Source organism: Vibrio eleionomae, assembly GCF_009874545.1.
GTDB lineage: Bacteria > Pseudomonadota > Gammaproteobacteria > Enterobacterales > Vibrionaceae > Vibrio > Vibrio nitrifigilis.
This window is the reverse complement of the sequence record NZ_WEKT01000017.1, coordinates 1-57671: the sequence shown is the minus strand read 5'-3', so window position 1 is coordinate 57671 and position 57671 is coordinate 1. Positions and strand designations below refer to the sequence as shown.

Below are 57671 nucleotides of genomic sequence, written 5' to 3'. Positions count from 1 at the left end.
ATTGGCGGCGCCCATGGCGCCATATTTACCCGAAATATTGTGATTGTTCATGATAGTGCAGGTCACACTGGCTTGGGAGAAGCCCCTGGCGGTGAAGTGATTGAAAATACACTCAAAGAAATCGGCCAAACTTTGGTTGGTGAACCGATTGTCTATCTCAATAAACTCATTCACCGCGCTCATTTTGCCCAGCAAGGTGACGATTATGAAACCTTTGGTAACGGCGCATGGACATTTGAGTTACGAGTGAATGCCGTCGCAGCGATGGAGGCTGCTCTACTTGATTTAATGGGCCAATTACTGCAAGTTCCTGTCGCAGAATTGCTTGGCCCAGGAAAACAGCGTGACGCTGTCACTGTGCTCGGCTACTTATTCTTTATCGGGGACAGTCATAAAACGGAGATGCCTTATCCCGAAGAAAAGCCGGGACATCCGTGGTATCAAATTAGACGCCGCGAAGCGATGACACCGACTGCCATTGTTGAACAAGCTGCCGCAGCGAAAGATCGTTATGGATTTAAGGATTTCAAACTGAAAGGCGGGGTTTTGCCTGGTGAAGAAGAAGTGCAATCGGTTGAATCACTGGCCAGTGCTTTCCCTGATGCACGAATTACCATTGACCCTAATGGAGCGTGGTCGCTCGATGAAGCGATTAAACTGTGTAAACCTTTACGCAATGTTCTGGCTTATGCAGAAGATCCCTGCGGCGCAGAGCAAGGGTTTAGTGGCCGTGAGATATTGGCTGCGTTTCGCCGCGCAACCGGCCTACCGGTAGCAACCAATATGATTGCCACAAACTGGCGTGAACTGCAAAGCGCACTCATTCTAGATTCCATTGATATACCACTGGCCGACCCACACTTCTGGACCCTCTCTGGTGCCGTGCGGGTCGCATCATTGTGCAATGATTGGGGGTTAACTTGGGGCTGTCACTCTAACAATCACTTTGATATTTCACTGGCTATGTTTACCCAAGTTGGCGCAGCAGTACCGGGCAATCCAACCGCAATCGATACTCACTGGATTTGGCAAGAAGGTCAGCATCTAACAAAAGATCCTCTGCAAATTGTACAAGGGAAAATTGAAGTGCCAGATAAACCGGGGCTGGGAATTGAACTAGACCGAGATGCACTGCAAAAAGCCCATCAACTATACAAACAGTTGCCAGGAGGCAAACGTGATGATGCGAAAGCCATGCAGTATTTAATCCCCGGCTGGGAATTTGATCGGAAACGACCGGCATTAGTTCGCCAATAAGCACACTTTGATATCAATATCCATCACCTTCAATCCACATATCCATGACATTGAAGGTGATGTTTTTAGTATTAACCCGTCACCACGCTCAATTTAGGCCAAACCTTCAACCACTGTTTTTTTGCAATTCGACTAAGAAACACCTCTTGTTGCCGATTAGGGTTGTGGCTAATCGTCAAGTCAAATAGATGCTGTAAACCAAACGCACTACTCCATTCCAACGTGCCATCATCAGCTAACCGAACTGCGCATGCGGTTTCTTTTTCGGGCCAGTAATGCATCGCATCTAACGCATTGTCATAGGGCCTATCATGATTACGAAGATGCATACGTGCTTGATTTTTGACTTCCCAAGAGATATCAGGACATCTTTGTACCAAAGCGTTTTGAATGGTCAGGTCGGCTTCTTCACGTAAATCGTGAGACTGATAATAAATGACATCCACATCGTTTAATGGCGTGGCTTGATGGAATCCATGCAGACGATCCCAAGCCAGATTTCGTACAAATCCAGCGGCTAACCAACTGTCGGGTAAATGAAGCTCACGATGCGCTTGCAATGCTTTCATTCTCTCTAGATCGTCTCGCATCCAAGCGTCAAGTTGTTGTTCAATATACACAGTGTCCTTTCTCTTCTTTAAGTTAATGCATTCAGCACTTGGTTTTACTATGTGGTGGTGCGATAATGCCGCCGCAATTTTTCAACCCATAGGGTTAGTTATGAAACTTCTCGTTCGCAATCTAGCGCGCACTACAACCGAACACGATATTCGTGTCCTTTTCACTGAACATGGCAAAGTGACTCATTGTAACTTGGTATTAGACCAAGAAACAGGTGAATCAAAAGGCTTTGGTTTTGTTGAAATGCCAAACGAAGATGAAGCAGAGAACGCCGTTAAAGCGTTAAACCTTGCTCGTGTTGATAAAAGCAAAATTCGCGTAAAACACGCTCAGCAATAATTGCGTTAAGTGTTCAGTGAAAGCCAGCGTTATGCTGGCTTTTCAGTATCTAGTGGAAGATAATACCCGCCATTTGAATATACACGATTAGGGTAATTTTGAAGTGATTAAGCAATTGGGCACGTCATTTCCATGAGTTTATTGACTTGACCTACTTGAGTGAATCCCTCTCTTTTGTACAGTGCGATGGCTGGATTACTTGGAAAAACGCGCAAGTTGAGTGACGTCGCCCCATGTGTGACAGCGTAACCCTTAGCCCAACGAATCACTTGCTGCCCCAGCCCTTTATTTTGATATAAGGCTTCGATTTGCAAATCACGTAAATAAATCACATCACCAGTGCGAGAAAAACGTACTACACCGACGCGTTGCTGATGATCAAAAATTTCGTAGTTATCGAAATGTTCCCACGTATTGTCGAACATCTCATCGTCCCAGTTAATCCCATACTGACGATAATATTGGCTCATGTTCGTGTGAGTGATCAGCTTGGCATACTGCTTATCTTTCGCCAACAAACATTCCATTCCCACTCGCTTTCCTCCTGTGCGATTTATCTTGTTCTGAGCAAGTCGTATTGCCAACCAACTACAGCCACTTTTCCATTCTATATAACAACCACTCTTTACCGCTGTTATGATCTTTTGAGATCGACGATGATACCGTTTCAAACCCTAAACTCTGATAACACTGTAATGCCGTCGTATTATGACTGAACACACCCAAGCTCAAATGCCGACATTGATGTTCTTGTTTAGCAAGTGTCATCAATGATTGCAACATCTGTTTGGCCAATCCATTACCACGTGCATGCGGTGCGATAAACACTCGGCAGATTCGATAGCAGCCTTGCTCTAAATAATACAATTCGACAAAGCCTAGTTTAGCACCCTGATGCATAAACAAATATGGAAACACTTGTTGTTGCGCACAATGTTGCTCAATTTGTTCATGCGTTAACGGAAATTGATAGCACGGCCCACCCCAAAGGCGGTTTAGCTCTGCACTATCAATCCATTTGATTAACACCTTAAAATCTTGAGCAATAAAAGGGACCAGTTCCATTGATACACACTACTCCATACAAAACCATTGCTTTCATCTTGCACAACAAAGGTTTCACCATATCACAACCGATGGATAAATAACCAATTATCACGATTCTCTGACTTTTTATACGATAAAAATATGTTATAACATTACGCACTAGCCACTAATGATAGATTTATTGTGCAAACCCATCGACCTTCAGTTCGTCGCATAAGCGCGTTATGTTTTGCTTTGTTCACCTCAGCTTGTCTTTCATTTCAAGTCCATGCCCATCCTCATTCCTGGGTAGATATGACGACGATCATCGAAGGAGATAAAAATGGCATTACTGGTTTCAAAAATATCTGGACCTTTGATGCAATGACAACCGCTTATCTATTTGATGGTGAAGACATGTCGCCAAAGCACCGCCAAGCAACCCTAGATAAACTAGCGAATTCGATTCTGCACAATATGCTCTCAACGCACTATTTCACCTATTTCTATCACAATAAAACACCAATTCGCTATTTAACCGGGAAAGACCCAATCTTGACCACGGCGAAAGGTAAAGCGACCTACCGTTTTACACTACCGCTCACTAAACCCTACCCTTTAACCACCGATCCACTAAAATTTCTAATTTTTGATCCGACCTATTACGTTGATATGTCTTGGAAAGGGCGCGATAACATTGTGTTATCACCTGAGCTAAAAAAATACTGTGATTTTAAGATAATCGAACCTCACCCGACGCCAAAACAGGTTGCTCGCGCCGCCGCAATTCCTATTGATGCCGACCCTGATGATACCTTAGGACAACTTTTCACCCAGAGCTTAACGCTCACATGTCACCCATCTCACTAAGTATCAAGGAGCGGTTCAGTGTCACATTCGCATCATCACCATCATTCTAATCCAGTGGATGCTCAAACCACCCAGCGCTATTTAACACCAGCACGTCTGGTGACTCTTGCGGTTGTGTTCGCGACATTAGGGGTGTTGTTACATCTTCTTTATCAGCTTTGGCCACAGATATTAATGTTTAGTATTCAATGGCAACGCAGTACGGTAGATGAATTGAGCCAACTGATTTATTCCTCGGTAATGAATCAAAAAGCGATGTTTTCTCTTATCGAGATAAGCTTTTTATACGGCATTTTCCATTCAATTGGCCCCGGGCATGGCAAGTTAATTGTGAGCTCGTATCTATCGACTAACCCCACCAAAATTAACGCGAGTTTAGCGATCACTGTCATTTCGGCATTTGTGCAAGCAATCGTCGCCATTGCCATCGTCTCTTCGTTTTTGTTTGTAATGCATTTAACGATACGTCATGTCAATCACTTCGTTGGCCAGATATTTAATGTCAGTTACCTAGGGGTATTGCTTATTGGCGTCGTGATTTTTCTCCAAGGTGCAAAATACTTTTGGCAGCATCGCGGCAAAACGCAGAGTCACCACACGCATCACCATCATGATGAACATGAGCACCATCACATGAATGAAGAGGGAGTGTGTAGCTGTGGTCATAAACATACAGCGACGCCAACAGAGCTAAACCATGCAACCACGATGAAAGAATATATCGCGATTATCATGAGCATTGGTGTGCGCCCGTGCACAGGAGCAATTCTCGTGCTGTTTTTTGCAGAACTTGCCCATCAGTACTGGATTGGAATATTAAGCGCCTTACTCATGGCGGTAGGAACAGCCTGCACCACATCAACGATTGCGTTATTAACGGTATCAGGGCGTAAAGTCGTGCAACGATATATGCGTGATGAACATCAAAGTCACCCGTGGATAGCGCCTACGGTTAGGCTCATTTCAGGAGCGGCATTAGTCTTTGTTGCGTACGTGATGTTTCATCAAAGCGGTTTTGGCATTTCACCAGTCTTTAATGTCCACACAAAAGGCCCCTTTTAAGCCTTCCACCTACAATTAAGGGAAGCAATACGCTTCCCTTAATGACCTGAACTCCGTGCTTAGATAAACACAGCGATCGGATATTGATTGTCTTTTTCTAACTTTTTCAGTTTTTCTAATAAGTTGCTGTTGATCTCCTGCCCGGCAGTTAACATTAAGCTGCCATTGGGTAAAAAGACATCCCGTTTAACAACAGTGCCAACTTTGATATCACTGATCCCAACACAGCGTTCAATGCCATCTTTTTGCTCAACATTACCGATGACTTTCATAAACGCTGTAACCACTTCAGGATCGTAAAGCACTTCGCTATATTCCTTGAGAAAGCGCTGCGCGCTCTGAGCCGTCATACGGTTACGATTGTTTTCAGAAGCCACAAAATAATCGTAATTTTTCACTACACGAATAATACGAGCGCCGATAGGAATTTCATCTTCATGTAAATGTGATGGACTCCCCGTACCATTATAATTTTCGTCCTGATGACGAATAATATTAACTAATGGTGCAAAACGCTTAATCTGACCAATGATTTCCGCCCCCAATTCTGAGTTAGCATCTGGCGTCGTTGGGATACCACCCGGATTTTTTTTCATTAAGGCCGGTTTAGCATCTTTGCGAGCAGACAAACCAATCTCATGCAGTAGTCCACACAAGTAAACTTGGTTCACTTCTTGATCGCTCAGTTTTAAGGCCGCAGCCACAGCCTTGGATTGTTCAGCGACACGATCATAATGATCCGCCGGAACCCCTGTGCTGTATTGAATAATCGCTTTCAATGTCGACAAAATATCGTTAAATGTTTGGTTACGAGCTTTTAAGAGTTTTTCTAGAGATTGGTTGGCTTCGCGCAACGCTTTAGTACGTTGCAACACTTTGGTTTCAAGCTGCTGGTTAAAACTGGCCAGTTCAATATTTTTTTGTTCGAGTTTGTTGGTTAACTGATCGCGTTCTTGAGTAAGACGATAAAATTCAGCGGCTTTGGCAACGGTCAACTTTAAGCCTTCATTATCCCAAGGCTTCGCTAAATAGGTATGAATCCCCCCTTCATTCACCGCCCGGACGGTAGATTCCATATCGCTATAACCCGTGAGCAATATACGAACAGAGCCAGGACGCAATTCTTTGGCAATCGACAAAAACTTCGCGCCATCCATCTGAGGCATACGCATATCAGAGATAATAATTGCCGCTTCATTATCTTTTAAATAGGCCAGCGCGTCTTCTCCTTCATTGAAGGATACGACGTTATAATCTAGACGTAGAACACGAGTCAGAGTTTTGAGAATATCGGCTTCGTCATCTAATAATAGTAGGGTCAGCTTGCTCTCTTCCTCCGACATCACCTCACTATTGGTTTCAATGTCATCAGTCATTATCGCTTACTCCACTTTCCTCAAATACGTAATCGATGAATTCATCCCGTTCTAACGGCGGGCTAAACAGATAACCCTGTACGTACTTGCAGCCTTGCTTTCTTAAGAAATCGAGTTGGCTGGCATCCTCTACCCATTCAGCAACGATCTCCATATGTAATGATTTAGCACTGTCTGTTATAGAATTCAAAATCGCATCGTCAGCATGTGATTTACCCAGTGCTTTGATAAACCGCCCGTCAATTTTTAAGATATCAAACGGTAATTCACAGATGGTTTCAAAGCCAGAATACCCCGTGCCGAAATCATCAATGGCCAATTTTATCCCATAAGATTTCAGCATCATCATTTCTTCACGCACGGCGTTATAATCGTTGATGTGTTGCGTTTCCGTCACTTCAATATCAAGAAACTCCACCCCAGGTAAAGCTTTACCATCTACGACCAAGAAATGTTCGAGAATTCCCTTCTCCATTTGAGAAGCATTAACATTGATTGCAACACGCATATTGGGCTGGGAAGATTTAAGCACTTCCACCAGCGAAAGCGACTGCTGAATCACTGCCTTTGTTAAGTCATCAATAAAATTATATTTAGTCAACATTGGTACGAATTTAGTCGGCAATTCGTAAGTTCCGTCTTCTTTTTTTCGTCTGACTAACGCTTCACAACCATCGATTTGGTTGGTTTCAATGTTGATTTGTGGCTGGAAAAACGCAATAAAATTATCGGCACCGTGGTCCAACAAAAAACGGACTAATGATTTGAGTTCACTTTCTTGTTCACCTTCATCACTGAGCCAATACAGATGCTCGTGTCCCAGTTTTTCCAAATAGGATTTGCGCTCGTTTACTTCTTGCGCCGATATCGTATCTTCCCACGATTCGATTTCACTAACATAAAGTCGCAGTCCAACATCTGTCGCCTCTGAATCACTCAAATCGATAGACAATATCGTCTCAACCGTTTCAGTCAGTAGCGATGTACTGTCTGCGGCACAATCAAGGATGATAAAAAACTTATCTTCGTCGCGATAAATATCAAGATTAATGCGTTGCTTTAACTGTTCACCTAACGATTCAATAATAGCGTTCACTTTGGGAACACCACAGTTGGTGTTAAGCGAAGCGGTGCCTTTTAGATCGGCGACCAATACCAATTTTGATATGTCGTTATTGTTGTTATTCACTTCAGTAACGATCTCTTCTAAACGATGACGTGTTTTACAACGAGTAAGAATATCTGAATGAGAAAACATTGCTTGCTTACTGATCGCGTTACGAATTTCTTCAATTAACTCCACTGAATCCCAAGGTTTACTGATGAACTTATGCAGTGCACCGACATTTAAAGCTCGCGTCACATCGCTCAGCTCAGCTTGCCCAGACAGCATAATCGTTGAGATATTTGGGGTAATGGTTTTAATTTTAATCAGCAGATCAACGCCATTCATTTTCGGCATGCGAAAATCTGAAATGACAACACTAATGCGTTCTTTTTTTACTATCTCGATCGCTTCGTCAACATTGGTTGTGCTGTAGAGCTCAGGGAATTCCATCCGCAGAGTACGAATCAATGATTTTAATATCGGTAACTCATCATCAACGAGCAAAATTTTGTCATAGAGCATGGTTGTTTTACCTTCATCTATTACTGCCATGTAATTTATTTCTTACCGGCATTGGGTCCTCTAATTGGTAAGCGGATGGTAAAAGAGGTCCCCACCCCAATCTCACTAGTCACTTCAATAGTGCCATTGTGCGCATTAATAATGCCGTAAGAAACGGACAATCCTAATCCGGTTCCAGACCCCACAGGTTTGGTGGTAAAGAAAGGTTCAAAAATGCGGTTTATTTTATCTTGTTCTATGCCACATCCCGTATCACGGATGATAACCACAATATTGTCATTGCCGTCTTTCTTCACGGTGATATAAATCTTGCCTTCGCCCTCAATCGCTTGGCTAGCATTGACTAAAATATTTAAAAACACCTGATTAAGCTGCATCGGCTGGCAAAATATATCTGGAAGATCATCGGCATAATCCCTAACGACTTCGATGCTGTATTTGATTTCGTTATTGATAATTTTCAATGTGGATTCCATACCACTAATGATGTTCGCATCACTCCATTCAGAATTATCAACGTGAGAAAATTCCTTTAGATTCTTCACAATAGCAACAACACGTGAGGCGCCTTCTAACGATTCTTTAATTAAGTCATCAACGTCTTCAATAATAAAATCGAGTTGGTACTTCGATTTCGCTTGTTTCATCTGCGTTAATAAGTTTTCGTCATTGCATTTCGTTAGCATCTCTTGGGTAACGTTGAAATAGTCTGTGATCTTCTCAAAGTAATCTTTGAGCGTTTGAACATTAGAAGTAATAAAACCGATTGGGTTATTGATCTCATGGGCAATGCCTGCAGACAGTTGGCCAATCGAAGCCAATTTCTCTGATTGCAGCAGTTGAACTTGTGTATCTTTTAATTGCTTTAACGCCTCATTAAGATTCTGGTTATTATCTTCCAAAAGACTCGACATCGCCTTGAGTTCTTTCTGCTGCGAAGCCTGCGCGGTCACGTCATAGACGCAAACACACACATGTTCGAGAGAACCATCATCACTGTGGATAGGAATCACTTCCACATCTTGATACATGTCCTCTTCCTGGCCAGATACCGGGCGAGAACTTTTAAAAGGTAAAAAGTGTGGTTGCTGCTCCCAAGATGAAAAGCTGGAAGATTCGATAACAAATGCTGTGTCAATTTTACGTTTCAAAAAACGCGCTGAGTCAGGAAAAAGATCTAGAATACTTTTACCCACAAAGCTATCACAATCAACTTTCGCTCGAGTCTGAAAATATTCATTGGCGGTCATTATCTTATAATCACGTCGCACAATACATAGCGCAAAAGAAAGTTGATTTAATAAATCGGACAACATCAGTTTCGCTTTCATATAACTCCCTTTCCCTAGAGCAAATCATCAAGTTGTACTAGCACTTGATCGAGCCCGTTATTAGCGAAGAAAATGATGGTTTTCGTTTCAAATTGCGCCGCTTCAACAATGAAAGAGACTTCCATCAGTATCGATGTGTTCCAGTCTGTAAAACGGTGGGTCTGAACCGAAGGTTTAAATAGTGAAGGAGGCTGAATTTTAATATTGAGTTCGATCTGCTGACACAAACCTTTTAAACTTGCCCCACTTAGAATATTTGAGATATCAAGTAAGCAATCATCGACAAATACATTATCTTCAGCTTCAGACTCATCATGAGTCATATCGGCTGCTATTTGCTTACAGCCATTTTTTGACAACAGAGTAACCAACTCTCCAGACATGCCACCGTAGAACGATTGGCGTGTGAAATGATACTCAGATTCACACTGTTGTAGTTTATCGAGCTCTTCTTTAGAGGCTATTTTGATATCAGGCACAGTTAAAGTGACATGCAAATCAAGTAGGCGCGCCAGCTTGTCTGCCGCTTGCCCCATTGAAATATTCAACAGTTCCTTCAATGTATCCTGATAGTCCGCATTCAATTCAAGCATCATAATAATCCCACCTCATGAAGCACTGTTTTTAATAAATTGGTATCTAGAGGTTTTTTGAGAAACTTTACTGCACCTAATTCATTGACCATTCGTTGCGATTCAGGCTGTATATCGGCACTAATCACAAACACAAAATTACGTGCATTTTCTTCTTTAAGGACTGACAAGACTTCAAAACCATCCATTACAGGCATGGTGAGATCTAAGAACATCACATCCGCTTGTCCCGCATGATAACGTTCTACTGCTTCTGCACCATTGGTGGCTTCAAACAACTCAATATCCCAGTCTTCTGGGAGCGCCCGCATGACCGCTTTTCTTGAGAGTTTCGAGTCATCACATACCGTAACCGTAATTGCCATTCCATTCTCCTTGTCCTCGTCAAATACAAAATGAAACAAACTACACTTTTAAAACTTGTCTAACTGATTGGTTATATTTTTCGGGTATCGCTTGCAATAAGTTGATGACCTCGTCGTCTCCTCCTTGCTTAGCAATGTGCATTGCCAAGGCTAATGAGACACAATTTGTCACTTCATCTTGATTAAGCGTAGTCAATGAAAATCGAATGTTTAACATGCTTGCTGTTATTTTTCGCGAATATCCCCAAAGGGTTAGAACATATACAGTAATTAAAATGACATCATCATAATCAGAGCTAAAGGTGTAGCGGTCGAAACAAAGCGCGTCATCAATCCCCGATTCTTCAAGTGTTAACATGCCAATAGAAATGAGTAACGACATGATAAATGCGGATTCTTGTTCTTCTAATGATAAGTGAGCACTCTTGGCCAATGATTTTGCACTCGCGGCTATCGTCGTAAAGCGTTCGACCACGTGATCGTGTTCTTTTTCCGTCAAGGCAATAAAGCTTTTATGGCCTAACATACACACCGCAACTGCTTCGACGATTACGGCGCCTAAACGGCTGATGGCCACTTCTAAAAACACCGTTGAGGACTGAAATCCGAGATATGAAGAGTTGGCTAATTGAATAACCCGTGCCGCTACTGCTGGCTCCTGTCGCACCGCATCCGCCAACTCTTTGAGATCTGCATTTTTATTACGAGCGATGGCTTGAATATCTTTTACCGCTTTCGGCAGTACTGGGATGTGCTCACAAGTATTACTGATTTTTGCTAAGCAGTCGGCATTAAATGGTGGATTGTGAAGTTGTTCTGCACTATCCAAAATCGCTAAAATATCGTTTTCTGTAAATGGCTTGGGCAAAATAAAATGCGCATAATTACTAATGGCATCGGGGACATCTTGATTGGTATTGCCGGTAATCAAACACCGAATCGCGTAAGGGTAACGGTGTCTCACTTCTGCTAATAATTTATCGCCGTTTAGCTTAGGCATGAGGAGATCGGAGATGATTAATGAAGGTTCTGCCGTAATGTTTTCTTCCCACTTTAACGGGTCACTAACCAGTGTGATCGTCCACTCTGGTCTTAAACGGCGAAACATCCTAGCTGTTGCTTTAAGCATGAGCTGATCATCATCGACGTATATGACGTGTAATTTTGTCATGCTCGCGCTCCCAATAGTATTGAAATTACGGAAGACCGGTTCATCAATCATTTCAATGGTTTTATGGTCTGTCCGCTACCTTTTTAAGGATAGACGTTTTTTGTCAGTTCAATGGGATAGATAACGTTTAATTGACTCAGATCTCGTCAAATTTATATATCTTCTACTTAAGAAGTAGCCAATCAGGGGTAATTAAAAATGGGGCTACTTTGATAAAGCAGCCCCATTCTAATTTTTTAATGTAGCGTGAGATTAATGCGAATCGGCAAATTCAGGTGCAGATAATACGATTGTGGTCAACATACGTAGCGCATTTTCCAGAACAGTTTCATTGAAATCAAATTTATCATTATGATGGCAAGCGGCTAACTCGGTACCAAAGATCATGTAAGTGGCTTGGCCACCATGCTCTTTTACCCGTTCCATAAGGTAAGTCGCATCTTCAGACCCCGCGGCCCCACCAAAACCATTATGAACTTGCTTAAAACAGCCTAATTGCTGCGCTTTGTTTTCGATAAATGACACCCATTCTGGCGAAGGAACACTGCGCTGCGCTGCACCAACGACATCAAGGTGATAATCAATATCGTACATTAACGCGGCACCTTTAATGACGTCTTGACTACGTGCAAACATATACTCGTTAATTTGATTATTCTCGCCGCGGCATTCCACCTCAAGATGGGCATGTTGCGCAATAACATTACGTCCCGTTCCAGCATCAATGACGCCAACATTAATTCTTGATGCGCCACCACTGTGGCGGTTAATTACATGTAAGCCCAATGTCGCTTGAGCCGCAGCGAGAATCGCACTTTTCCCCTCTTCAGGGTTACCGCCTGCATGAGCAGGTCTGCCATGAAATTCAACGTTAAATTTGGTAGTGGCAAGAAAGTTGTCGTTACCGCAAACCATTTCACCATCAGGCACTCCCGTCCCTAAGTGAATCGCAACAAAATAATCGACATCATCTACAACGCCAGCATCGGCCATAGATTTTGCTCCACGGGTCCCTTCTTCCGCAGGTTGAAATAACAACTTAACTTTGCCCGTTAACGCAGACTTGTTTGCCATTAAATAGTGAGCAACACCTAAACCGATGGATGTATGTCCATCATGTCCACAAGCATGCATCATATTATGGTTGATTGAGCCAAACCCATGTTGTGACGGAATATGGCCGCAATCTGATGACTCTTGTAGATCCAAGGCATCCATATCAACTCGCACGCCGACTGTTGGACCAGGCTTACCTGTATCTAACGTCGCGACGATACCTGTGAAGCCACCAGAGAAATAACCCAGCCACTTTTCTATCGCACCCTGCTCTAATGCACGTAGCTCTTGCTGAGCTAAAAATTCAGGACTTGGCAATCCCATCCGCGATTCGTCTTTGATGACATCGCGGCCTAATGCCAGTTCGTAGCCCAGTTTATCGAGCAAATCAGCGACGATGGTTGAAGTGCGAAACTCTACCCAACCGGATTCAGCATGTTGGTGGAGATCGCGGCGCCATTCGATCATCTGCTGGGTAATGTGGTTAATTTGGTTTTCATTTAAAACGTGTGACATGGTGTCTTTCCTCTGTTGAGCACTATTCGAGTTCGATCGTTATAAGACGTTATCCGTGAAATCTTGAGAACCCGAACAGATAAAAAATGAATACTGACAGCAAATTCGCATTCGGTTTGACTTGCCTGTCCTGCTAAAACATGCCGTCTTTATCGTGCCAGTCCATCATTGCTGATGGTTATGCTTATAGGGCAGGCACTTTTTGCTTATGGGTTGTTACTTTTCGTTAAATTCAGTATCTGAGGTTATTGGGGTATCGTTACATCATTGGGTAAATACCAGGACCAATAGGCAATCCAAGCGTAAAGAAGATAAACAGTAAGATTAACCAAGAGCCCAAAAACGCTAAGGTGTATGGCAATAGCAAGGCGATCATTGTCCCCATCCCTGCTTTTTGGTCGTACTCTTTCATCATCGATAGAATCACGACAAAATATGGACTTAGTGGAGTGACGATGTTAGTGGATGAATCCGCTACACGATAAGCTAATTGAATAAAGGCGGGGTGATAACCAAGCTGCATAAACATAGGTACAAACACTGGCGCCTCTAACGCCCATTTAGCCGAGCCGCTTGGAATCAAAAAGTTCAGCAACGCAGTAAAAACACAATACCCAAGAATCACCGCTAATCCATCGAAATGAATATCTTTAAGAAAATCGGCACCATTTACCGCTATCCATGTACCAAGGTGGCTCCAGTTAAAATAAGCAATAAACTGCGAGCAGAAAAAGATCAGTACGATGTATCCAGACATGTCTGAAATGGCTTCCGACATGTATTTCGTTAAATCCTTACTGTTTTTGATAAGACCTAAAGTAATACCATACGCCATTCCAACAGCAACGAAGAAGAATAGGATAATTGGAATAATCCCCTTCAAAAACGGTGATGGTATAATGCCACCCTCCGCATTACGTAGTGGAGAGTCTGGCCACACGACAATAGTGACGATTGCCACAAGGTAAACTAACGCTGTAATCCCTGCATTACGTAAAGCGCGTGTTTCTAGCACAGGTTCACGGTGGGTCATGGTTTTCGTCTTACCTTCATATTTACCTAGACGAGGTTCGACGACTTTCTCTGTAATCAGCACACCTACAATGGTCAGAACAAACACCGATACAATATTGAAATACCAGTTATCTACCGGTGTGACTTGCATATTAGTGGAGACAGCTTTGGCCGCTTCAGTTGAAATTCCCGACAACAAAGCATCGGTCCCTGCGATGACTAAATTCGCGGTAAAACCAGCACCAGCACTAGCAAAGCCAGCCATTAGGCCCGCAATTGGGTTACGACCCACCGACATAAAGACCAGTGCCGCTAACGGTGGCAACACCACCATCGATGCATCTGATGCAATATTCATCATAATACCGGCAAATACAACAGCGGTGGTAATAAGAGGTTTAGGGGCATTTAAAATTGTGCGTTTTACGACACTTTCTAACAAACCAACCCGTTCAGCAAGACCAACGCCAATAAGCATAGAAAGCACTAGGCCCAGAGGTGCAAAGCCTGTGAAATTGCTCAGCATATGCGTAAAAATGAATACGATGCCTTCACTCGACATCAAACTGCGTATGGGCAACTCTTTACCCGTCGCAGGGTGAATCACCGTTAATCCTTGGCCTGCAGCAATAACAGAAGCAACAATCACCACGATGGCTAAGATAAAAAACAGAACTATCGGTTCCGGTAATTTATTCCCAATTGATTCAATTTTACTAAAAAATCGCGCCGACACCGTCGGCCTGCCAGACATGACAGCTTGAGATTGCGACATAATAAAAATCCTTTTCAATATGTACTAAGATCAACCATTCCATTGATCTCATTCTTCATTACTTCATCCTTTTGCTAAAAAGGGATGAAGTAATCCTTTAATTTCCGTAATCTATTGAACCAAGGCTTATCACACAAGATAACAAATGTTTTATGGTGATAAGTAAAAGTTATCATGGAAGTAACAGATTCTAATTATGTCTTTAAAACTCAATCAATTACGTGCATTTTCTGAGGTGGCCGAATGGGGAAGTATTCGCGCAGCAAGTCGTTCACTTGGTATTTCTCAACCTGCCGTCACAAAATCTTTGCGTGATCTCGAAGAATCACTTGGCACTCAAGTGGTCATTCGCGGCAACCAAGGGATAACCCTTACTGCGGCAGGCGAACAGTTGCTTTCGCATACCACCCTTATTTTACGAGAACTGTCATTAGCTGAGGAATCGGTAAAACAGGGGTTAGGAAACGAGTATGGCACTGTTAATGTCGGTGTCGGTGCGAGTATTGCCTGTGAGTTAATGCCTGAAGTTATTAGTAAATTTCGTCAACTCTACCCAAATGTCCAAGTAAAAATTCAAGAGGGCCAATTAGAAGCTCATATTGATCAATTACGTCAGGGGAAAATGGACTTTGTGATAAACACTCTCCAATCAGATTTAGAGGAATATGAATTCACGAAACAAAAAGTGATGGAGTTACCTTTTAAGCTTATTGCCCGTAAAGATCATCCAAAACTAAAGGCTAAGACATTAGAAGAGCTGCAAGATTGCGACTGGGTAATGCCGACTACGCGCAGCAGCTATCTAAATACTGTGTATGATATTTTGAGTCAGAATGGCGCTCAATTAAAACACGCCATTACGTGTGAATCCTATCTTTCTACATTAGCGATTATCAGCCATACCGACTGCATTGGGCTAGTCTCTTCCACCGCGGTGGAACATTACGCATACGCCCAGCAACTAGAAGAAATACGACTCGACACACCACTGCCTTGGGCGACCTATTATTTGCTGTGCCGAAAATCAAGCCCGTTGACTCCAATCGCTAATCAGCTTGCAGAACTATTTCTCTACCAATCGCGCCCACTGTTTGCTCGAGTTCAACCAGAAGCCACGTCAGACAGTTAATGCTAGCGATCTATGCCATCGCCCTGCGACGTTTATAACACGCGCTCTTTACTTGAGCTCAATATTTGAGCTCAATACTTCGGTTCTATTATTTGCTAATATCGCGCCCACTGGCGTTTCAACGGTTGGATTCCACGTTAACACCGGTTGGTCACTCTCATAATACTGGTCAACGGTTCGGTTCAACCAATCTTTGACAAAATTCAATGATACAAACAGACTCAAACGATCATAGGGGAGCTTCTCTCCATCGGCCAAGCGGGTATTGGAACTGGCTATGGCTGATATAATGCCAACCAGCTCCCCTCGTTGGTTAAAGAAGCCGCCTCCGCTCATACCAGGACGAATCGGGGCATCTGAGACACTAGCATTGCACTTATCAAAATAGGTGTTACCTGAAAATAGTAAATCACGCCGATAAAACCCTTCCCCTTTGAGCAGCTTACCAAAACCATCCATGCCATAAGTCGTCACTGGCTCGTTAGTATATACCAAGCCTAAATCGGGCAATGTTTTAGCGCTATTATCCGATTTAATAATCGCGATATCGCAATTGGGATGATAGGCCACGACACTTGCCCAGTTTAACTTGGCGACATGTGCAGCGGTTAAACTCAGGTCTTTTGTAATCGGAACACTGGAACCGAAGCCTTGATATAACAAAGGAATACCAACCATCTCATAGTCAATTGCTGGCGCTTGATTATGTGGCACTGAACTCAATGGGCCATTTGCACAGCCAGAAACAAGAACAGCAATAAACGCCATCATCACCAATCGATAAAATTTAAAGACGCAAATAACATTGGAAACCATAAATAACCTCTATCATTCAGCCAAATAGCGAATTTAAAAAGCAAACACGTCTCGCCGTGTTGTTAAATAGCGCTCAGTCAATTTGAATAAATGCAGTGTAGGTCTTATGCAATCAATTACTAGGAAATGAAAAGGCAATTTAAGGACGATACATACTTGTGCTCCACAGCGTGTTTTAAATATGAGACATAGAATCATCGAGCATTTCAATCTTAACTCATTAATAGTAATAACTATTATTTAAAATATCTCTCAGCTCTTTGTTTATTAATGCAACGTATTACATTAACACCCTCTAAAATATACTCCATAATCATTAGTGATATCTTTCACAACTAGACCAATTAATTTCTGTGCCCCCTTAACTATACCACTCACGTTGAAAGGGAATGACCATTCCTATCGTGATTGAAATTAACCTAGGATCGTTGATGAAGCTCTGAACCCTGCATTTTGAGGTCATTTGGGTATATCTGTTCATCACTTAATCAAGATCAGTTTAAGTAATAAAATGCACGGCTAGAATAGCCGTTCTTATTTATTCACTGACTATTTCTCATGAACAAACAACAAGAATCTGCTTTTAATGACGGTTACCTAGCCTTTGGCGCTGGGCATACTGATACCGCTAATCCATATAAAACCACTGAATACAGTGACTGCTGGCGACAAGGATGGTTTCAAGCTCAACACGATTTCTGTGCTTAAATCTCACTCTCTTATTACCGTGATGACCATGTCTCACCTACCAACGTGTTTTGTAGGAGCAGACATGGCCCAAAGTTTTGGCACATGTTTATTCTCTTGCTTATAGAAGTGAGATACTTCACTATCGAGCCAATTTCTTACAAAATTAAGCGATAAAAAGATACTGAGTCGTTTATAAGGCAGTGCATCGCCGCTAACTAAATGAGTGTCACGTGGATCAGCCATGGCCGCTATAATTCCGACAAGCTCACCTTTATCATTAAATGCGCCGCCTCCACTCATACCTTTACGGATTGGTGCATCCATAACACTTGCATTGCAATGACTAAAATAACGGCTACCAGTAAACGTAAGATCGATACGATAAAAGCCTTTACCCGTAATCGTTCTTCCCAGTACGTCGGAACCATAGGTTTTTACTGGTTCATTAACGTAAATAAGTCCGAATTTAACTGGATGCTGTAAATGGTTATCTGATTTAATGAGCGCAATATCACATTGTGGGTGATACGCCACAACCGTTGCCCAATTGCCTCTAGCGACATGCGCTGCCGTCAAACTTAATTCATCGGTTATCGGTACACTTGAACCAAACCCTTGCAGTAGCAAAGGCACCCCCATAAATTCATAGTGAATCGTTGGTGCTTGGTCTAATTTAGCAATAGATGTAGGACCATTACTCAGGACACAACCGCCTAAAACGTTAGCCAGTATACACGTAAGTATTACCCTAATTTTTCTGTAACTAATTAAAACATTGAGAGTTAATTTAACCGAAACCATGGTTAATAGCCCTAATAATATTCACCGGTATTATTAAGGAATAGAGGATACTGATTGCCACTTTTAATATATCGATCACACTCGGCCAATAATAATATAATAAAAAATCACCATTCTTATATTTAAGAAATATTCTCTTTGTCGATTGGTTATTTTCACACTAGCGCGAATTTTAAATTTGATATGGCAATTTCCTGCCACATGAATAGATACGGTGTAAATAACGAAACAATACTAAAAAATAGACAAATAAATCAATCAACTATGGTTAATTAGTGTTTGGCATATCTATTGCTTAAAGAAATAACGGCAATAACATTGTTATTTATTATGATGAAATGAGGATATGACATGATTAATCAGTTCATTCATTCTTTAAATCAATATGCTCAAGCGCGTTACAATGATGTGAAGAAAGGTTTGTATAGTGCTAGTGACGCCAATGACTTGCTTAATACCTATTCAGACAGCATGATTCAAGGAATGTGTCTTATCGGCAAGGAATATTATATCGGTCCTATTCAGCGTCAAACGAATCATTGGTCTCGTATTATATCTCCATCGGCGCAACTTCCCCATCACATTCAGTTATCGTTACATGTTTCGCCACTATTGATAAACCCCACCGTCACTCGATTAGCGACGATAAGATCCATACATATCAATCCCAGTATTGGAACGAACAAAAAATTCGCGTAAACCACTGGTGAAAAGGTTTCAGAGATTCACTTGATGCTGATTGTGTACGGTGATGCCATTTTGCCGCAGCAAAGCGGTTGTTATCCCTTGGCCGATGATTTTTGTCCCGGAAAATGCTCCGTTATACACTTGTGAACTGCCACAAGAAGGGCTTTTTTCAGTCAAAAAAGCTTGAGTGATTCCTTGTTCTAGACAAAGCTGCAAGGTCTTTTGAGCTCCTTTAACAAAAGCATCCGTAACGTCTACGCCGTCTTTACTCAGTACTTTAGCTTTACCAGCTAAAACATCACTACTCGTTCCACCCACAATTTCAGCAGGCACTCTAGGTATGGGCAAGCCACCTGCGACTTCGGGACAAAATGCGACAACGTCATACATCGATACAAGCTGTTGAAATGCATCAGACTCTTCTTTTACATCACTGCCGTCATAACGGACTTTTTGTCCCATCAAACAGGCACTAACTAATACTTTTTCCATACTCTTCACTCACTAGGTATACACTTAACGTATTAATAAGCCGTCTACAACTACTATGGCCGATAGACAACATCAAAGTGTTCCAATACGAGTAACATCTCTTCGCTCGGTTCCATACCTTGATCTTTACATTCCGCACTAAAAAAATCCCAATGTGCCTCTTTCCACCAACGTAGCGATTTGTCCCCTTCCCCTTCGGCGGCAGCAAACTCCTCGGTCACGTCACAATAGCGACAAGTAGCCACTGATGTTGTTTCTACGACACAGACAGGTTCACCATCCCAACGAGTCACCACTAATAATGCCCCAACTTGCGGACGTGGTTCACCCACTACGCTATACCAGTAGTCCATGCTGCAAGTCGCACGTTTTTCACCTTTTACAATAAGTTCAGCGCAGACGTTGGCACTCTCCTCATTAGCACAGAAATAATCCGCGGTAAATTGAGTATACTGTTGCGATTTTTCTTTAGGGATTGATGCCAAGTATTGCTCGAGCATCGTTTTGCTTCTTGAATCCATATTATTTATCTTGTTACTTTTTCTAAACATTGGGTAACAGCTAAGCGCTGATACCAATCATTAAATACCAAATCAAAATGGCGTAATTCCACGTAGCCAAAATCATAGTTTCGATAGTCGTGGCAAAGCTCTAACAGTTTTTGTTGCTCTTGCAATGGCTGATAAAAACGAACGGCAGAGCTATGAGCGGTGACTAATTTATAACGCGCATCTAAACTGCACTGTAAACCAGATTGATTAAAGGCATCTCGGAGCCTATCACGTAATTGATTCAACCCGTCTCCTTGCGGAAGACCTTGTATCACAATGCAATTTGGTGACGCGGTCACGCCACGTTAGTGAATCGTGATAGGCTCAATGTCCTTAAGAACGGTACGAAATATCTCACAATATTCTTGTTGATTAATATCGATGAGCTGAAAGCCGGAATAACAAGAGATGATAGACAGAATTGTCGCATGTAATTCATTGATCGGATGGTAATATTGACGAGGTTCAATCTCTCTCACTCGCGCTTGGAACTGAGCAATTTTCTGTGCCACATCTGAACAGCCTCGATGAATATACGCCAGCGCTGTAATTCCACGTCGATCGTCTTTATCCAAATCGCACAAATACGGATCAAGCTCTATTCGATTATGATGAATAGCTTGAGTAAAATTGTCCCACATGGATTGATAAATCGACTCGATCATCTCTACTCCTTTGCTATTATGACTGCCCTAAATACGGAGTAAGAAACTCTGCCACTTCATCATGGCATACGCCTAATTCAACCTTTACACCCGCTCGTTTAAGTATTTCAATCCCTTTACCATTATTACGCTCATCAGGGTCAATCATTGCGACAACCACATGCCGAATGCCCCGTTCAACTAGGGTGTTTGCACATGACGGCGTCCTGCCAACAAAAGAACAAGGCTCTAAAGTCACATAAGCAGTAACGTTTGCCAAATCCCCTCGATAGCCATTCAAGGCTTCAATTTCTGCATGATTTCCGCCCACGCTTTGCGTATGTCCTTGCGATACTAACTGGTCATCTTTGACTAACACACATCCAACCGGTGGATTGGGTCGACAATGAGGGAGAGCTTGCTGTGATAGGGTTAAGGCTTGTTTCATCCATTTTTTATGCATAGTGGTGCCCTTAACGCTACTGACGGATTAAAAGACATAACGTTTCTTGCAAACCCGCCACATCTTCAACAATTTGGTAAGGATTTTCTTTACTTAACTCTTCTTGGCTACCGTATCCATAAAGAACACCAATCGCTGGCATATCGCTTAATGACGCACCGATAAGATCATGTTTCCGATCGCCAATCATGATCGCTTCTCCGGCCGTTTTATTAAGTATTTTCAGGGTGTACTCAATAACTTCGTGCTTGCTGGTACGCGTATTATCCAAATTGCTGCCAACGATGACATCGAAGTATTTAGCAAAATCGAAATGGTCAGCGATTTTCTCAGCGAACGGCGTAGGTTTAGAGGTAGCGATAGCGAGGGTAAGTTTATGTTGTTTAAGCGCGGCTAGAAGCTCGGGGATACCAGCATAGAGTTCATTTTCTAAGATACCGGTTTGCGAAAAGTATTCGCGATAATAGGTAATGGCTTGCAGTGCTTGTTCTTCAGAGAGACCATAAAACGCCATAAAAGACTCTTTCAATGGTGGACCAATAAACGGGATAAGTTCATCAAGATCGTTAACCTCAATATCAAACCGCTTCAAAGCATACTGCACCGATTTAGTAATTCCAACTTTGGGATCCGTTAAGGTTCCATCCAAATCAAATAACACGGTATTGAACATATTTATTCCTTCCTAACGTCTGGGTCTTGAATACCTTCTCTTTGTCGTATCAAGAACAACACACACCTTGAATCTATCACCACAAGAGTGCCTGTCCCCGTTAGGGCCTTATTTATAACAGATATTGAATAACATTCATATCTAATCTCAAATTCCGCCCAAAATATCAATTACTTAATAAACAGAGGGCCAAGAATATTCTATCTTGGCCCCTGAACAAATCTAGAGTGTGTGGCTCGTTAAGTTATAGCTGTGCGAAATAGTGTCGAATTTGCGGAATTTTCTCCCCTTTCGCTAATGCTAACTCCAGAATGATTTTAGATTTCTGCGGATTATAGAACCCAGATCCAATCGCGTTTTCATGAGTTGAAACATACCCTGTCGGAACGCGACTTGCGACCACCACAGGAATACCATCTTTCATGGCCTGTTTAATCGTATCTTGAATCCAACTTGGTGTAGAGCCATCGCCCGTCCCTGCGATCACAATGCCTTTTGCTCCATCTTTAATTGCATCTTTTAGTAGTTCACCACTTTGGTCTTGATAACTGTATAGAATCACGACCTTCGGCAAAGTTGTCACATTAGTAATATCGAAATGAGGCTTATTGATCGGTTTGGTATCTGCATAATAAAAATACGGTTGACCACTGATAAAGCCGCCAATATATCCCTGTTCAGGAGCAGCAAATGTTTCTACTGCATGGGTATTGGTTTTTGTTACGTAATACGCTGGGCTAATTCGGTCATTCATCGCTACCATGGCTCCACGCCCTTTCGCAGCATCCACACTGGCTAACTTAACTGCATCATATAAGTTCATTGCACCGTCTGCGCTGATCGCAGTTGCGGGACGCATCGCGCCAACAATGACCACAGGTTTGTCAGAATTTACCGTCATATCAAGAAAAAAAGCGGTTTCTTCTAGGGTGTCGGTTCCGTGGGTAACGACCACACCGTGAGTCGAGGGTTTCGCGAGATCTTTATTGATCGCTTTAGTCATACTGAGCAATGTTTTCTGATTCACATCGGGTGAACCAACGTTAGCGATTTGCACACCACTCACATCCGCAAACTGCTTAATTTCAGGCACGGCTTGAATCAACTTATCCACCCCTAAGCTGCCCGCTTTGTAATCGGTACTGTCTATATTCGATTTAGATGCCCCAGCGATAGTGCCTCCCGTGGCATAAATGGTGACATGTGGCTGTTCTGCTGCCTGCACCCACGAACTTCCCATCAAGCACGCGATGGCCAAAACGACGGTTTTTATTTTCATTATCAACTCCCTTTTATTAATAACCCTTTGATTGCAATATATATACCGAGATTTTACACAGTAAAAACGTGACTTTGCCCCATAAACTATTTTGTGCATAATCAAACTTGTGCATTAACTTTAAATAGTGCACTGTGATTGTGCGGAGATGAACACTGCGATATTAACAACTGGCAGTGAAATCACGCTTTATAAGCGCGATCACAATACAGATCGAACACTGATTGCTCGATACGTTTTAATATTGACCAGGCTTATTACTTTCTGCTACAAGTCAGATGTAAATGTAATATGAGTTACACAATAGTGTGCTTGTTATCACAGAGTGTATCAGTTACCGTACGCTTATAACTCTATGGAATAAGTACGCCCATGGACATAAATCAAAAAATAAATAATGGAATACTATGAAAACCAGAACTTCCCTTTTAGTCACTAGCCTAATGCTTGGCCTTGGTATGACTGCACCGTCATACGCCAAAACACCTGATAACACGCTGGTTGTTGCGCAATCTCTTGATGACGTAACAAGCCTAGACCCTGCACAAGGTTTCGAGCTTTCATCCGTTCAGAGCTTTAACAACCTTTACCAACGTTTAGTGCAATCCGATCCTAATGATCCTACGCAGCTAAAACCAACGTTGGCCGCTTCATGGAAAGCCGACCAGCACAGTCTGATCTTCACTCTTAAAGATGGTGCGACTTTCGCTAGCGGTAACCCAGTGCGCCCAGAAGATGTCATCTTCAGTTTAGGCCGTGTGGTTAAACTCAACCTTGCACCTTCATTTATCCTGACTCAATTAGGTTGGGATGAGAAAAACGTCGACACTCACCTAACAAAAGTGTCTGATAACCAAGTCAAAGTGTCTTGGGATGTGAATGTGGGTCCTTCATTTGTACTGAGCCTACTTTCTGCTCCTGCTGCATCCATCGTTGACGAAAAAACCGTTGCAGCCAACGCTAAAGATGGTGACTTAGGCCACGCTTGGCTCAATGCTCACTCTGCAGGTAGCGGCCCATTCAAAATTCGTAAATACGTTCCGCATCAAATCTTGATGATGGAAGCAAATACATCGTCTCCTGCGGGCGCGCCTAAGCTTAAGTACGTACTATTGAAAAACGTACCTGATGCGGCAACACGTCAATTGCTTCTTGAGCAAGGCGATGCGGATTTGGTTCGTAACCTAGGTACGGATCAATACTTCTCGCTACAAGGTAAAAAAGGCGTTAAAACCCTCAACCTGCCTTACGCGTCTCTATACTACTTAATGTTTAATGCTGACAACAAAGCCAACCCTGACATCGGTAAACAAGCATTTTGGAAAGCGGCACGTTACGCTTTTGATTACAAAGGTATTGCAGACGATTTAATGCACGGTCAGTTTGCTGTGCAACAAAACTTCCTACCAGTTGGCTTTAATGGTGCGCTTACCGATCAGCCATTTAAATATGATCCGAAGAAAGCAGCGCAAATTCTTAAAGATGCAGGCATTAAAAACCCGCACTTTAAACTTGCGGTTTCTAACCAACCACCATATCTCGATATCGCTCAAGCGCTACAAGCAAGCTTTGCCAAAGCTGGGATTGACGTGGAGCTGATTCCTGGCGTCAGTAGCCAAATCGCAACGAATGTGAAATCGCACGATTATCAAGCGACCCTAACATCTTGGGGCCCTGATTACTTCGATCCTCACACTAACGCTTCTGCGTTTGCTTACAACCCAGAAAATGGCAGTAAAACACTGGCATGGCGTGCTAACTGGCACATCCCTGAGTTGAACAAGCTAACGCTTGCTGCTCGTGCAGAAACTGATAGTCAAAAACGTACTAAGATCTATGAAGATCTACAGCGCCGCGTTCGTGAATCATCACCATATGTTGTGGGTTTACAGAACAAAAAATTGGTTGCACTGCGTGATGACATTAAAGGTTACGTGCAAGGTATTACTCCAGAAATGGTCTTCTACAAAAACGTTTCGAAATAATTTTGTATGACACAATCTAACCCATCATCCGGCGCATTGCGCCGGTTTTGGACAAGCCGCCTTCAACCTTGGTTGAGCGGCTTTTTGTCCTTTTTACTTACCCTGTGCGGACTATTAATTTTCACCTTTATATTGTCGCGCGCAGCCCCAATTGATCCAGCGTTGCAATTAGTCGGTGATCACGCCAGTGAAGCAACATACCAACAAGCTCGCCATCAACTCGGTTTAGATAAGTCACTGCCAATGCAGTTTCTTACCTATGTTGAAAAGATGGCACACGGTGACTTGGGTGTATCACAAATCACACAACAACCGGTCGTTAACGATCTCAAACAGGCCTTCCCTGCTACGATTGAATTGGCAACCGTTGCAATGTTTTTTGGCGCACTATTTGGTATTTTGCTCGCGTCACTCGCCGTCTATAAACCCGGTAGTATTCTTGATCATGCTGCTCGTTTGATCTCATTACTGGGCTATTCTGTGCCGGTGTTTTGGCTTGGCCTTTTAGGCTTGTTATTATTCTACGCCACGTTGCATTGGTCAGCAGGCCCTGGTCGATTAGATGATATTTACACCTATACCATGGAATACAACAGTGGCTTTGTACTCTTTGATGCCTTTCGTACCGGTGATCCAGAAATTATGCTCAACGCAATTGGTCACTTATGGCTGCCTGTTGCGGTATTAGCGCTGCTGTCCATGGCCTCCATTACCCGCTTGCTGCGTGCTGTTATGTTAGAAGAGAGCAACAAAGAATATGTGACTTTAGCACTGGCGAAAGGTGCGACACGTGCGCGTATTTTGTTCTTCCATATTTTCCCCAATGTTCTCGGCACTATGATCACCATCCTAGCCCTGTCGTACACCAGTTTGCTCGAAGGGGCAGTATTGACTGAAACGGTATTCGCATGGCCAGGGTTAGGACGCTACTTAACCAGCGCCCTATTTGCTTCTGATACTGCCGCAGTATTAGGCTCAACACTGCTGATTGGTACGTGTTTTGTCACGCTCAATGCTCTTGCCGATGCACTGACCCGTTGGGTTGATCCGAGGACACGCTAATGACAGCAACAACGATGAAAACTTCTTGGTGGCCGAAATGGCTAAATACCTTCAATGTTGGGCTATTTTTGGTCGCGGTCTTAGTGCTGATTGCTCTATTTGCGCCGCTGCTCACTCATTATGATCCCAATATTCAAAACATTGCCCAGCGTTTACAAGCACCCTGTGCCGAGCATCTATTTGGTACTGACCGTTTTGGCCGTGATCTCTTTGCTCGCGTGTTATATGGCTCACGCCCAACCTTGATATTAGTTTCACTGGTCATCATCATCACGGTGCCAATTGGACTATTAATCGGTATTTGTGCGGGATATTTTGGTGGTTGGACTGAACGTGTTCTGATGCGTTTAACCGACATTGTCATGTCACTGCCAAGCTTGGTCATTGCACTTGCATTGGTTTCTATCTTAGGCCCTGGCCTGATGAACGGTGCTTTAGCGCTGGCATTTACCAGTTGGCCCTCATTTGCGCGTCAAGCCAGAACTGAAACTCTAGCCTTGCGCCGTAGCGACTATTTAGCCGCAGCGAAAATGCAAGGTATTAGCGGTTGGGCTTTGATCGTTGGTCATATTCTTCCACTGTGTTTGCCAAGTGCGATTGTTCGCGCCGCACTTAACTTAGGTGGCATTATTTTATCCGCCGCGGGTTTAGGTTTCCTCGGGATGGGCATTCAGCCTCCAGCGGCAGAATGGGGCTCAATGGTCGCTAGCGGCAGTCGCGTTATATTTGACCAATGGTGGGTAGCTGCAGTGCCAGGCGTTGCTATTTTGTTTGCAAGCCTTGCATTTAACCTACTTGGTGATGGCTTACGAGATAAAATGGACCCACGTCATGCAAAATAATCAGACATTGATTGATATCGATAACCTTAACATTTGCCTTGATAACGGCCATCCATTAGTCAAAGACTTGAGCTTTTCGATGGGCAAAGAACGTGTAGCGCTAGTTGGCGAATCAGGCTCAGGCAAATCACTGACTGCCCGAACGTTAATGGGTTTATTGACAAGTGCTTGTATTCCAAGTGCCAATAAACTTGAGCTGCTCGGGCAACCGATTTTATCTCTTTCACAAAAGCAATGGTGCCAACTGCGTGGTCAAGATGTTGCTATGGTGCTGCAAGATCCTAAATACGCGTTGAATCCAGCACGCACCATTGGTATGCAAGTAGAAGAGCCATTGAAACTGCATAGAAAAATGGGTCGTAAAGAGCGAATCGAAAAAGTCGAATACATGCTTAATGCGGTAGGGCTACCTAACCCTAGTACACTACGGCGCTGGTATCCTCATCAACTGTCAGGCGGTATGGGGCAACGCGTCATGCTCGCAATTGCGCTAATCAATAACCCCAAATTGCTTATCGCCGATGAACCGACGTCAGCACTCGACCATGCCATGCGTGATCAAGTGTTAGAGCTAATTTATTCATTGGTCGAAGAACGCGACATGGGATTATTGCTGATCAGCCATGATTTACAGCAAGTTGCCCAATACAGCGAACGAGTCTTAGTCATGTATCAAGGTCAGCTGTTGGATCAGTTACCCGCCAATGAGCTCGCTAACGCAACTCATCCATACACGAAAACACTCTGGTCGTGCCAACCGCATATTGATAAACGTGGCGCCCCATTGCCAGTATTAGATCGTCAAGCTTTGGAGGAACGTTATGGCAATTCTTGAGTTAAATAACGTCAGCGTTACTCACGTTCAAGGTCACAACCGTAATACTGTCGTACACGGTGTGGACTTATCCGTACAGCAAGGCGAATGCTTCGGGTTAGTCGGCCCTTCGGGCTGTGGTAAATCCTCATTATTGTGGGTATTAGCTGGCCTAAACCCACATTGGGAAGGCAGTATTAACATGCTGGATAGAGACCTAAAGCCCGGACAACTGTTCAAAGGCGATCTGCGCCGCGAAGTACAGATGGTATTTCAGGATCCTTATGCATCACTGCACCCTAAGCATCGTCTGCGTCGCACCTTATCTGAGCCCCTTAAGAAATTGAAAGTTCAAGATATTGATGATCGTATCGAGCAAGGATTCAAGCAAGTTGGCCTAACCAGCGACATGATTGACCGCTACCCCCACCAGCTCTCTGGTGGTCAGCGCCAACGTGTTGCCATTGTTCGTGCCTTGCTACTTGAACCTAAATTATTGCTGTTGGATGAACCGACATCTGCATTGGATATGTCAGTGCAGGCAGAAATCTTAAACTTGTTGAACGACCTCAAAGACCAACACCAGCTAACCATGGTGTTAGTGAGCCACGATCCCAACACCATTGATTACATGTGTGATTCTGCGGTGATGATGAAAGCTGGTCGAATTGATCAACATCGTCGCTATTAAGCGATTATGGTTTTTTATAAAACGAAAGCAGCGCCAATTTGGCGCTGCTTTTTCTTTCTCACAATGAGATTAACTCGCTTTTGAAATATCAAACCTTCCGGTGAGCTGATCTAATCGTGCTAATGCATTATGCATTAACGTAGTTCGGCGAGATAACTGCAGTGATGCTTCTTGCAGTTGCAATACTGTGTGCTGTGCCTCATCAGCGGTTTGACGGTGCTCTTCCGTATTACGAGCAATCTCTTGAATGAGTCCAAATAGCCCACTCACTGATTGTTGTAACGCATCGCCTTGTTTATTCTCATCGATCACTGTTGTATTGGTTTCAACGTTCGTAATCCCCTGATGCATCGCTTCTACAGCTTGTGCAGATTGTTCACTAAGAACTTCCATCAAGTTACCGATATTGGTTGCAGCATCATTGGTTTTACTGGCTAAATTACGCACTTCATCGGCCACAACAGCAAAACCTCGACCATGTTCCCCAGCCCGAGCCGCCTCAATCGCAGCGTTCAGTGCTAACAAATTCGTTTGTGCAGTAATTTCACTGATTAGCTCAACAATACCGCCAATTTTCTCCATTTCGCTGTTTACTTCTTCCACTTTTTGCGCCGATATTTGTACGATATCTTTAATGGCCTGTGCACTTTCACTTGCTTGTTTGAAATCTTGTTCAGCCGATTCAACCGTCGCACGCATTAACTCATTCATTTCAGTCGCAGTATCATTAGCATGCACGATTTCTTCACTCTGTTGACCAACTAACTTAAGCATGTCAGTAATTGAAGTGGCGGTAACATCACTGCTCTCTAATAGTTGCTGACTACGACGAAACATTGATTGGGAAACCTTGTTGACCTCCTTACTAGAAGTGACAAGGTCACTAATTACATTTTCCAAACTATCAATGAAACTGTTGGTCCAACGAGCCAAATCGCCCGTTTCATCTTCACGAATATGTTTAACGTCTAAGCGCTGTTTAAGATTGCCATCACCTTCTGCCAGCATTTGCATCACACCGGACATATTTTGTAACTGGTTTGCCATCACCCCCGCGGTAGAGAGATAAAACCAAATAATCGTAGGCAGAGCGACAACCACATCAAGTGCAATCAGCTGCCATTCAGCCATTGGCCAAATATAATTAATGAGATTGGGGAAAAACATCGCCAAGACAATCGACAACGAAAATTTCTGGGTTAGTGTCTGCGCTAAAGAGCGGTGTCGATACACTTCTTCTAAATCTGACTCACACATCATGCCCCAACGATCAAGCGATCCAGGCATGGTAAACGTGACACCTTTCCCTATGACGGGAATATGTCGGTAGTCAGAGTATCCCGGATATTCGACGTACAAATTACTGCCATTTTTGATGGTTTCACGCACACCAGGGTGAAGCTGGCCGGTAGCGGGATCATTAAACACAATTTCAAACTCAGTATGCTGCGCGACTTTCACTGTCCCCCACTGAGTATGAACGCCCTCTTTGAGGTTTTCACCATGGGAAAAACGATTGTCTTCAAAACGGGAACGGGACAACGCAACACCTGGCTTTATTTGAGGATTAAATACAGAGTCGACCATAAACAGATAGTTATCGCCCGATTCACTGTAAATATGCCCCGCTTCGCGTTGAATAAGATCGCCTAAAACATCATTAGGTACACGTGCACAAAGGCAGTAGCAAGCACCGGAATTAGAGTGCCTGTCCTCGTTAGAAGAGTGTCTGTCCCCATTCGTCATGGATAAAGGTTGGTAGAACATTAAGGTGACTTCGTCGTGAAACGTTGAGCTCGATGGCCCCGCATCTAACGTCCAGGGATCACAGTAAGGACCATGCAAAAAGGGGTTGGTTAGCCCACGCTGTAACGCCGTTTTTTCTTTAAGGTGTAAACCCTGATGTTGCGTGTGAGTTGAACTTAGCACCAATCCCGATTTATCAACAATCATCAGCTCTGAAAGGTCTGGTGATCGGGCAAGCAGTTGGCTTAATGCTTGATGGAATTCTGACTCATGTTTTGAGTCAAGATAAAGAGACGCATCCTCCAAAAATGACCACAAATTCTGTGCCCAGTCAGTGAGTAGTCTTACGCGAGTTTCGGCAATACTTTCAAACGTTTTTTCGATAACGGGGATCCGATGGTGGTTAAACAAGCACGCTTTGTACATAGCGAATTTCCCTGTTGCGCCCCACCAACGTAGCCAGTGTTGTTCCTGTTTAGATAATTGCATGATTTTCTTCCCTGCTTATTGTTATAACCAGAGAAATGCAATTCGTATTCCATAAATGGGACACATTTCAACTTGTTTAATATAGTACGTGATCGAACGATATTTAAGCCACAAATTGCACTAAAACAGCGCCAAAACTGCACTAAAAGCGCACTTTATCGCTAATGCCTTGAAATATTTATTAACAATTTTCACTATTATGGCACCAAATATTCTTGTTGGTGCAACTATTGCACTATTTTAATGCAATCATTATAAAGATAGACGCTGCTTATCGCTGTCGTTTACCGGAGTAAACACGACCAATTGCCCAACGATATCTTCAGAGCAATGGGACCAGTACTGTTTACGAAATACCATGTCGCCGAGTAACTTGTGATGGTACTCCTTCTCTAACATATCTTTTGCCTTGATCTTGTGGTTTGACCATATTTCCTGAAATTTTGGACAATCTGCCATTAAAGAATCTAAACGTTGCTGCCATTCTTGGTCACAGATTCGGTTCACCATCGCAGCACGAATCCGCGCCGCTGAATTTTGCATACAATCTTGCAAAGAATCGGCACAATCGGCTTTTAGCCAACTCTGCCAAATCGGATTGTGAGACATTAGCCTTACCGTGTTTCGCTCTGATTGAGGAATTGCGTCGAACGTGATTCCAACCATTTGTTCAAACGCTCGATTAACCCAAAGGATATCGCGGAAGTCATTCGTCATCATGGCGGGTAGAGGCGAAAGTGCATTGATCATCTCCTTCACCTCATCAGACAACCCTTTTCTTTCCGTGGTATACGATGGCACCTCTGTGTGGCCCGACAGTTGCAACAAATACCGGGTTTCACTATCATCGCACAGCAATGACTTCGCTATATTTAATATGACTTGACGAGACACTCTCTCTGCCTTGCCTCGTTCAAGCTTTGAATACCAAACAGTGCTAATATCGGCCAGTTCCGCCACATCTTCACGTCTTAACCCAGGAGTCCTTGAGCGAGAGGGCTTAACTAAGCCTAGCGTTTCAGGAGCAATGCTGTTACGTTTTAAGCGTAGGAACTCTCCGAGACGTTCTTTGCGGGTCAAAAGTTGGGTCGTCATAACGTTATCCTGATACTCCTAGTACGAGTCTAAACAGTTTCTAGTACACCTTTAATATAAAACCGATAATAGCATCTTCAGATTAATTCCGGTGTTTTAAATGAAAACAACTTCATCAAATGCAAAAGATCTTTCAGCCGCTGGGCTGATTCTTTTAGTGGCAGGACAATTGATGCCACAAATGGATTTCTCAATCGTCAACGTTGCCTTAGATGCAATTAGCGTATCGCTTCACGCAAATAAAACTCAGCTAGGGCTGATCGTTTCTCTTTATGGACTCGCTTTCGCTATCAGCCTTGCTATGAGTGGCCGCTTGGGCGATCGATATGGACGTAAAAAATTGTTTATGTATGGCATCGCCAGTTTCGCGATTGCTTCGTTTATCTGTGGCTTAGCGCCTTCAATTTATTTACTGATAGCCGCAAGGATTTTGCAAGGCATCGCAGCAGCAATGCTAATGCCACAAATTTTGGCTACCATTCATGTTACTTTGCATGGTGAGCGTCACTCTAAAGCCATCGGTATTTACGGTTCAGTTGGTGGACTTTCATTTATTATTGGTCAAATTTTAGGTGGCTGGCTGGTGTCTGCTGATCTATTTGGTCTGGGTTGGCGCAGCGTTTTCTACATTAACCTACCTATATGCGCTGTCATTTTGTATTTTGGAAATAAATGGATCCCAGAAACAAAAGAGCAATCCAGCCTATCCCTCGACTGGTTTGGGACAACTTTGTTAGCCGTTATCGTCACGCTGATCTTAACATCTATCTCTGCCGGGCCTGATATGGGATGGAATGTTTTAATCTGGGCCATGCTACTGATTACGCTACCCTTGATGCGTTGGTTATGGAAAGTGGAAGACCTTAAAGAGCAACAAGGACGTACACCATTAATGCCACCATCGTTACTAAAACGGCCTCTAGTGATACTCGGCTGTACTAGCTTGGTGCTCCAAGTCGCGTCTTATGGCGGTTATATGTTTGTGGTAGCGTTGACACTTCAATCTGGCTTTCACATGTCTTCATTTAATTCGGGAAATGCGTTTATCGGCTTGGGGATCTCTTACTTTGTAGGCTCTCTTTACGCTGGCAAATTGGCCAAATTCTTTACCCGATTTAACTTTACCGGTGTGATCTTAATCGGTTCAGCGATTAACCTAGTTGGATATTGGTGGTTGTATGAGATTATTTCAGCTCATAGCAATAACTTAACCCCCTGGACGTTACTTCCTCCCATGCTAATTATTGGGGTTGGTAATGCGTTTGCCGTTAACAGCTCACTGCGCATCGGTTTATCCGATATTCCTGCGCAATTTGCCGGTGTCGGAAGTGCGTTTATGACCACCTTACAACAAACTGCTATTGCTTTAGGCACCGCAATTTGTGCAGCATTCTATATTCAAAATCTCAGTCAAGCCGATGTACTGCATTTAGGTGGATTAAAAGCTGGGTTATGGACTATCGCGTGTTTTATCTCAGTACTCTTCATCATTCATGCAATTAGAGCATGCAAAATTTTTCAACAACCTAAAACAACGCAATCCACTACACACTAGAACGCTTCACCCAGTATTCGGACCCATTGTCTCAATACTGGGTGTTCCACTCTCCGTCCAGGGCATTTCAATTACAGGGACAGGCACCGTTAATTTTGAATTGAATCGCAGCAATGCATCCAATTACTCGTTATTTTCCACAAATCCCTTTAACATGATGGCACTTCCCTCTCCTGAGAGCGCACTATGACTATCGCCAGACGACAGCAAGTGGATTTATCAATAACACCTTATTATCACTGTGTATCTCGCTGTGTTAGACGCTCTTTTCTCTGTGGCATTGATGCGGTTTCGGGTCGTTCTTACGAGCATCGACGCCAATGGTTAGAATCTCGTATTTTGAAACTGGCGCAAATCTATTGTATTGATATTTGCGCCTATGCCGTAATGAGTAATCACTACCATTTAGTTGTGCACATTAATCGCGATAAGGCATTGAATTTAAGTGAGGAGGAGGTCATTCAGCGCTGGTCAATCCAGCATTCACTCGATGAAATTATGATACGTTATAGAGACCAAAACATTGAAGATCCGCAAATCAAAGAAAGTTGTCAAAAGCAAATTCATGTCTGGCGCGAAAGGCTATATTCTTTAAGCTGGATGATGCGAGAGCTCAATATGGCTATCGCACTTCAAGCGAACAAAGAAGATCAATGCACTGGACATTTTTGGGAAGGTCGCTATAAATCTCAAGCTTTGTTGGATGAGCAGGCACTGCTTGCTGCAATGACCTACGTAGATCTGAACCCCATTCGGGCTAACATCGCACAAACTCCAGAAACCTCCGATCATACATCGATTAAAAAGCGCATTAATTCCTTTAGTTTGAATGCCAAAACACCTATTGGCCTTGCCCCATTTCGTCGTCATACCAATTCATCACAGCATGGTTATTATCTACCTTTTAACTTCACTGATTATCTTGAATGGATAGACTGGTATGGAAGGCACAACCATCATTTAACCGCTCGCGGTGAAATAGACATCAAACAGCCACCTATTTTGGCTCGATTGTCGATTGCTATACCTGACTTTATCACGACATGCGCCAACCTCGAACAGCGCGGCCGATTATGGGTAGGTTCCAGACAAACGATAGAAAAGACCAAACACCTTATCCCCCGGCAACGTTTACAAACCGTCAATTTTTGATTATCCCCCTTTTATCATCCAAGTCGTTTTCTTACCTGTCTCCATTAGTTATCTAAATTGAATAATTAGTTACTCGAGCCACTACAGCAAAGTTGTGTCGCCTGCCTTATATGCATAGAGATGGTAAATTTAGGTGGAATAACCATGTCTGTCCCCGTTATGATTGGGTTTTAAAGTGCCTGTCCCTGTAAAGGAGAGTTGAATGATTATTGATGTGTTGGGATGCGGAAGTGCATTTGCTAAAGAATCGAATACCTCGGCAATTTTAGTGAAAGACCTAAATACGACTTGGCTTATTGATTGTGGCCCAACCATTCCTCGTGCAATCTGGCAACGAGATATGAATATCAATGACATCGATGTTATTTATTTTACCCATATCCATCCCGATCATTGTGCTGGGTTGCCAGCTTTGCTAGGCAACTGGAAAGCATTTAAACGCACTAAGCCGCTCACGATATTTTGTCAATCCAAACAGCAGCAAGCACTTGAATCCTTGGTAAAACTAGCAAGTTGGCCCGACAGCAATCTACCATTTACTCTGCACTGGCAGACAATAGAAGACCAATTTATATGGAACGAGTAGAATATAAAAACAGCCTTCACTCAACATGAAGTCTCGAATCGAGCATTAAGGATTGATAACGGGATTAATTCCCTCTTTTATAGTGGTGATGGTCGTCCAACGAAAGAAAGTCAGTTGCTGATGAAAAATGTAGATATTGCATTCCAAGAGTGCGCTTGTTTTGATGCGCTGCCAGAAGGCGATTCTCATGGTGATCTTCCACAATGTGTTCGTTTATGTGAACAATTAAAGGTGCCTGTCCTCGTTGTTTACCACTGTTGGGATGAACATTTGGATGCGATTCGTCGCGAAGTTTCTCAACATCGCCATTTAGCAGTGAGTAGAGATGGTTGGACGATCAATTTGTCACAGCCATTATTACCGCAACTGTGAGATCAAATAAGGATCGATTTACAATGTAAAACGATCCTTCATGAAATTAATTTTAAATACTTAACTTTTTGTTTTAATTAATAAACCAATTCTTTTTTTACTTTAAATTTGGCCACTAATTCTTTCAATGAATTGGCTTGAACCGATAAATCCTCACTGGCTTGAGCGGTTTCTTGTGTACTCAGCAACACATTACCGCCCGATTCACGAATACCTTCTAAATTCATACTGATTTCGTTAGACGTAACCGATTGCTCTTCACTGGCAGCGGCCACTTGTAAATTCGCCTCAGACAACTCTGCAATCGCAGAGGCAATCACAATAAATTCTGCTTTCGTCTCTTCAATCTTCGTCGACGTTTGCATTATCACATCATCGCTACCAGCAATAATCGCTGCCGCATTTTGGGTATTTCCAACCAATTTATTGACCAGATCTGAAATTTCTTGTGTCGCTTTTTGGCTTCTGGATGCTAAGTTGCGTACTTCATCAGCCACCACAGCAAAACCACGGCCTTGTTCTCCCGCGCGAGCAGCTTCGATTGATGCGTTTAATGCCAATAAATTGGTTTGCTCAGAGATTCCATCGACTTCCTGAATAAAATTCTGAATTTTTTCGGTACTACCTTGCAAGACGCCAATAATGTCTTGGCACAACCGGCCTTGTTCAATCAATTTGTTAGAGAGTGCCTGCGTCGTTTCTGCGGTTTCACAGCCATGTTGAGCACTGCTGTTGACTCTATCCGTCGATGCAGCTGCCCCCTCTGCATTGCTCGCAACTTCGGTGATGGTCGTTGACATTTGTGTCATCGCCGCAGCTACCATCTCAGTATTTTGCTGTTGCTGACTCATTGCCTGACGATTTATTTCTGCTACTTCGGCCAACTCCACCACCGTTGCTGCGATATTATCAGCACGACTGACGACTTCACTCACTATACGGCTTAAGGCATGACATACATGATTCATACTAGTAAGCAGTTGCCCCACTTCATCCTTGCTATCAACCGTTATATGCTGGTCAAAATTGCCTTTTGCCATCTCTTCAGCGACTTCTTTTGCGCTTGTAACACCTTTAACAATGGCACGGCTCACGATAATCCCTACCAATAGCCCAAAAATAGCTGAGCAACTAGAAATGATAACCATATTGGTTAACGCTTCATGCTCTTCATTTTCAGTCACGATCACAGCGGCTTCTGTCGCGCTTTCTAAACGCAGTAAAAACTGTTCCAATTCATGATCGAGCAGGTCTTGTTTGGTTTCTAAATTTGCAGCGCTATCAGCTAACTCGCCATGTTTTTCACCGTCACTCAAGATATCAAGCATGGCAAACATCGAAATCTCATACTCTTTATGATGTTTGATGATCACATCGAGTTCTTTGTCTAACTGAATTAGCCTATCGCGAATATTTTGTGTGAAAGCATGGGAGATGGACTGCTCTAACAGCTGTTTGGCAACCATCACTTTTTCATCGAAATAGAGCGCATTTTGTTTTATTTGTTGGCTATATTTCTTCATCTGAGACGTGGTGTCTTGTGATTTAATATCACTGATTCTAAGGATCTTCTCAAGCATAATAGCTCCCTGAAGCTGTTTGACCGTGATATCACTAGCCAACTTCACTAAAGGGATATTTTCTTTCGCTATGGCATCAATTTCTGTGGCGACACGGCTCATTTTATAAATGGCATAAGCAGATGTAGCAGCGACCAAGGCCAACAATATTATCACTAACCCAAGAAGCTTCTTGGTGATAGACAAATTTCTATACCACTGCATGTATCAATCCTTAGAATAGCCGTTAATTTCTGAGCTAATCATAGGCAAATTGCATATAAATCCCCTACCTCTAATGGATATATCTGCCGTTCGTTCATTCATTTATCTACTCTGAGTAACATTTCTTTGCCATCAGCAATAGTGAATTGCATAAAAACATTATTCGACGCACATCTCTTTTTTCAGTGATAAAAGAAAATTTTCTTCAATCGCGAGATTTGCCGCTTAAGGCATGCGTCATTCCTGACGGTAAGTGATTGAAGACGAATAGATAACGGCAACGCTACAGCATCAAATTTGATAAGATAACGATCTGTCCATCGCATTAAGACGTTAATCTATGACTATTGAAAAATTTGATTCTATCTATCAACGTGCCTGCGAACGTAAAGGTAGCCAAAGCGCATTAGAATCCTTATTACGTCACCCACTGACTAAAGAACAAATTGCTCAAATTCCTGATGACCGCTGGTTAGCCGCTTTTACTATGAAAGTATTTCAAAGTGGTATCCAATGGAAAGTTGTTGCCGATAAGTGGCCCAATTTTGAGCAACTGTTTTTCCAGTTCCGTTTAGAGCCTCTGCTAATGCAACCCGATGAAGCTTGGGAAGAAAAAGCACAAAATCCAGGTATTATTCGCTACTTGCCTAAAGTCATGACCATCCCAGCGAATGCTCAGATGATTTTTGACATTCGTTTGGATCACGGATCATTTGGGAAATGGGTTGCCCAGTTTCCACAAGAGCGCATTGTCGACCTTTGGTTACATCTGAAAAAGCACGGTAAGCGCCTCGGTGGTAATACTGGGCCGTATGCATTACGGCAATTAGGAGTAGACACATTTCTACTGACCCACGATATAGAAGCCTATCTGAGAGCCACAAAGGTCATTGATGGTGGTAAAGACACCAAACGCACTCTGTACGCCACTAACGATGCCTTTAACCAATGGCATGAAGAATCTGGCCGTAGCTTTACCGAAATCAGCCAAATCATTGCTTATTCAACCGGTGATAACCGTGTTTAAGCTCATTAAACATGCACTGTTTGATGTTTTCATCAAATGAACGACGAAAAAAAAGCCCAAATCACTGAGGATTTGGGCTGAGAGGAAAATCCCTTTCTCAATCGGGGTAGAGGAAGGGATTAAGTTTTACTGCCGTTGTGGAGCAATTACAGTAAATTTACACAATCTTGAGCAATGACTAACTCTTCGTTAGTTGGAATCACTAATGCAATCGCACCAAGCATTTCAGACGCAGCAATTTGACCTGAAGCACCAAAGCGAGCATCTTCATTACCTTTTTGATCTTCAACAAAGCCAAATACTTTTAAGTATTCAAGAACAGCGTGACGTACAGGTAATGAGTTTTCACCGATACCACCAGTGAAGACAATCGCGTCTAAATCACCAATTGAAACTAGGTAAGAACCAATGTATTTCGCTACACGGTATGTAAATACGTCAAAAGCAAGTTGCGCTGCTTCGTCACCTGCTTCACACGCTTCTAAAATGCCGCGCATGTCGCTTGTTGTACCAGAAATACCTAACAAGCCAGATTTTTTATTTAACGTGGTAAAGACTTTTTCTTGATCCCAACCTTTACGCATTAAGAATTCAATAACACTTGGGTCTAAATCACCACAGCGAGTACCCATAGCAAGGCCAGCAAGCGGAGTTAAGCCCATGCTGGTATCAACACTTTCACCGTTTTTAACCGCAGTGATGGATGCACCATTACCTAAGTGAACAGTAATGATATTGCACTCTGTCGCTGGTTTATCTAACACTTTTGCCGCTTCACGACTTACAAAATAGTGGCTAGTACCATGTGCGCCGTAACGACGAACTTTGTATTCGTCATACACTTCGTGAGGAACTGCATACATGTATGCTTTCGCAGGCATTGTTTGGTGGAAAGCTGTATCGAAAATAGCGAACTGAGGGAGTGATGGGAACACTTCCATTGCTGCGCGAATACCCGCTGCATTGGCTTTGTTATGAAGAGGAGCAAGCTCAGCAAGACGCTCAATTTCTGCTACCACTTCTTCATCAACACGAACAGTGCCTTTAAACGCTTCGCCACCAGCAACAACACGGTGACCAACAGCAACGAACTGTTCACTCAAACCAATAGAATCTAGCAATTTAACAATACGTTCAAACGCATACTGATGATGATCGCCACCAGCTGGGATCTCTTCTTTTGTTTTCTCGCCTTGGTATTTCCAGCTAATGTTTGCTTCTGGCAAACCGAAGCATTCACCGAGGCCACTAACGACTGCATCACCGCTTTCTGGATCAATGACAGCAAATTTTAGCGAAGAGCTACCAGAGTTGATGACCAACACGTAAGAATTCGACATGGTGCTATATCCTGTATCTGAGTATGGTTTTGAAGCTAAGCGCTTCTCCGTTTTGTAGTCCCCATTATTCAATAATTTTTGAATCTTTCAACTTTGTTTTAATTTTTTCTGCAATTCATTTGTTTTTTTCTTGATCTCTGACAAGAAATGAATTTTTTCTCGGCCCAAATTTAAACATTCATTAATCAACCACACACATAAAAAATTCACCACGATGGTTAAATCGTGGTGAATTATTGTGTGAGTAAATAATTAAATTTAATGGGATTCATTCATCATGTGTAATATAAACACATCCTTTTACCATCCTGCTCAATGACTTTAAATGGCGTTTCATAAATATCGCTTAACACCGATTCTTGAATCACCTCATTGACCGCACCATTTGCCACCACTTTTCCGCGCTTTAATGCGATAATCGAATCGGAATAACAAGAAGCAAAATTAATATCGTGAATAACAATAACCACAGATTTATTCCACTCATGTGCAAGTTTTCGAATTGTCGCCATGATCTTCAAAGAGTGTTTAATATCTAAATTATTAAGTGGCTCATCTAAAAAAATATAATCGGTATCTTGGGCCATTACCATCGCAATAAAAGCCATTTGTCGTTGACCACCGCTCAATTCATCTAAGTATTTATGTTCAATATCTTTGATGCCTAAATATTCGATAGACTGGTCGATGACTTTTTCATCTTCTGCCGTCAGTTTACCTTGTGAATGAGGGAAACGGCCAAAAGAGACTAATTCGCGGATAGTAAAACGCATGGTAATCGTATTTGCCTGACGCAAAACAGAGAGACGCTTAGCGAGTTCTTTCGTATCCCAATCAACTAATGGCTTACTATCAATCCATACATCACCTTCATCGCGAGCAATTAAGCGACTCGCCATGGACAACAATGTACTTTTACCAGCCCCATTGGGGCCAATAATCGACGTCACTTTGCCCTTTTCAAACTCAGCACTCGCCTTATCAACAACAGTATGTTGGCCAAATAATTTTGTGAGTTTCTGTAATTGAATCATGCTTAAACCACTTTGTTACGAATCAGTAGCGTTAAAAAGTAGACGCCACCAATGAAATTAATGACAACACTGATTGTTGTGCCAAAATTAAATACTTTTTCTACCACCCATTGACCAGACAATAACGCACATACCGACATCGCTGAACAGGCGAATAATAACGTACGGTGGCGGAAAGTATTAAACCATTCACGCGTTAAATTGGTAACCAATAAACCGAAAAACATAATTGGCCCAACCAGCGCTGTCGATATCGAAATTAAAATGGCACTCAATAACAATACATTTCTGGTTGTTTTTCGTACATCGACTCCTAGCCCAATAGCATTATCCTGATCAAGCCAAAACACATCGAGCGTTCTATGCATTCGAAATAATAAAAAGGCGACAACAATTAATAATGGTGCAGTTAAATACACTAGGTCGACATTAATATTGTTGAAACTTGCAAACATATTTGACTGCAAGGTAGCAAAATCGTTAGGGTCCATTAACATTGTCAAGAATGAAGCCACATTGCCAAATAAAGCCCCGAGAATCACACCAAGCAATAATAACACCATCAAATTTCGCTGCTGACCACGAAAATAAAAAGCAAACAACAAAAATGAAAAGCCCAGCATAACGACCATGGCAATCGTAAAATTCGCATAAGCGTTGACGGAGTAAAAACTCATTCCACCAAACAGCACCACCACCAATACTTGGGTCAGCATATACAAGGAGTCAAACCCCATAATGCTCGGCGTTAAAATCCGGTTATTGGTAATGGTTTGGAACGTTAACGAAGACTGAGCAATCGCAATGCCGGCTAAAGTCATGGCGATGACCTTAGGTGCTCTACGTGACAAAAAGTAATGGTAGTTGTCTGCATTTAGACCGATACAGATAAACAGTGCCGCAAATACTAACGAGACAACAACTAATATAACCAGCTTGGTTCTATCCTGCATGCTTTTGACCTCGCAGGATTAAGGTAATAAAGGCAATACCGCCTAGAATGCTAATAATCATTGAAATAGGCACTTCATACGGGAAAATAATCACTCGACCCACTAAATCACACGCCAGCACTAGTAACGCACCGCAGGCTGCGCTGATGGGAATATTACGCCGCAAGTTGTCTCCACAAAAACTGCTCACTAAGTTAGGGACGATCAAGCCCAAAAATGGCAATTGACCCACAATCATGACCACGGTTGCCGACATCATGGACACCAAACAGACGCCAATCACCAACACTTGCTGATAATTCAAACCCAAATTGACCGCAAAATCTTTGCCCATACCAACAGCAGAGATTCGAGCGGCGTACAAATAGCTAAAAATCGCAATGGGTATGGCGATATAGAGCAGCTCATAATCCCCCTGCAGCAAATTAGCAAAGTTCGCTACCCCCCAGCCCATCAGGTTTTGTACCGCATCGTATTTATAAGCAATGAATGTTGCGGCTGAAGAGACCACATTACCAAAAATGATACCCACTAATGGTACGAAAATGGCGTTTTTAAATTGAATACGATTGATAAACTGAACAAAGACCAACGTGCCAGCCATTGAAACCAAAAAGATCAGCCAGATGTTGTTACCATCACCAAATATCACCAAACTCAGCACATAGCCCAGCATGGCACACTCAATCGTGCCGGATGTGGATGGCGCAGCAAAACGGTTTTGACTGACCTGCTGCATAATAAGTCCTGCAATGCTTAAACCTGCACCAGAAAGCAAAATCGCGATTAAGCGCGGAACACGGCTCGTCACAAAAAGCTGCCATGCTAATGAATCACCAGCCATGAGCGCAGAAAAGGAAACGTCACCAACGCCGACGAAGAGAGACGCGATACTAAGCAAGATTAATGCGGATAATAGCTTTTTCACACAAAACCTCTATAGAGCTATTACAACAAGGCCCACCGATTGAAGTGGGCCTATGACAAATCGTTATTTAACACTTACCACTTGCTGCATATCAGCAATCATCTGCTCAGTCGCATGCACACCAGCAACCCCCAAATACCAAGCATTGAGATTTAAGTAGGTGACACGATGATGTTTGTATGCGTCCGTCTCTTTAACGAGTGCATTTTCAAAGTCTTCATGCGTATGACTTTTACCTTTATTGACCAGTTTGTCGCGGTCAATAATAAATAGGGTTTGTGGGTTGTGTTCACGAATATATTCGTAAGAGATCAAATCACCGTGACGATTACTCTGCTTCACTTTCACCGTAGGCGTAAAACCAAAGTCTTCATAGACAGAAGAGAACCGTGATTTTTCACCAAAAGTACTCACATTACCGCCAGTCGACAAGACCGTCATGGCATCTTCATGGTGTGCTTGGTTATACGCTTTGATCTGTTTGAATTCTTTATCTAATTGAGCAATTTTTGCATCGACCTTTGGCTCAATAGCAAAAATTTTGCCTAAGTTACGCCATTGCTGTTGGGTATTTTTCCAGTAATCGGTGGTATCAACGTTACCAAATACGATAGTAGGCGCGATGTCTGATAATTCTTTGTACGCTTTGGCCGCTCGCGGACCAATGATGATCAAATCGGGTTTTTCAGAATAGATTTTTTCAAAATCTGGATCGAACAGTGATCCAGCCGAACCATATTGCTCACCTTGATATTTCTTTAAAAAGTCAGGCATAAAACCCACTTTTGATACGGCAACAGGTTTAATACCGAAAGCATCGATGGCGTCTAACGCCCCTATTCCGATCACCACAACTCGTTTCGGTTGTTGTTCTAGAGTCGTTTTCCCTAGTTCGTGTTGAATGGTAACGGTACTTGCTTGGGAAGAAAAGGCAGCCAAAAGCCCTAAAATGGCAACACTCGTCGACGCTTTCATAAAAAGGTTCCTTACATTGTTCAAATGCTATAGATTTTGATACTTATTCTCATTTATGACTGGTACTATACCGTTGCCAATCCCCCATCGCAATAGGATTCAAAGCCTTAGTTAAGTCAATTGGTTAGATAGAAGTCTTTCGGCAGAAAAGTTGCAGTTTTTTACAACAAACTGGCGTTAATTTAGCCAAAACTCAACCTGAATTTAACATCAAATTGGGACACAAAAAGAGATGCACTGCTTTTGGGCAGTGCATCATGTCGAGAAAAAAGCAGTGTTAACCCATGAGTAAGGCGCTAAGCACAGGATTTAAGCAAAGTGATGGGGTAAGTGGTTAATTCACACGCTTGTACATGGATAATGGTTTGTTCTTGCATGATATGCCAAGCACGACCGCTCTCAAGCGGCTCAGACGCCAACACCATACCTCTCTCACAGCATTTAGTGAATACAGTCGGTGGATGGCCATCACTGCTGTAGCGCACAACCCAAAAACTCTGTCCATCAGAGATGCACATTGAAGCGCGAAATGGTTCAGTCACGCCTTTATCAGCAATAACATCTTCAATTTCACTGATGGTTATATTGATTGCGGCAATAGGATCATCACGTAAACCATTTTTGATCATCAATAAAAAGATCAATTCACTATCTGTTGTGCCATTGCGCTTTATATAGAGCTCTTCTGGTAAATGCTTTTCCAGCTCCCACTTCACTTTTTCAAATTGACCAATTTGACCATTGTGCAGAAACATCCACTGATCATCAATGAACGGATGGCAGTTTGAACGAGATACTTGAGTTCCAGTAGAGGAACGCACATGGGCCATAAACCGATGCGACTTTATATGGTGAGTCAACGATCTCAGGTTATCATCACTCCATGCGGGTAACACTTCATGAAATTGTCCCGGAGTTTCTCTTTCATCCGTATACCAACCCAAACCAAACCCATCAGCATTCACGCGTGTCACGGCTTTACGTGCTTCTAGACTTTGGTGAACCAGTGAATGCTCTGGTTCGTAAACTAATTCATCGAGATAAATGGGGACGCCTTGATAGGCAAGCCAACGGCACATAATTACTTCCTAACAACTACAACTGGCATCAATAAACCACGTTTAACGCAGAGTATCAATATCTCACATAAAATTTATTAATATGTTATTACTATTAGTTATATACCGTTAAATAGTCTTCCTCTGTGAACTCTATATGGTTAGTTATCTATGCTGTTTTTGTCATTTTAATCAGCAGTAAGCATCTAATAAACTTATTATTTTGGCCATTATCACCAAAAGTTTATTGTCCTTACACAAACAATATAAATCGCTTATATAAGTTTCTGTTCTAAAGCTTAAATTGTGCAACTAACCGATCCAGCTCACCAGACACCAGATCTAAATTTCCACTCGCTTGATTGAGCTGTGAGGCAAACTCTGCTGTTTGGTTAGTCAGTTGATTAATATCCTCGACATTACGATTAATATCTTCAACCACCGTAGACTGTTCTTCTGTTGCGGTTGCAACTTGGATATTTTGATCGCTAATGTCATGAATATGGGTATTGATTGTCGCTAACGCCTGTGTGGCACTATTCGCAAAATCTACGACTTTCTGACTTTGCTGCTGGCCATTATCCATCGCATTGACCGCCAATTTAGATTCATTTTGTAACGAATCAATCACTGCCTGAATTTCGGATGTGGATTGAGCCGAACGGCTTGCTAAGGTGCGGACTTCATCGGCAACCACAGCAAAACCACGTCCCTGCTCACCGGCTCGTGCCGCTTCAATGGCAGCGTTAAGCGCCAGCAAGTTGGTTTGATCAGAGATACTACGAATAGTATCGAGAGTCGTACTAATCACTGCGACTTGTTTCGCTAATGAATCCACCACACTATTTGCTTCGGTCAGTTCATGCGATAAATACCCAATTTGTTCACGCGCTTGGCCGACCACGTTTTGCCCTTCACCGGAACGTTCCGTTGCTTCTTTTGCCACATCCGCGGCTTGAGCAGCATTATTGGCAATTTCACTGACCGTTGCACCTAACTCATTAATAGCGGTTGCCACCTGCAGGGTACGATCGCGTTGTGAAGTGCAGTTACTTTGCGTTTGATGAGAGCGTTTTGCGACATCTTTTGCCATCACACCCAGCTCTCTTGACTGCGCCGCGACTTGATCAATCGTACTGTGTAATTTTTCGATGAATTGATTAAAACTGCGTGCTATATCGGCCAACTCATCACGTCCATCGAGATCGATTCGGTGATTAAGCGCTAAGTTTTGCGCGGCATCAATCAGGGTGGATTTAATAATATCAACCCGTTGTCGCAGGTGAGTGATAATAACCCACGCGGTGACGATAGAAATGACTAACCCGATGATAATAAGCGCTATCTCAATCACTTTACCGCTTTGATATTCTTCATAACTTAAACGATTTTGGTGTTCTGCTTGCTTTAATAAGTCATTGAGCAAGATGTCGGAAGCGTGACGTATTGCGCTATAATGCTTGGCATATTGATCACGATAGATGGCTTTGGCATGGTCAATGTCACCCCGCTCGAAAGCAGCTAACAGCGGTGTTAAATCATCACTGACCATTGTATTAAATTGTTGGCGAATTTTTTCAGCTTTCTTTTTCAATAAAGGATCGACCTGCGCTTCAACAACTCTATTCATCGCATCGCTCATTTGCGGTATATCTTCGTTACGCGTCTCTTGCACCCTAGTTAATATACCTTTGGCATCTTTTAAGGACGTTTCTTGTAGTAACATCATATCGATTCCCACCCTCATGCGCGGAATTCTAGATGCAGCTTCCGCGACAGCGCGCATAGGGTTGGCGGTATTTAAATACAATTCGGATGCTCGATGTTGCATTAAAGACATAGAGTAAAGACTGGTTATTGCAACACACAACGCTGCAATGCAGGGAATAGCCACCGCGATGATCAGCCGCGACTGTAGGGTTAATCGATTGATACGCATATAGAGTCCTTTTGCCCTGGAAAACGATAACTTACGTTTATAAAATTATTATTTTATTGGGCGACAATTATAAGCATCTACAGACATATCAACAACGAAAGAAAACGTTTCACCTCTCCTAACTTACAAACTTGAATTAACATCACAAAATTTAAGGTTTTTATCGAACAATAACCCAATAAGTGACTGATTTAAATTCATTAAATTTATAACAATTCTCTTTAAACCATATAAGTCACTACCGAAGTCATGACACTTATACACACCATAAATCCCATGAAAACACCTTTCGTTGTATCAGATCGTCTAAAATGCACGAAAAAAGGTGCCAAGAGAAAAATACTGGCAAAGACAGGGAGTACTTGTTCTGGTTCTAACGCAAATATCGCTAATAAACATAGAGCTGAAAGCGCGATCCATTCTGTTTTTAAAGTCAGCTTAATCCCTAAACTGATGACAAATATGATGGCGATGGCTGTCACTAACATAAAACACCTACATGATACTAATTCTCATTTGCATTAATAATAGTGTTAATCCCGTAATGAAGCAAGGGTAAAAAGAAAATTTCGCATAGTCCAATACGCTGGTTATACTCTGCGCTAACGTTACTGAGACAATCGGCCACATAGAGCCATAAATTAGAATAAGAGACGATTATGACGAACCCCATCACCACCCCTTGCATTGCTGCTTGTAAAAATGCTGGTGGTATATGCTCTGGATGCAAACGCACTATCGACGAAATTGTAAGCTGGAAAGAGTTAGATGAGAGAGAAAGAGCTAAGTTGATGAGTGAATTGGCGGGGGAAATCTCTACTCACACCTGCCCTTCTTGTGGAAAACCAGCGCAATGTGATATCGCAGCAGGCAAGTCCACCTGCTGGTGTTTTTCAGTAGAAGAACGTGAGCCTATGCTCGGCTTAGAAACAGAATCCTGCTTATGTCGTGATTGTCTGACTAAACAGCCAATCGCCTGAAGCAAAAAGCCGCAAAGTGTTAACTTCGCGGCTTTCATAAGTGTTATACCCAAGTAACCTCAAGATGCTGTTTCAGCGAGAATGTATTCGCTCTTAGGCAAGGCACTGATTTGAAGACATAGTCATTCTACGTAGAAAATCAGTAACACAGCCTAGGAGCGAATAAAACTCGCCCTTCGGGAGCTCATCAACAAACCTATTTCTGCGCCCAATCACGTTAAAAGGGAATGACCATTCCTGCCGTGATTGAGCTTGACCTAGGCTCGTTGATGAAGCTCTGAATCCTGCATCTTGAGGTCATTTGGGTATATATCGAATCCGTTATTTTTTTGGACTTAACGCTTCACCTGCAAACGTCACACCTTCCCAACCGTTGGCAATAAACTGACGAATATTTTGATGGTTATCGGCGGTCGGTTGCGCAAGCACCTCATCACGATAAATTTCACCAAAGCAAGCAATCGTCTGTTCTGGAGTTAATCCATGCAATTTGGCAAAGGCAAAAATTTTGCACGACCCTTGGTTTTGTCCCTCGGCATTTTCAACATTGCCATTCGTAAAAGCGACGGGAGTAAACTCATAAGCAGATTCGATAGAAGCGATGACCTCTTTAAATTGAATCTTATCCGCTGAAATGGTGATTTGCTCGAGCAATGTTTTGATATCCATAAATTCCTTATTGAGTTAACTCTTCTGTATTGACCCAAATAACATGGCAAGGGGATCATTATTCCTGCCGTGATTGAGCTTAACCTAAGCTCGTTGATGAAGCTCTGCATCTTGAGGTCATTTGGGTATAAATGGCTTAGAGAGCCTATCTTGCCTAAAAAATCCCATAACTGAAACAGTTAACCGAAAAAAGTCCACCCATAATTGATTACTTAAGATTATTTCCTTGTGCAACTTGGTTCTTTTTTAACCTTGTCTACAATTAAGCTTAGACAGTGTTAGCGTGATGCAAACATTAAGGACTAAAACGATAACGCAGGGCCGCGTTCTCTTTGCTGAACTTACAGCCTCTGCGATAAATGTCAGGTATCAGGATGAAAAAATTCTTTAGACAATTTCCCCTTTACCAACTGGTCACTATCTTAGCAGGCTTACCTATTTTGATTAGTATCGCACTTTCTGTCTCTGAGATACGTCAGTTTGACCGAACAGCTGAGCATACAAAGTACGACAACGAAACAGTTAACCTAATGATTGTGTACGACAACTTAGCACACAACCTTGCGGTCGAGCGTGGCCTTACCGCAGGTATGTTAGGTTCCAAAGGTAAGCAGGAACAAGTCGATGCACTGGCAGTTCAACGAAAAAAAGTCGATCAAGCTATCCAAGCTCTTAATCAATTTAATGTGGCCTTCATTTCCCCCAAGTTTGCCCACGACTTGCAACAAGACGTGTCGGCTGAACTCGGTAAATTGGTCGAGGTACGTAATCAAGTCAATTCACTGTCGCCAACGATCTCGCCTTTTGCCTATTACTCTAATTTGAACCGCCTTGCGATTAATAATGCGAGTATTTTGCTCAGCAAAATTGAAAGTGTCGACGTCGCGACCTTAGGTAAGTCTTTATTATCCATCATGGAAATTAAAGAGCGGGCAGGACAAGTGCGTGGGGCTCTAAATGGCGCATTTGCCCGCAAATCTTCGAATATAGAGCAATATGTTGCCGTCATGGATTACATCAAATCGGCTGATTACGCAACTCGGCAGGCGATGTTAACTATGCCCCCATCGGCCTTGGCTCAATTCGAGCAAGTCATTCAAAGCAACACGTGGAAGCAAGTTTCCGACATCCAAAATCAATATCTTACCCAAAAAAATACACTCGATGCATTACAAGGCCCTGCCGCAACGGAATGGTTTGCTTTAGCGACGGAACGTATTAAACAAATAAACCAAGTGCGTAATACCCTGCAAAAAGATATGCAATCTTTAACGCAAGATAAAATCAATACCGCAACGCGTTATGAGATGCTTCTAATTGTGGCAAGTATCCTTGGTGGGCTGGTATTAATAATTGTATTGTTCATTGTTATTAGCGATTTAAAACAGCGGATTGGGTTACTCAATAGTGAACTGGCCAATATGGCACAACATCGCAATCTCACTCATAGCTTTCAAAGTGATGGCAAAGATGAAACAGCGCAGGTTTCTAATAGTATCAACACCCTGATTTTGAGCGTCCGCGATCTGTTGAAAAACGTCATAAGTACTAATAACCACAGTAGCGATCGATTGAAACAGATCGTTCAAAGCGCCAAAGATCTCGGTAATAGTAGTGTTAATACAACCGCCAAATGTACCAATATCGCTGCTGCAATGACCGAATTATCTCAATCCAGTACTGAAATCGCTCACTCTTCTGAACGCGCATTAGAAGAAACTCAGGAAATGAACGATAAAATCAGTGCCTGCCAGACTCAAAGTGTCTCCTCATTTAAAGCTGTTGAAGCGTTAGTCGAGCAAATAGAACAGACTCAGGCCTGTATGCAAGAGCTCGAAAAAGATGCAGATAGCGTAGGAAAAATTGTCGAAACCATCAATGGTATTTCAGAACAAACCAATTTGCTGGCGCTGAATGCCGCTATCGAAGCCGCCCGAGCGGGTGAACATGGCCGTGGATTTGCCGTCGTTTCTACCGAGGTTCGTGATTTGGCTCAACGCAGTAAAGAAGCGACCGAACACATTAGTGAATTGCTGGGAAATATGACTAACAACACGGAAATGGCCGTTGAAAATATGGCCAAAAGTCGAGCTGCCACCGACGATACATTCAACTCAGTCAACACGGTAAAAGGCAGTATTGATGAACTCGAATCGGTGATTGATTCTGTGAATTCACATATCAACAGCATCGCTAACGCCACCATAGAGCAATCGAAAGCAAGTGAAGAAGTTAACCGCGACATTGATACTCTATCTGGTATCGCCGAGCACACCGGAAATCTTGCGCAAGATATGAACAACATCGTGACCAACTACTCTTCGGAAGTAAAACAAGTGAAAGAACAGCTGAATCAGTTTGATGTGTAATGGCCTGACATAAGGCTTAAAACAACAAGGCACGCCATGGCGTGCCTTGATTTTACATGCAAAAGTAAAACTAACGATCTTAACGTTTCTTGCGTGTCCGACTCGCCAATTCTACAGCGCGTAGCTGTGCTAATGCTTTGGTCAGTTCAACTTGCGCTTGAGAGAAGCTCATGTCACCGCCAGACTGACGAATATTCTCTTCCGCAGTCTTACGGGCAGCTTCAGCACGTGCTTTATCAATTTCAGTACCGTGAAGCGCGGTATCTGCAAGCACAGTGACGCTGTCTGGCTGAACTTCGACCAAACCACCTGAGATGTACAAAATCTCTTCTGGTTGATCCAACTTACCAGCAATACGCGCCACGCCAGGCTTAATTTTACTGATCAGTGGTGAGTGTCCAGGACGAATCCCTAACTCACCATCAGCACCGGCAATAGCTAACGCATGCGCCGGACCGGTATACAAAGTGCGTTCCGCGCTAACCACGCTCAATTGAAACGTATTTTGCGTTACACCTATAGCCATAATGCCTCCTGATAATTACAGTGTTTTCGCTTTTTCCAACACTTCGTCAATCGTACCGCAGTACAAGAACGCTTGTTCTGGAATGTCATCGTATTGACCATCTAACAAACCTTTGAAGCTTGAGATGGTGTCTTTCAATGACACGAATACACCAGGCTGACCTGTAAACACTTCTGCTACGTGGTATGGCTGAGTCAGGAAACGCTCAACTTTACGTGCACGAGACACCAAACGTTTATCTTCTTCAGAAAGTTCATCCATACCCAAGATAGCGATGATGTCTTTTAGCTCTTTGTATCGTTGCAGAGTCATCTGTACACGTTGAGCAACATCGTAGTGTTCTTGACCAACAATCAATGGGTCCAATTGACGAGAAGTCGAATCCAATGGGTCTACCGCTGGGTACAAACCAAGTGCTGCAATGTTACGAGACAATACAATGGTTGCATCCAAGTGAGCAAACGTGGTCGCTGGTGATGGGTCAGTCAAGTCATCGGCGGGAACATACACCGCTTGAATAGACGTGATAGAACCAGATTTAGTTGACGTAATACGTTCTTGAAGCACACCCATTTCTTCTGCCAATGTAGGTTGGTAACCTACCGCAGATGGCATACGACCTAGCAGTGCAGATACTTCTGTCCCTGCCAAGGTGTAACGATAGATGTTATCGACAAACAACAGTACATCACGGCCTTCATCACGGAAACGTTCAGCGATAGTCAAACCAGTCAACGCAACACGAAGACGGTTGCCCGGTGGCTCGTTCATCTGACCGTAAACCATCGCAACCTTGTCCAGTACGCCAGCGTCTTTCATTTCGTAGTAGAAGTCGTTACCTTCACGGGTACGTTCCCCTACACCAGTAAACACGGACAAACCAGAGTGGGCTTTAGCGATGTTGTTGATAAGTTCCATCATGTTAACGGTTTTACCAACACCCGCACCACCGAACAGACCGATTTTACCACCCTTAGCGAATGGACAAATCAAATCGATAACTTTGATACCGGTTTCTAAAAGCTCAGTCGAGTTAGATTGCTCTTCGTAACTAGGTGCTTCACGGTGAATCCCGTATTTCAGTTTTTCACCAATAGGACCACATTCATCGATTGGGTTACCCAATACGTTCATGATACGACCTAGGGTTTCTTCACCAACAGGTACTTCAATTGGGCCACCAGTGGTTTCGCACTGAATGCCACGTTTTAGACCATCAGACGTACCCATTGCGATACAACGTACCACACCGCCGCCTAACTGTTGCTGTACTTCAAGCATCAATGACGCGTCAGCACCACCGAGCACTTTCAGCGCATCATAAACACGCGGACCTTGGTTCTGTTCGAACTCAACGTCGACAACCGCGCCAATGACTTTGACGATTTTGCCAATACTCATAATTAAAACCTCAAATTTCTCTCTCTAAACCGCTGCTGCACCGGAAATAATTTCCGTCAACTCATTGGTGATCGCTGCCTGACGGGCTTTGTTAAATGCCAGTTCAAGGTCATCAATCAACTGACTTGCGTTGTCAGTCGCTGATTGCATTGCCATCATCCGCGCGGCTTGTTCACAAGCGATACTCTCAACCACACCCTGATAAACCAGTGATTCGACGTAACGGTGAATCAGATGGTTGAGTATGTCTTGAGGAGACTGTTCGTAGATGTAGTCCCAACGAGTTTCTTTATTGCGTTCAGTGTCTTCTTTAGGGAAAGGCAACATTTGCAGTACGCGTGGTTTTTGCACCATGGTATTGACAAATTGGTTGAACACTAAGTACAGACGATCAATCTTACCTTCGGAATAATGCTCAAGCATGGCGTTGACCGTACCGAGCAAATCTTCGAGTTTTGGCTTATCACCAAGACCGGATGTCTGTGCAATCACATTCCCTATTGAACGGAAAAAGCTAATGGCTTTTGAACCGATCAACGTGGTATCCACCTCAACGCCTTTTTCCTGCCACTGTTTCATATCAGTGAGCACACTCTTAAAGAGGTTGGCGTTAAGACCACCACATAAACCACGATCAGAAGAGATAATTACGTAAGCAACACGCTTAACTTCTCTCTCTTGCAGGAATGGATGAGTATATTCCAAGGTCCCGCTTGATACGTGGTTGATTACCTTACGCATATTTTTCGCGTAAGGGCGCGATGCTTCCATGTTTTCCTGCACTTTACGCATTTTACTGGCAGCAACCATTTGCATCGCACTGGTGATTTTTTGGGTACTCTGAACACTAGCAATCTTGGTGCGAATCTCTTTAGAATTTGCCATAAAGGCCTCCTAGTTAATTACGCTTTACCGTTATTGCAGTGCAGTGAACGATTCCAATAAGCTAAACAGTTGTTTTTCTTCTTCATCGCCATAAGCGCCAGTCTCATTTAAATGAGCCATTAATTCCGCTTGATTTTGATGAGCGTAAGAAAGTAACTCTTCTTCAAATTGACCAAGATTGCCTAGCTCAATACTGTCTAAGAAACCTTTTTCCGCTGAGAAGATAACCACTGCTTGATCAGCCACAGTCATTGGTGAGTACTGTTTCTGTTTCATCAGTTCAGTCACTTTTTCACCATGGTCTAGCTGACGACGAGTCGCTTCGTCCAAATCAGATGAGAACTGTGCGAACGCTGCCAATTCACGATATTGCGCCAATGCAGTACGGATACCACCTGACAATTTTTTCATGATCTTGGTTTGTGCTGCACCACCTACACGAGACACTGAGATACCTGGGTCAACCGCTGGACGTAGACCAGAGTTGAACAACTCAGTTTGTAGGAAGATCTGACCATCAGTAATCGAAATTACGTTAGTTGGTACGAACGCTGATACGTCACCCGCTTGAGTTTCGATGATTGGCAACGCCGTTAATGAACCCGTTTTGCCTTTCACTTCACCGTTAGTTACGCGTTCTACGTATCCTTCATTCACTCGCGCTGCACGTTCTAGTAGACGAGAGTGGAGGTAGAATACGTCACCAGGGAACGCTTCACGACCTGGTGGGCGTTTTAGTAGCAAGGAAATTTGGCGATAAGCCACGGCTTGTTTTGACAAGTCATCGTATACGATTAACGCGTCTTCACCGCGGTCACGGAAGTATTCACCCATGGTACAACCAGAATAAGGCGCTAGGTATTGCAGCGCAGCTGCTTCAGACGCAGAGGCAACCACAACGATAGTGTTGTCTAGCGCGCCATGCTCTTCCAGTTTACGTACCACGTTAGCGATGGTTGATGCTTTTTGACCAATCGCCACATAGATACTTTTAACACCCAATGATTTTTGGTTAATGATCGCATCGATCGCCATGGCTGTTTTACCCGTTTGACGGTCACCGATGATCAATTCACGTTGCCCACGACCGATAGGAATCATCGCGTCAACGGCTTTATAACCCGTTTGAATTGGTTGGTCTACTGATTTACGGTCGATAACCCCAGGTGCAATCACTTCAACAGGTTTGTTAAGTTTTGCTTTAATAGGGCCTTTACCATCGATTGGTTGACCTAGTGTGTTCACTACACGGCCAAGCAATTCATTACCCACTGGCACTTCTAAGATACGACCAGTACCCTTCACTTTCATCCCTTCGCAAAGGTCAGCATAAGGGCCCATAACAACGGCACCAACAGAGTGGCGTTCTAAGTTTAGCGCCAGTGCAAAGCGGTTGTCAGGGAGTTCGATCATTTCACCTTGCATCACGTCTGATAGACCGTGGATAGTGATGATACCGTCACTTACAGAAACGATTGTACCTTCGTTTTTTGCTTCAGTAGCAAGATCGAAGTTAACGATACGCTCTCTGATTAATTCACTAATTTCATTTGAATTTAATTGCATTTCTTTACCCCATTACGCATGTAGGTTGGTCGAGAGGCGGCCGATGTTAGAGATGACGCTGCCATCAAAGACCATTTGATCGGCTTTAATCACCACACCACCTACTAGGGATGGATCAATTTGTTGTTCCAGCACGACGGTTTTTCCGAATTTATTGCTTAACGCTTCGGTAATCTGCGTCAATTGATCTTCACCAAGTAACTCAGACACGCATACTGTGACATTCATTGTTTTCTCAAACTCCGCTTGTAATGCGCGGAATTGGTCAATCACTTCGGTCAACGCGGATAAACGTCTGTTCTCAGCCATGATTTTGAGAAAGTTTTCGAAGTATTCGTTAAACCATTCTCCCCCTGCGTGTAACAGCAGTTGAAGTACTTGATCTTCTGAACCTTCTCCATCCAACTCGGCGATCAATTGGGCAACGGTAGGTTGTTCTAATACCACCCCAACGACCTCAAGCATCTGCTGCCAATCAGCTAACGCATCATTGTCTTTTGCGTAGTCAAAGGCGGCTTTTGCATATGGTTGAGCAATTTCTGTCACTTCAGACATGCTCACCCCCTACAGCTCTTTGATGAAGCGATTAACAAGCTCACGATTCGCTTCGCTATCGAGATTACGGCTAATTAATTTACTCGCACTTTCGATTACCATGTCAGCCATTTCCGCTTGCAGTTCTTGGCGTAGGCGATTACGTTCTGTTTCAATTTCCGCCTGCCCTTCTGCAATAATGCGGGCTTTTTCTTTATTGGCCAGCTCGACTGCTTCTTCAATCATTTTCTCTTGGCGTTGTTTGCCTTGATCAACGAGAGTTTTAGCTTTATCACGAGCTTCAGCAACCAAAGTAGCGCCGTTAGCTTTTGCCAGCTCCAGCTCTTTCGCTGCATCGTCTGCATGTTCCAGACCTTTAGCGATTTCTGCGCGGCGTTCATCCAACAGTTTGACGAGTGGTGGCCATACGTATTTCATGCAGAGCCATGCGAAAATCACAAAGGAAATCACTTGGCCAAGCATTGTTGCATTAATGTTCATAGCACCCTCACATCTATAACGTTATTAGTTTCGGTTAGTTTGAATTACGCTACAGCGAAGATGATGTACAAACCGATACCAACACCGATCATAGGAACCGCGTCCACAAGACCCATCATGATAAAGAATTGGGTACGAAGCATTGGGGTCAAATCAGGTTGACGCGCGACACCCTCAAGATATTTACCCGCTAGGTTACCGATACCAGATGCAGCCCCTGCTGCACCTAGACCAATCAGTAGTGCACCGGCTACATATAGAACTGCGCTAACGATATCCATAACAACTCCTAGAATTGAATCAAAGATTTAATAAGTTAAATTGAACTAAAAATTAATGGTTTTCTTCCACTGCCATCGCCAAATATACGATGGTCAATACCATGAAAATAAATGCCTGTAGAATTACTATTAATACGTGGAATAAAGCCCATGGAACACTTAATGCCCATTGAATCCACCAAGGTAATAATGCAATTAGAATGAAGATCATTTCACCAGCATACATATTACCGAATAACCGTAATCCTAGAGATATAGGTTTGGAGATTAGAGTTACCATTTCCAAAACAAAGTTAACAGGATACAAGAACGGTGAAGTAAAAGGCTGAGTTGTTAACTCTTTGATAAAGCCTGTAATCCCTTTACTTTTAAGTGTGTAACCAATAACTAATACAAATACACATAACGCCATCGACATCGTAATATTTACATCCGCGGATGGTAGTGCACGGAAATGCCCTATACCTATGGCTTGAGTAAATTGAGGAATTAAATCGACTGGTAATAAATCGATAGCATTCATCAATAATACCCACACGAAAATAGTTAATGACAAAGGACCAATTAAACGATCTTTTGACTGAAATATTTCGCTACATAGGTTTTCTACAAACTCAAATATTAACTCAATAAGACACTGAAAACGGCTTGGCACTCCTTTCGTACTTTTGCTAATCGCATAGCGGAACGAGAGTATAAAAATGAGACCGAGCAACCAAACCATAAACATGGAGTCGATATTGATACCCCAAAAACCTTCCCCTTGAGTCAGGAAAGTTAAGTGGTGCTCAATATACTCATGAGCGGTTTCAATTTTTGCCATCTATGCCTTCCCTTCATCTTGACCAGCCATCAGTGGTGTAACGAAATGCCCAAGCATCGCGACACTGAATGCGATCAAAACGACTACATTGTGAAGAGACAACAACTTAAAAGTTAAGACAAACAATAAAATTGTATATATCAACTTTGTCCGACGACTTAATTTCATTAAGTCTCGAAGGCTCTTCGTAGGTTGAGACCTCGATTTAATAGACGCTAACCCCATCCCTAAATAGGAAGGGAGAATTGCGATAATAACTCCAATACACGCAGACTCAGCACTCAATTTACCTTGAGAGAAAAACACACCAATGATGAATAATATTCCCAAAGTTAACTGCGCACAGAGTATTCTTCGTCCAGCTAACATGATGGCTTTGCTGGTACTATTAGCAACCATAAATCACCCATTAAGAACAACTTGACACGTTTTGATAAGTAAAATTCACAAAACTCATCAAATTACTTAATTNCATTTCACCC

60 protein-coding genes (1 of these 60 running past the window's edge) are annotated in these 57671 nt (G+C 42.9%); 19 read left to right on the top strand and 41 right to left on the bottom strand.

What is annotated here, in order from left to right:
* A protein-coding gene (locus F9817_RS11285) for an enolase C-terminal domain-like protein (protein WP_161155548.1) crosses the window boundary here: on the top strand, window positions 1–1257 show its 3' portion. 75 nt of this gene lie to the left of the window's left edge; 1257 of the gene's 1332 nt are visible here — the last part of the coding sequence; its start codon lies beyond the left edge, outside the window; its stop codon occupies window positions 1255–1257.
* Window positions 1258–1328: 71 nt separating this feature from the next.
* Here the strand turns inward: F9817_RS11285 and F9817_RS11280 are convergent, their stop codons facing one another.
* Complete coding sequence (locus F9817_RS11280; RefSeq protein WP_329604851.1) at window positions 1329–1877, bottom strand: nucleotidyltransferase family protein; 549 nt, start codon at window positions 1875–1877, stop codon at window positions 1329–1331.
* Window positions 1878–1977: 100 nt separating this feature from the next.
* Here F9817_RS11280 and F9817_RS11275 point away from each other — a divergent pair, with 100 nt between their 5' ends.
* A complete protein-coding gene (locus tag F9817_RS11275) occupies window positions 1978–2217 on the top strand; it encodes an RNA recognition motif domain-containing protein (RefSeq protein WP_161155546.1) in 240 nt (79 codons plus the stop codon).
* Between the two features lie 107 nt (window positions 2218–2324).
* On the opposite strand, the gene F9817_RS11270 is transcribed toward F9817_RS11275, so the two are convergent.
* Complete coding sequence (locus F9817_RS11270; protein ID WP_161155544.1) at window positions 2325–2744, bottom strand: GNAT family N-acetyltransferase; 420 nt, start codon at window positions 2742–2744, stop codon at window positions 2325–2327.
* 61 nt (window positions 2745–2805) lie between these two features.
* On the bottom strand, window positions 2806–3282 hold the full coding sequence (locus F9817_RS11265; RefSeq protein WP_161155542.1) for a GNAT family N-acetyltransferase: 477 nt from the start codon (window positions 3280–3282) through the stop codon (window positions 2806–2808).
* 165 nt (window positions 3283–3447) lie between these two features.
* Here F9817_RS11265 and F9817_RS11260 point away from each other — a divergent pair, with 165 nt between their 5' ends.
* The gene (locus tag F9817_RS11260; protein ID WP_345789727.1) at window positions 3448–4113 is read left to right on the top strand and encodes a DUF1007 family protein; all 666 of its coding nucleotides are present in this window, start codon (window positions 3448–3450) and stop codon (window positions 4111–4113) included.
* A gap of 18 nt (window positions 4114–4131) precedes the next feature.
* A complete protein-coding gene (locus F9817_RS11255; RefSeq protein WP_161155540.1) occupies window positions 4132–5175 on the top strand; it encodes a HoxN/HupN/NixA family nickel/cobalt transporter in 1044 nt (347 codons plus the stop codon).
* 59 nt (window positions 5176–5234) lie between these two features.
* Here the strand turns inward: F9817_RS11255 and nosR are convergent, their stop codons facing one another.
* The 8 genes from nosR to F9817_RS11215 all read right to left on the bottom strand — a co-directional run bounded on the left by nosR (window position 5235) and on the right by F9817_RS11215 (window position 15002).
* Window positions 5235–6551 carry a response regulator c-di-GMP phosphodiesterase, NosR family gene (gene nosR / locus F9817_RS11250; protein ID WP_161155538.1) on the bottom strand — a complete coding sequence of 439 codons (1317 nt, stop codon included), beginning with the start codon at window positions 6549–6551 and terminating at the stop codon, window positions 5235–5237.
* Complete coding sequence (locus tag F9817_RS11245) at window positions 6544–8211, bottom strand: EAL domain-containing response regulator (RefSeq protein ID WP_161155536.1); 1668 nt, start codon at window positions 8209–8211, stop codon at window positions 6544–6546. The genes nosR and F9817_RS11245 overlap by 8 nt, the downstream gene beginning before the upstream one ends.
* Window positions 8212–8216: 5 nt before the next feature.
* Complete coding sequence (locus tag F9817_RS11240) at window positions 8217–9512, bottom strand: ATP-binding protein (protein ID WP_237476232.1); 1296 nt, start codon at window positions 9510–9512, stop codon at window positions 8217–8219.
* A gap of 14 nt (window positions 9513–9526) precedes the next feature.
* Window positions 9527–10108, bottom strand: a complete 582-nt coding sequence (locus F9817_RS11235) for a chemotaxis protein CheX (protein ID WP_161155534.1) — start codon at window positions 10106–10108, stop codon at window positions 9527–9529.
* A complete protein-coding gene (locus tag F9817_RS11230) occupies window positions 10105–10470 on the bottom strand; it encodes a response regulator (protein WP_161155533.1) in 366 nt (121 codons plus the stop codon). The genes F9817_RS11235 and F9817_RS11230 overlap by 4 nt, the downstream gene beginning before the upstream one ends.
* Before the next feature lie 40 nt (window positions 10471–10510).
* A complete protein-coding gene (locus F9817_RS11225; RefSeq protein ID WP_161155531.1) occupies window positions 10511–11641 on the bottom strand; it encodes an HDOD domain-containing protein in 1131 nt (376 codons plus the stop codon).
* Between the two features lie 252 nt (window positions 11642–11893).
* Complete coding sequence (locus F9817_RS11220) at window positions 11894–13213, bottom strand: amidohydrolase (RefSeq protein ID WP_161155529.1); 1320 nt, start codon at window positions 13211–13213, stop codon at window positions 11894–11896.
* Window positions 13214–13472: 259 nt separating this feature from the next.
* Window positions 13473–15002: an AbgT family transporter gene (locus tag F9817_RS11215; protein ID WP_202436431.1), complete on the bottom strand. Its 1530-nt coding sequence runs from the start codon at window positions 15000–15002 to the stop codon at window positions 13473–13475.
* A 196-nt stretch (window positions 15003–15198) separates the two neighbouring features.
* On the opposite strand from F9817_RS11215, the gene F9817_RS11210 reads away from it, so the two are divergent.
* Window positions 15199–16131: a LysR substrate-binding domain-containing protein gene (locus F9817_RS11210; protein ID WP_161155527.1), complete on the top strand. Its 933-nt coding sequence runs from the start codon at window positions 15199–15201 to the stop codon at window positions 16129–16131.
* A gap of 48 nt (window positions 16132–16179) precedes the next feature.
* Here the strand turns inward: F9817_RS11210 and F9817_RS11205 are convergent, their stop codons facing one another.
* Window positions 16180–16947, bottom strand: a complete 768-nt coding sequence (locus tag F9817_RS11205; RefSeq protein ID WP_161155525.1) for a S1 family peptidase — start codon at window positions 16945–16947, stop codon at window positions 16180–16182.
* 558 nt (window positions 16948–17505) lie between these two features.
* On the opposite strand from F9817_RS11205, the gene F9817_RS11200 reads away from it, so the two are divergent.
* Window positions 17506–17655: a ribosome modulation factor gene (locus F9817_RS11200; protein WP_161155523.1), complete on the top strand. Its 150-nt coding sequence runs from the start codon at window positions 17506–17508 to the stop codon at window positions 17653–17655.
* Window positions 17656–17688: 33 nt separating this feature from the next.
* Here F9817_RS11200 and F9817_RS11195 read toward each other — a convergent pair whose 3' ends face one another.
* Complete coding sequence (locus F9817_RS11195) at window positions 17689–18438, bottom strand: S1 family peptidase (RefSeq protein WP_161155521.1); 750 nt, start codon at window positions 18436–18438, stop codon at window positions 17689–17691.
* A gap of 351 nt (window positions 18439–18789) precedes the next feature.
* Here F9817_RS11195 and F9817_RS11190 point away from each other — a divergent pair, with 351 nt between their 5' ends.
* Window positions 18790–19137: a hypothetical protein gene (locus F9817_RS11190; protein WP_161155519.1), complete on the top strand. Its 348-nt coding sequence runs from the start codon at window positions 18790–18792 to the stop codon at window positions 19135–19137.
* 18 nt (window positions 19138–19155) lie between these two features.
* Here F9817_RS11190 and F9817_RS11185 read toward each other — a convergent pair whose 3' ends face one another.
* The 7 genes from F9817_RS11185 to F9817_RS11160 all read right to left on the bottom strand — a co-directional run bounded on the left by F9817_RS11185 (window position 19156) and on the right by F9817_RS11160 (window position 23227).
* Window positions 19156–19617, bottom strand: a complete 462-nt coding sequence (locus F9817_RS11185) for a 2-thiouracil desulfurase family protein (protein WP_161155517.1) — start codon at window positions 19615–19617, stop codon at window positions 19156–19158.
* Window positions 19618–19670: 53 nt separating this feature from the next.
* Window positions 19671–20138, bottom strand: coding sequence for an ASCH domain-containing protein (locus tag F9817_RS11180; RefSeq protein WP_161155515.1), 468 nt, complete (start codon window positions 20136–20138; stop codon window positions 19671–19673).
* 5 nt (window positions 20139–20143) lie between these two features.
* A complete protein-coding gene (locus F9817_RS24395; RefSeq protein WP_345789726.1) occupies window positions 20144–20413 on the bottom strand; it encodes a hypothetical protein in 270 nt (89 codons plus the stop codon).
* A 60-nt stretch (window positions 20414–20473) separates the two neighbouring features.
* A complete protein-coding gene (locus F9817_RS24390; protein ID WP_345789725.1) occupies window positions 20474–20833 on the bottom strand; it encodes a hypothetical protein in 360 nt (119 codons plus the stop codon).
* Window positions 20834–20849: 16 nt separating this feature from the next.
* A complete protein-coding gene (locus F9817_RS11170; protein WP_161155513.1) occupies window positions 20850–21275 on the bottom strand; it encodes a bifunctional diaminohydroxyphosphoribosylaminopyrimidine deaminase/5-amino-6-(5-phosphoribosylamino)uracil reductase RibD in 426 nt (141 codons plus the stop codon).
* A 16-nt stretch (window positions 21276–21291) separates the two neighbouring features.
* Window positions 21292–21948 carry an HAD family hydrolase gene (locus tag F9817_RS11165; RefSeq protein ID WP_161155511.1) on the bottom strand — a complete coding sequence of 219 codons (657 nt, stop codon included), beginning with the start codon at window positions 21946–21948 and terminating at the stop codon, window positions 21292–21294.
* A 244-nt stretch (window positions 21949–22192) separates the two neighbouring features.
* Window positions 22193–23227, bottom strand: coding sequence for an asparaginase (locus F9817_RS11160; RefSeq protein WP_161155509.1), 1035 nt, complete (start codon window positions 23225–23227; stop codon window positions 22193–22195).
* 407 nt (window positions 23228–23634) lie between these two features.
* On the opposite strand from F9817_RS11160, the gene F9817_RS11155 reads away from it, so the two are divergent.
* From F9817_RS11155 to F9817_RS11135, 5 genes are read left to right on the top strand one after another with little or no spacing between them, the layout of a single operon-like run.
* Window positions 23635–25212: an ABC transporter substrate-binding protein gene (locus F9817_RS11155; RefSeq protein ID WP_161155507.1), complete on the top strand. Its 1578-nt coding sequence runs from the start codon at window positions 23635–23637 to the stop codon at window positions 25210–25212.
* Window positions 25213–25218: 6 nt separating this feature from the next.
* The gene (locus tag F9817_RS11150; RefSeq protein WP_161155505.1) at window positions 25219–26274 is read left to right on the top strand and encodes an ABC transporter permease; all 1056 of its coding nucleotides are present in this window, start codon (window positions 25219–25221) and stop codon (window positions 26272–26274) included.
* Entirely contained in the window at window positions 26274–27116 is an 843-nt protein-coding gene (locus F9817_RS11145; protein WP_161155503.1) for an ABC transporter permease, read from the top strand. The genes F9817_RS11150 and F9817_RS11145 overlap by 1 nt, the downstream gene beginning before the upstream one ends.
* Window positions 27106–27951 carry an ABC transporter ATP-binding protein gene (locus tag F9817_RS11140; RefSeq protein ID WP_161155501.1) on the top strand — a complete coding sequence of 282 codons (846 nt, stop codon included), beginning with the start codon at window positions 27106–27108 and terminating at the stop codon, window positions 27949–27951. The genes F9817_RS11145 and F9817_RS11140 overlap by 11 nt, the downstream gene beginning before the upstream one ends.
* Window positions 27938–28621, top strand: coding sequence for an ABC transporter ATP-binding protein (locus tag F9817_RS11135; RefSeq protein ID WP_202436430.1), 684 nt, complete (start codon window positions 27938–27940; stop codon window positions 28619–28621). The genes F9817_RS11140 and F9817_RS11135 overlap by 14 nt, the downstream gene beginning before the upstream one ends.
* A gap of 69 nt (window positions 28622–28690) precedes the next feature.
* On the opposite strand, the gene F9817_RS11130 is transcribed toward F9817_RS11135, so the two are convergent.
* Together F9817_RS11130 and F9817_RS11125 are read right to left on the bottom strand one after the other, a co-directional pair.
* A complete protein-coding gene (locus F9817_RS11130; protein WP_161155499.1) occupies window positions 28691–30856 on the bottom strand; it encodes a methyl-accepting chemotaxis protein in 2166 nt (721 codons plus the stop codon).
* Window positions 30857–31108: 252 nt separating this feature from the next.
* On the bottom strand, window positions 31109–31951 hold the full coding sequence (locus F9817_RS11125) for a helix-turn-helix transcriptional regulator (RefSeq protein ID WP_161155497.1): 843 nt from the start codon (window positions 31949–31951) through the stop codon (window positions 31109–31111).
* A 100-nt stretch (window positions 31952–32051) separates the two neighbouring features.
* On the opposite strand from F9817_RS11125, the gene F9817_RS11120 reads away from it, so the two are divergent.
* From F9817_RS11120 to F9817_RS23835, 4 genes are all read left to right on the top strand, one after another.
* A complete protein-coding gene (locus F9817_RS11120; protein WP_161155495.1) occupies window positions 32052–33506 on the top strand; it encodes an MFS transporter in 1455 nt (484 codons plus the stop codon).
* A gap of 186 nt (window positions 33507–33692) precedes the next feature.
* On the top strand, window positions 33693–34658 hold the full coding sequence (locus F9817_RS11115; RefSeq protein ID WP_161155493.1) for a transposase: 966 nt from the start codon (window positions 33693–33695) through the stop codon (window positions 34656–34658).
* Window positions 34659–34860: 202 nt separating this feature from the next.
* Window positions 34861–35244 (top strand): MBL fold metallo-hydrolase, encoded by a 384-nt coding sequence (locus F9817_RS23840; RefSeq protein WP_202436429.1) that lies wholly within the window; start codon window positions 34861–34863, stop codon window positions 35242–35244.
* A gap of 120 nt (window positions 35245–35364) precedes the next feature.
* The gene (locus tag F9817_RS23835) at window positions 35365–35616 is read left to right on the top strand and encodes a hypothetical protein (RefSeq protein WP_202436428.1); all 252 of its coding nucleotides are present in this window, start codon (window positions 35365–35367) and stop codon (window positions 35614–35616) included.
* Window positions 35617–35693: 77 nt separating this feature from the next.
* Here the strand turns inward: F9817_RS23835 and F9817_RS11105 are convergent, their stop codons facing one another.
* Window positions 35694–37400: a methyl-accepting chemotaxis protein gene (locus F9817_RS11105; protein ID WP_161155491.1), complete on the bottom strand. Its 1707-nt coding sequence runs from the start codon at window positions 37398–37400 to the stop codon at window positions 35694–35696.
* A 340-nt stretch (window positions 37401–37740) separates the two neighbouring features.
* Here F9817_RS11105 and F9817_RS11100 point away from each other — a divergent pair, with 340 nt between their 5' ends.
* Window positions 37741–38427 carry a DNA-3-methyladenine glycosylase I gene (locus F9817_RS11100; protein ID WP_161155489.1) on the top strand — a complete coding sequence of 229 codons (687 nt, stop codon included), beginning with the start codon at window positions 37741–37743 and terminating at the stop codon, window positions 38425–38427.
* A 146-nt stretch (window positions 38428–38573) separates the two neighbouring features.
* Here F9817_RS11100 and F9817_RS11095 read toward each other — a convergent pair whose 3' ends face one another.
* From F9817_RS11095 to F9817_RS11060, 8 genes are all read right to left on the bottom strand, one after another.
* Window positions 38574–39767, bottom strand: a complete 1194-nt coding sequence (locus tag F9817_RS11095; RefSeq protein WP_161155487.1) for an acetate/propionate family kinase — start codon at window positions 39765–39767, stop codon at window positions 38574–38576.
* Between the two features lie 275 nt (window positions 39768–40042).
* On the bottom strand, window positions 40043–40801 hold the full coding sequence (vctC, locus tag F9817_RS11090) for an iron chelate ABC transporter ATP-binding protein VctC (RefSeq protein WP_161155485.1): 759 nt from the start codon (window positions 40799–40801) through the stop codon (window positions 40043–40045).
* Window positions 40802–40803: 2 nt separating this feature from the next.
* A complete protein-coding gene (gene vctG, locus F9817_RS11085; protein ID WP_161155483.1) occupies window positions 40804–41754 on the bottom strand; it encodes an iron chelate uptake ABC transporter permease subunit VctG in 951 nt (316 codons plus the stop codon).
* Window positions 41744–42682 carry an iron chelate uptake ABC transporter permease subunit VctD gene (gene vctD / locus F9817_RS11080; protein ID WP_161155481.1) on the bottom strand — a complete coding sequence of 313 codons (939 nt, stop codon included), beginning with the start codon at window positions 42680–42682 and terminating at the stop codon, window positions 41744–41746. Before vctD ends, vctG begins: the two co-directional genes overlap by 11 nt.
* A gap of 63 nt (window positions 42683–42745) precedes the next feature.
* On the bottom strand, window positions 42746–43657 hold the full coding sequence (locus tag F9817_RS11075; RefSeq protein ID WP_161155479.1) for a siderophore ABC transporter substrate-binding protein: 912 nt from the start codon (window positions 43655–43657) through the stop codon (window positions 42746–42748).
* Between the two features lie 296 nt (window positions 43658–43953).
* Window positions 43954–44736, bottom strand: coding sequence for a class II glutamine amidotransferase (locus F9817_RS11070; protein WP_161155477.1), 783 nt, complete (start codon window positions 44734–44736; stop codon window positions 43954–43956).
* 271 nt (window positions 44737–45007) lie between these two features.
* The gene (locus F9817_RS11065; protein ID WP_161155475.1) at window positions 45008–46654 is read right to left on the bottom strand and encodes a methyl-accepting chemotaxis protein; all 1647 of its coding nucleotides are present in this window, start codon (window positions 46652–46654) and stop codon (window positions 45008–45010) included.
* Window positions 46655–46875: 221 nt separating this feature from the next.
* A complete protein-coding gene (locus F9817_RS11060; protein WP_161155473.1) occupies window positions 46876–47142 on the bottom strand; it encodes a hypothetical protein in 267 nt (88 codons plus the stop codon).
* Window positions 47143–47325: 183 nt separating this feature from the next.
* Between F9817_RS11060 and F9817_RS11055 the strand changes: the two genes are divergently transcribed.
* Window positions 47326–47634 (top strand): cysteine-rich CWC family protein, encoded by a 309-nt coding sequence (locus tag F9817_RS11055; RefSeq protein ID WP_161155588.1) that lies wholly within the window; start codon window positions 47326–47328, stop codon window positions 47632–47634.
* Between the two features lie 321 nt (window positions 47635–47955).
* Here the strand turns inward: F9817_RS11055 and F9817_RS11050 are convergent, their stop codons facing one another.
* Complete coding sequence (locus F9817_RS11050) at window positions 47956–48303, bottom strand: HopJ type III effector protein (protein ID WP_161155471.1); 348 nt, start codon at window positions 48301–48303, stop codon at window positions 47956–47958.
* A gap of 374 nt (window positions 48304–48677) precedes the next feature.
* Here F9817_RS11050 and F9817_RS11045 point away from each other — a divergent pair, with 374 nt between their 5' ends.
* Window positions 48678–50672, top strand: coding sequence for a methyl-accepting chemotaxis protein (locus F9817_RS11045; RefSeq protein WP_161155469.1), 1995 nt, complete (start codon window positions 48678–48680; stop codon window positions 50670–50672).
* 79 nt (window positions 50673–50751) lie between these two features.
* Here the strand turns inward: F9817_RS11045 and F9817_RS11040 are convergent, their stop codons facing one another.
* The 9 genes from F9817_RS11040 to F9817_RS11000 are packed head-to-tail and all read right to left on the bottom strand — an operon-like array spanning window position 50752 to window position 57588.
* Window positions 50752–51198, bottom strand: coding sequence for a F0F1 ATP synthase subunit epsilon (locus F9817_RS11040; RefSeq protein ID WP_161155467.1), 447 nt, complete (start codon window positions 51196–51198; stop codon window positions 50752–50754).
* Window positions 51199–51213: 15 nt separating this feature from the next.
* Window positions 51214–52599 carry a F0F1 ATP synthase subunit beta gene (atpD, locus tag F9817_RS11035; RefSeq protein WP_161155465.1) on the bottom strand — a complete coding sequence of 462 codons (1386 nt, stop codon included), beginning with the start codon at window positions 52597–52599 and terminating at the stop codon, window positions 51214–51216.
* 24 nt (window positions 52600–52623) lie between these two features.
* Entirely contained in the window at window positions 52624–53484 is an 861-nt protein-coding gene (atpG, locus tag F9817_RS11030) for a F0F1 ATP synthase subunit gamma (RefSeq protein ID WP_161155463.1), read from the bottom strand.
* Window positions 53485–53514: 30 nt separating this feature from the next.
* Window positions 53515–55050, bottom strand: coding sequence for a F0F1 ATP synthase subunit alpha (gene atpA / locus F9817_RS11025; RefSeq protein WP_161155461.1), 1536 nt, complete (start codon window positions 55048–55050; stop codon window positions 53515–53517).
* Between the two features lie 12 nt (window positions 55051–55062).
* Window positions 55063–55605 (bottom strand): F0F1 ATP synthase subunit delta, encoded by a 543-nt coding sequence (locus F9817_RS11020; protein WP_161155459.1) that lies wholly within the window; start codon window positions 55603–55605, stop codon window positions 55063–55065.
* Window positions 55606–55614: 9 nt separating this feature from the next.
* Window positions 55615–56085: a F0F1 ATP synthase subunit B gene (locus tag F9817_RS11015; protein WP_161155457.1), complete on the bottom strand. Its 471-nt coding sequence runs from the start codon at window positions 56083–56085 to the stop codon at window positions 55615–55617.
* Between the two features lie 44 nt (window positions 56086–56129).
* A complete protein-coding gene (gene atpE, locus F9817_RS11010; protein WP_004730405.1) occupies window positions 56130–56366 on the bottom strand; it encodes a F0F1 ATP synthase subunit C in 237 nt (78 codons plus the stop codon).
* A gap of 52 nt (window positions 56367–56418) precedes the next feature.
* On the bottom strand, window positions 56419–57189 hold the full coding sequence (gene atpB, locus F9817_RS11005; RefSeq protein ID WP_161155455.1) for a F0F1 ATP synthase subunit A: 771 nt from the start codon (window positions 57187–57189) through the stop codon (window positions 56419–56421).
* On the bottom strand, window positions 57190–57588 hold the full coding sequence (locus F9817_RS11000) for an ATP synthase subunit I (protein WP_161155453.1): 399 nt from the start codon (window positions 57586–57588) through the stop codon (window positions 57190–57192).
* Window positions 57589–57671: the final 83 nt, after the last annotated feature.

What these genes read in the sequence shown, in the direction of transcription:
- F9817_RS11130 (WP_161155499.1), bottom strand. Translation starts at nt 30,856, where the DNA reads ATGCAATTATCTAAACAGGAACAACACTGGCTACGTTGGTGGGGCGCA.
- atpG (WP_161155463.1), bottom strand. Translation starts at nt 53,484, where the DNA reads ATGGCAAATTCTAAAGAGATTCGCACCAAGATTGCTAGTGTTCAGAGT.
- atpA (WP_161155461.1), bottom strand. Translation starts at nt 55,050, where the DNA reads ATGCAATTAAATTCAAATGAAATTAGTGAATTAATCAGAGAGCGTATC.
- F9817_RS11180 (WP_161155515.1), bottom strand. Translation starts at nt 20,138, where the DNA reads ATGGATTCAAGAAGCAAAACGATGCTCGAGCAATACTTGGCATCAATC.
- F9817_RS11165 (WP_161155511.1), bottom strand. Translation starts at nt 21,948, where the DNA reads ATGTTCAATACCGTGTTATTTGATTTGGATGGAACCTTAACGGATCCC.
- F9817_RS11050 (WP_161155471.1), bottom strand. Translation starts at nt 48,303, where the DNA reads ATGGATATCAAAACATTGCTCGAGCAAATCACCATTTCAGCGGATAAG.
- F9817_RS11040 (WP_161155467.1), bottom strand. Translation starts at nt 51,198, where the DNA reads ATGGCTATAGGTGTAACGCAAAATACGTTTCAATTGAGCGTGGTTAGC.
- F9817_RS11120 (WP_161155495.1), top strand. Translation starts at nt 32,052, where the DNA reads ATGAAAACAACTTCATCAAATGCAAAAGATCTTTCAGCCGCTGGGCTG.
- F9817_RS11200 (WP_161155523.1), top strand. Translation starts at nt 17,506, where the DNA reads ATGAACAAACAACAAGAATCTGCTTTTAATGACGGTTACCTAGCCTTT.
- F9817_RS11045 (WP_161155469.1), top strand. Translation starts at nt 48,678, where the DNA reads ATGAAAAAATTCTTTAGACAATTTCCCCTTTACCAACTGGTCACTATC.
- F9817_RS11230 (WP_161155533.1), bottom strand. Translation starts at nt 10,470, where the DNA reads ATGGCAATTACGGTTACGGTATGTGATGACTCGAAACTCTCAAGAAAA.
- F9817_RS11270 (WP_161155544.1), bottom strand. Translation starts at nt 2,744, where the DNA reads ATGGAATGTTTGTTGGCGAAAGATAAGCAGTATGCCAAGCTGATCACT.
- F9817_RS11240 (WP_237476232.1), bottom strand. Translation starts at nt 9,512, where the DNA reads ATGAAAGCGAAACTGATGTTGTCCGATTTATTAAATCAACTTTCTTTT.
- F9817_RS11140 (WP_161155501.1), top strand. Translation starts at nt 27,106, where the DNA reads ATGCAAAATAATCAGACATTGATTGATATCGATAACCTTAACATTTGC.
- nosR (WP_161155538.1), bottom strand. Translation starts at nt 6,551, where the DNA reads ATGACTGATGACATTGAAACCAATAGTGAGGTGATGTCGGAGGAAGAG.
- F9817_RS11185 (WP_161155517.1), bottom strand. Translation starts at nt 19,617, where the DNA reads ATGGAAAAAGTATTAGTTAGTGCCTGTTTGATGGGACAAAAAGTCCGT.
- F9817_RS11070 (WP_161155477.1), bottom strand. Translation starts at nt 44,736, where the DNA reads ATGTGCCGTTGGCTTGCCTATCAAGGCGTCCCCATTTATCTCGATGAA.
- F9817_RS11210 (WP_161155527.1), top strand. Translation starts at nt 15,199, where the DNA reads ATGTCTTTAAAACTCAATCAATTACGTGCATTTTCTGAGGTGGCCGAA.
- atpE (WP_004730405.1), bottom strand. Translation starts at nt 56,366, where the DNA reads ATGGATATCGTTAGCGCAGTTCTATATGTAGCCGGTGCACTACTGATT.
- F9817_RS11220 (WP_161155529.1), bottom strand. Translation starts at nt 13,213, where the DNA reads ATGTCACACGTTTTAAATGAAAACCAAATTAACCACATTACCCAGCAG.
- vctC (WP_161155485.1), bottom strand. Translation starts at nt 40,801, where the DNA reads ATGATTCAATTACAGAAACTCACAAAATTATTTGGCCAACATACTGTT.
- F9817_RS11215 (WP_202436431.1), bottom strand. Translation starts at nt 15,002, where the DNA reads ATGTCGCAATCTCAAGCTGTCATGTCTGGCAGGCCGACGGTGTCGGCG.
- F9817_RS11015 (WP_161155457.1), bottom strand. Translation starts at nt 56,085, where the DNA reads ATGAACATTAATGCAACAATGCTTGGCCAAGTGATTTCCTTTGTGATT.
- F9817_RS11145 (WP_161155503.1), top strand. Translation starts at nt 26,274, where the DNA reads ATGACAGCAACAACGATGAAAACTTCTTGGTGGCCGAAATGGCTAAAT.
- F9817_RS11265 (WP_161155542.1), bottom strand. Translation starts at nt 3,282, where the DNA reads ATGGAACTGGTCCCTTTTATTGCTCAAGATTTTAAGGTGTTAATCAAA.
- atpB (WP_161155455.1), bottom strand. Translation starts at nt 57,189, where the DNA reads ATGGCAAAAATTGAAACCGCTCATGAGTATATTGAGCACCACTTAACT.
- F9817_RS11105 (WP_161155491.1), bottom strand. Translation starts at nt 37,400, where the DNA reads ATGCAGTGGTATAGAAATTTGTCTATCACCAAGAAGCTTCTTGGGTTA.
- F9817_RS11125 (WP_161155497.1), bottom strand. Translation starts at nt 31,951, where the DNA reads ATGACGACCCAACTTTTGACCCGCAAAGAACGTCTCGGAGAGTTCCTA.
- F9817_RS11245 (WP_161155536.1), bottom strand. Translation starts at nt 8,211, where the DNA reads ATGGCAGTAATAGATGAAGGTAAAACAACCATGCTCTATGACAAAATT.
- F9817_RS11135 (WP_202436430.1), top strand. Translation starts at nt 27,938, where the DNA reads ATGGCAATTCTTGAGTTAAATAACGTCAGCGTTACTCACGTTCAAGGT.
- atpD (WP_161155465.1), bottom strand. Translation starts at nt 52,599, where the DNA reads ATGAGTATTGGCAAAATCGTCAAAGTCATTGGCGCGGTTGTCGACGTT.
- F9817_RS11000 (WP_161155453.1), bottom strand. Translation starts at nt 57,588, where the DNA reads ATGGTTGCTAATAGTACCAGCAAAGCCATCATGTTAGCTGGACGAAGA.
- F9817_RS11095 (WP_161155487.1), bottom strand. Translation starts at nt 39,767, where the DNA reads ATGTCGAATTCTTACGTGTTGGTCATCAACTCTGGTAGCTCTTCGCTA.
- F9817_RS24390 (WP_345789725.1), bottom strand. Translation starts at nt 20,833, where the DNA reads ATGATCGAGTCGATTTATCAATCCATGTGGGACAATTTTACTCAAGCT.
- F9817_RS23835 (WP_202436428.1), top strand. Translation starts at nt 35,365, where the DNA reads ATGAAAAATGTAGATATTGCATTCCAAGAGTGCGCTTGTTTTGATGCG.
- F9817_RS11100 (WP_161155489.1), top strand. Translation starts at nt 37,741, where the DNA reads ATGACTATTGAAAAATTTGATTCTATCTATCAACGTGCCTGCGAACGT.
- F9817_RS11020 (WP_161155459.1), bottom strand. Translation starts at nt 55,605, where the DNA reads ATGTCTGAAGTGACAGAAATTGCTCAACCATATGCAAAAGCCGCCTTT.
- F9817_RS11160 (WP_161155509.1), bottom strand. Translation starts at nt 23,227, where the DNA reads ATGAAAATAAAAACCGTCGTTTTGGCCATCGCGTGCTTGATGGGAAGT.
- F9817_RS11225 (WP_161155531.1), bottom strand. Translation starts at nt 11,641, where the DNA reads ATGACAAAATTACACGTCATATACGTCGATGATGATCAGCTCATGCTT.
- F9817_RS11150 (WP_161155505.1), top strand. Translation starts at nt 25,219, where the DNA reads ATGACACAATCTAACCCATCATCCGGCGCATTGCGCCGGTTTTGGACA.
- F9817_RS11065 (WP_161155475.1), bottom strand. Translation starts at nt 46,654, where the DNA reads ATGCGTATCAATCGATTAACCCTACAGTCGCGGCTGATCATCGCGGTG.
- F9817_RS11205 (WP_161155525.1), bottom strand. Translation starts at nt 16,947, where the DNA reads ATGGTTTCCAATGTTATTTGCGTCTTTAAATTTTATCGATTGGTGATG.
- F9817_RS11075 (WP_161155479.1), bottom strand. Translation starts at nt 43,657, where the DNA reads ATGAAAGCGTCGACGAGTGTTGCCATTTTAGGGCTTTTGGCTGCCTTT.
- F9817_RS11235 (WP_161155534.1), bottom strand. Translation starts at nt 10,108, where the DNA reads ATGATGCTTGAATTGAATGCGGACTATCAGGATACATTGAAGGAACTG.
- F9817_RS11115 (WP_161155493.1), top strand. Translation starts at nt 33,693, where the DNA reads ATGACTATCGCCAGACGACAGCAAGTGGATTTATCAATAACACCTTAT.
- F9817_RS11060 (WP_161155473.1), bottom strand. Translation starts at nt 47,142, where the DNA reads ATGTTAGTGACAGCCATCGCCATCATATTTGTCATCAGTTTAGGGATT.
- F9817_RS11170 (WP_161155513.1), bottom strand. Translation starts at nt 21,275, where the DNA reads ATGCATAAAAAATGGATGAAACAAGCCTTAACCCTATCACAGCAAGCT.
- F9817_RS11155 (WP_161155507.1), top strand. Translation starts at nt 23,635, where the DNA reads ATGAAAACCAGAACTTCCCTTTTAGTCACTAGCCTAATGCTTGGCCTT.
- F9817_RS23840 (WP_202436429.1), top strand. Translation starts at nt 34,861, where the DNA reads ATGATTATTGATGTGTTGGGATGCGGAAGTGCATTTGCTAAAGAATCG.
- vctG (WP_161155483.1), bottom strand. Translation starts at nt 41,754, where the DNA reads ATGCAGGATAGAACCAAGCTGGTTATATTAGTTGTTGTCTCGTTAGTA.
- F9817_RS11195 (WP_161155521.1), bottom strand. Translation starts at nt 18,438, where the DNA reads ATGGTTTCGGTTAAATTAACTCTCAATGTTTTAATTAGTTACAGAAAA.
- F9817_RS11275 (WP_161155546.1), top strand. Translation starts at nt 1,978, where the DNA reads ATGAAACTTCTCGTTCGCAATCTAGCGCGCACTACAACCGAACACGAT.
- F9817_RS11190 (WP_161155519.1), top strand. Translation starts at nt 18,790, where the DNA reads ATGATTAATCAGTTCATTCATTCTTTAAATCAATATGCTCAAGCGCGT.